We start from the raw sequence: 57,671 nt of genomic DNA on the forward strand, positions 1-57,671 counted from the left end.
GAATTCCAAATGCGAAAGATTTAGTCAGCATCCTTCAAGAGCAGGCGTTACCGGCTGAATTGTATCTGCAGATTGGGCAAGAGATTGCCAAAATGCACAAGGCTGGCGTTAATCACACTGATTTGAATATTCATAATATTTTGCTCGATACAAACGACAAAGTGTGGCTGATTGATTTCGATAAGTGTTACCAACAGGCTGGCTCAGACTGGCAAAAAAACAACTTAGATCGATTACTGCGTTCGTTTCGTAAAGAGTTTCACAAGCGTTCTATTCACTGGCAAGAAGAGGAATTTAATCACCTTCTTGCTGGGTATAAAAGTATTTAGAATTTTAATTGCACAGACTGGTTTCTGTGCAAGTTTGCTACACCCTAGGACATAACATGCCTTTTAAACAAAAACTACATGCACATGGCTGGTTTATTCTGGTCAATGCATTATTGGCGATAGCGATTGCCTGTCGTTACTTTGCATTCTTACCTGAGTTTCCGTCTGACGCACTCGGTATTACCTTTATCTTAGCTGGTACTTTGGGGCAGATGACACTGCTAGCTTTGGTCATCGGCGTTATCAGTGTACCCGCTTTGCCATTACCTAAGGGTGCGAGAAACGTTATTCAGGCTCTTCTTGCGTCTGCCGGGTTGGCTGTCTTATTTATTGATACGATTGTTTATGCTCAATACCGTTTCCATATTAACGCGGTGGTACTTGAGTTAGTATTCTCAGGGCAAGTTGTAAGCTTCCCACTGGTCACATGGTTAACCGTGATTGGCTCTGTTATCGCGTTGATTGCAGGGCAATGGTGGTTGATCCGCTGGCTGGAAGCGGATGCGCCGATTCGTGCACTACGATTAGGTCGTAAGTTTGTGTTGCTGACGTTTGTCGCTCTGCTGGTAACCAACGTAATACATATCTGGGCGTCTGCCTATGCGTATCAGCCAGTGACTATGGTCAAGCGCTACTTACCTCTGTTTTATCCTGCGACTGCGAATCGATTTATGGAAAAACATGGTTGGTTGGATAAAGAAGCAATCGAACAGCAAAAGGCGATGACCATCAATACAAAGAGTGACTTGAACTATCCCCTCAATCCTCTTGTATTCAAGGCTGTTGAGCAACCAGCGAATATCATGCTAATCACGGTGGACTCATGGCGCGAAGATACGTTTAACGAAGACAATACACCTTATATGTGGCAATACGCTCAAGAGGGCGTTGTTTTCCAAAACCACATTGCGACAGGTAACGCGACACGTACCGGTATTTTCGGCTTGTTTTATGGCATGCCAGGTACTTACTGGCATGGCTTTTTAGCTAACAACCGTTCACCAGTTTTTGTCGACAGAATGCAAGCCTTGAACTACCAGTTAGGTTTGTTTGCAGCGGCGAGACTAACCAGTCCAGAGTTTGACCAAACGGTGTTTGCAAACGTCCCGAATCTTCGAGTGACCTCAGCAGGCGATTCACCTTCCGCTCGTGACAAACGATTAACCGATGACTGGGTAGAATGGTACGCCAATCGAGACAAGAAGCTGCCGGCATTCTCTTTCTTATTCTATGATGCTCCGCATGGCTATGACTTCCCTGAAAATTTCGAGCCGAAGTATGAGCCAATGATCCCGCGCGTGGACTATCTTGAACTGGATAATGACAGTGACCAGGAAAAGTTCTTTAATCGCTATAAAACCTCAGTGCGCTATGTCGATACGCAAGTAAAACGCGTTTTGGATAAGCTGAAAGAAACGGGCGACCTAGAAAATACCGTTGTTATTATTACTGGCGACCACAGCCAGGAACTGAATGACAACAAACTAAATTTCTGGGGACACAACGGTAACTTTACCCGTGCACAAACACAGGTGCCTTTTGTCATGTTGGGTGCTGGCATTAATCAGCAGAAACTGTCTAAAAATGTTACCAGCATGACGATGACGTCTCATGAGGATGTCGTTCCAACGTTGATGAAAAACTACCTGGGCGTGACCAGCGATACCAAAGACTACTCGACCGGCATAGATTTGCTTGGTAATGATGTAGAGCGTAACTGGGTAATGTCATCTAGCTACAGCGCTTATGGCATCATTTATGACGATACCATTATCGAGGTGAATGGCGCTGGCCAATCTGAAGTTTATGATAGTAGCAATCGTCCTAAAAATAATGGCATGATGAACTACCAGTACGTTCAGGAAGCGCTAGAAAAAATTAGTCGCTTTAGGAAATAACCCAGACATAAATAGCCTCTTTACCCAAAATAGAGAGGCTATTTTTTTAGTTCTGTTGTTTGAATCTTAGCTAACCTAGCTAATATAGCTCATGTGCTGAAGTTCTAATTCTCGTTCTGCTCTTTTTAGCGGTGTGGTTGGCAATTAATTAACCATCAGTATGAAGATGATGGTGGCTTCGCTATAATGCCCAGATCATGTTCAGCCTAGAGTTTCAGAGAATGTTTTTCAAAAAAAAACGCAAAAAAGAGTTTAAAAAGCTGTATTCCGCTATTAATGACGCCGCTGTTGTCCAAGAAATAGGACGTTCAGCACGAGAATTAAAGCCTTTAACTCAAATGAACAAAATCGTTGAGCATGAGGTGATTGTTAGTCTGACAACCTACTCTAAACGTATTCATGATGTGTACCTGGTGCTCGAATCTATCAGTTTACAAACGGTGTTACCAAACCGAGTTATTTTGTGGCTGGCAGAGGGTGAGTTTTCACTCGATACATTGCCACTAACGCTGAAATCCCGCCTGCCTTATGGATTGGAAGTTCGCTTCTGTCCCGATTACAGAAGCTATAAAAAAATCATTCCTACGTTGCAAGTTGCACCTGAAAGTTTAGTTATCACGTTGGATGATGATGTGATCTATCCACATGATACCATTGAGCGTTTACTTAATGAGCACAGAACATACCCTGATACTATTTTGGGGAACCGCGCTCATGAGATTACATTTAGAGGTAGTGAACCACGCCCATATAAGCAATGGAATAGAGAGATCGTAGAGTCGGCAGAAAAGAATGTTTTTTTGACTGGGTGTGGCGCTATCCTATATCCACCTGGCTCACTACATCAATCGGTAACAGACACTGAACTGTTTATGAAGTTATGTCCTCATGCAGATGACATCTGGCTGTATTTTATGGCCAGAATGCAAGGAACAAACATTCGTAAGGCCGCTGGGAGGCATTTTAGTGAGTTTGCTGAGATACAGAATAATCAAACTACGGGGTTGAATAAGTTGAATGTGGACAACGGGCAAAATGACATACAGCTGAAAGTGGTCATGAATCATTTTGGTTGCGGTATCTAATTGACTGTTCGTCTTATTTCTTTAGGCCAGGTTAACTTTTATGTTTGATTGTTTTATTCGTAGTAAATTTTTTGAAAACAAATGCTTTGGGATACGTAAGAATATTCCCTATTTTAATACGCGATATGCTGAGTTGAATGGACTGGGAAAGGCGTGGCAAGACCCTGCACTTTTAGAGCGCGCCCAGCAAGCATTAGCGACTTTGAAAGAGGCCACTCAAGGGCATGAAAATCCGGAATCTGACATTCCTAAAATCATATGGATGTACTGGAATACACCACTCTCTTCAGCTCCGGATGTGGTTCAGTTAAGTATAGAATCTTGGATTAAGTTGAATCCGGATTATGAAGTTCGAGTGCTGAGTGATGAGAACCTCAATCAAGAATTGGGATTCGACTTTAACGCGGTTTTTGAGCTTTGTTTCGTTAAGCTCACTTTGGCCATGAAAGCGGATATTTTGCGCCTGTATCTTCTTAGTCGATTTGGTGGAGTTTGGGCAGATTCTACGACCTTCTGTTTAGAACCGTTGACACATTGGTTGCCCGAATGTACTCGTTTGCATAGTTTTTTCACATTCAGGCACGAGACTGTTGCGAGTCGTCCCGTTGAAGCTTGGTTTATTGCTGCTAGGCAACAGTCAAATATTACCCGAAACACATTGAATCTGTTTATTGAACATCTATTTAAACCAAGAAAGCTCGCCATCTTTGTTTCAAATCGTCGCAAAATGATGGAAAAAATGGGCTATGAGAAGCATCATCCCCATATGCTATATGCAGATACGGTAACGCAAGCTGAGAAGTTTGGCTTTATGCCTTATTTTTCTGTTGGTTACTTTTTCAATGAAAGTTTGAGGAAATACTTCTCTAGCGATGAAATTGAACAGTTTTTGGCCCTGCCTAACCGTCATGTCATCAATGACAGTGATTACGCTCAGTTTACTCAGGCTGTTGTTTCGAAACAGACGTACAAAGATACGTACCAGCAGAGTCCTTTATACCAAAAGCGTAAACAGTATCTGAGTGAAATTTTAGAAAAGGCAAATTAAGGCTCACTTTTCTGCGGTTAAGATAAGAGACTTTAACTTGGCGAGTGACAACTGCTTTGGTTAAATCAGATGTCACTCTTCGTCAGAAAAGAGGGCTAGGTATATCCATTCGAACGATTGGCCACCTAGCCCTGTTTGCGCGGAGTGCTACTTAGGAAAGAGTCGGCGTTATGTCTCTGTTTCCAAAATCCTAGTCGCGATGTCTTTCGTTATGAGCAATCCGGGGTGATTGTCATCAAAGTAGAGTGGTTTATTATCTCGTACCGCGTAGCATTGATGTTGGTCACAGAAAAAATCTTTCACTTCAATAATGTTTAGCTCTTCTTTATTGGGTAAGTCAGAAATGAAGGTGAAAATTAAATCGTTTCTTTTGTGGTAATAATCCAGAGAAATGGAAGAAATATCCGTTAAGCTTTTTTTTCTCAAGTAAGCGTTATCGACAAGACTTTTTATACTCCTTCCCATATCTGGAACTGGCATGAGTAAGTGAACTTGTTTTCCACTATCTATTAGGTCGTCAATCATCACTTTTAGTGATGCTAAAACCTGTTCTTGTCTTTCATCACTCCACTCATTTGGTAACTTGGGGTAAGTGTCTTCATTGTCTCCAAACAGATGTAATGAATACCGATATGAAATAACGACATTTTTGATCTCGTCGTTAGCAATAACGGTTTTCATTACTTCATTAGTCCAATTTGCACATTCGCTAAATTCAGTAGGTTGTGTATAGGATGGTGGGCAAGCTGACATACTAAACTGAGTTAGCGCTTTATCTCTCAAACTCAACTGGTTGGCTAACGAAAAAGATAATTCAGAAGCATGGCTGTCTCCGATCACGGCCCAGCTAGGTTTATCCGATGGCCAAGTACAAGCACCCACTGGTTGATGTTCAGCGTATCTATTGATGTGACATTTTGAACGCAATGGATGTGTTTGTATTTTTTTATCTAATTTATCATAAAGGCCTACCAGCTCAGGACTTAATGTGTTTCTTTCAGGGAGCCCATCTTGCCCGCTTATATATTTGGCAGCAATCACAATGAGTAATACTACCCCTAAAGGTTTACAGCGTAGGAATAATGCTTTGAATGAGTAAATATTTGTGTTCAAGCGAATTTTCTCAACAGTATGATAGCTGATTCCTCCCAGAACAAGGCTTAGTAACATACCAAAGAATACCCAATGTACTGAGTTTAAACTCAGTTTATAAAAAAGAACGACAACGGGCCAATGCCATAAATAAATCGAATAAGAATATAATCCAATACGCTGAACAATAAAGGAGCTATTTAGTTTTGTTTCATGGTTTGACCATAAAATGATTAATGCACCAAATGCTGGAATTAAAGTTAAAGAGCTCGGCCAGATATTATTTTCATTTATAAACAGGGAAGATAATAAAATTATGATCCAACCAATGTAAGACGAACGAAGTTTCTTCGGTTGGTACAGTACACCCCACGAGCCCAATAGCATTTCCCAAGCTCTTGCTGATAGAGAGAAATAGCCGCTTGAGTCGCCTTTAACCGCTAGGAAGCAACAATATCCCAGACTGCTTAGCAGCAATAGGTTGATGGCTAAGGCTAGATTTGATCTAGAAAATAGGCGATATACAACGCCAATGAACACAGGGTAGAGTAAGTAAAACTGCCATTCAATAGAGAGAGACCAAGTATGTAACAGCCAATTTTCTTTTGAGGCAGCAGCAAAATATCCAGCGTCCTCTAAGTAGGTTTGATTAGACAGAAATAGGGAACTATATCTAACGCTTTTAGCTAAATATTCGTAAGCATCTCCTGCTAAATAAAACCAACCTATAAGTAATAAAGTAAAGCACAGAAATGCAAGAGCAGGAACGATTCGATTTAAACGCGCGACATAGAAGTTGAGAAGGGATGATAGATTTAATTCGCGCCAGTTGAGGATGATTGATGTCATCAAAAAGCCGGAAATGACGAAAAATACATCAACTCCAACAAATCCTCCGGGTAACCAATTTGGGGTAAAGTGATAAATAACAACCAAAAGTACAGCCAATGCTCTTAATGCATTGATATCTTTTCTAAATTTCATTTTCTTTGAAGTAATAGTCTCACAAGTTAGCTTCTCCACTCGAGCCGCTAATGCTTGTGAGTTGTTTTAATTGGGGTATCTAGTATAAATGGAAATGTCATCAGTTCAGATTAGACCATGAATACTTTATGGTTATTTCGATGCAGGTATCGTTTTGAATACACAGCGTTTTTACTGCGATATCAAGATAGCACTTTTTATTTCAATGCTTATGCAAGGCGAGAGTGATGCTTCGCGAAAGGATTTGAGATGGAACAAGCCATGAATGCCCCTCAACAGATCTGGCTCTGGCAGGCAAAGATGGCTTCTTAACTTTTTTGAATGCTATTTGTTAATTTCAGTAAGGCTTCTTTGTATCGAGTTGAGGTATAAATTAAGAAACTTGCCAGGGTATGCTTTAGTCGAAAATAGATTTGCTAACACACTTTCTGCTAAGTGTTCTCCACTGGTTATATCTATAAGCTCGTTTTTGAGCATGCTTTCTACAATTTCTGCAAAATTAAAATAGCTCGGCCCGGTAATGACTGGTAATCCTAATGCCGCAGGTTCTAGCATGTTATGCCCGCCAACTTTGTCTCCGATTAAGCTACCGCCCATAAAACATACATCAGATGCGCCCATCAAGATCAGCATCTCACCCATAGTGTCACCAATATAGACCTGAGCGGAATCACTTACTCTGGACAACAGTGCTTTCGTTTCGGTGCGTCTTACTGCTTTAAACCCCGACGATTGGGCAAGATGGAACACATCATTAAAACGTTCTGGATGGCGTGGCACCAGGATTAGTAAGGCGTCTGAGTGTTGTTGTAACACTTTTTGGTGTGCGGCAAGTACTTGTTCATCTTCACCTTTGTGAGTACTGGCTGCAATCCAGACAGGCCGTGACTTACCTAATTGTTCTCTTAAAGCTTTACCGTGTTCTATGGTTTCTTCCGATATGGTGATATCGAATTTTATTGAACCAGTCGTAAATAGTTTATGTTCGCTAACGCCCAGTTTTGCAAAGCGTTCTTTATCTGATTCAAACTGACACAATACCTTCGTTAGACATTTCTCTATCTGGTTAAACAACGGCTGCACTTTGGCGTAGTTGCGGCATGATTTCTCAGATAGACGGGCATTTACGACGGTAATTGGTATCCCGGCTTTGTGCACAGTATTAAGGGTGTTTGGCCAGAGCTCGGTTTCGATGATCAGCATTTGCTTTGGATTGGTTGCTTTCAAAAACCCTTTTACTGCAAAGCTAAAATCGATTGGCATGTATCGGTGTTCTACTAAATCACCGAGTTTTGCCACTTGCTCAGCTCCGGTACTGGTTGTGGTGGTGACCAGAATTGTCTGTTCAGGATTTTGCTTTTTCAACGCCTTTATCAGCGGTGCCGCAGCGATGCTTTCACCGACCGATACGGCGTGAATCCATATTGGGCGTTGGTCAGTACTAAGCTTTGGTGTAATACCAAAATGCTCTTTCCAGCGCGAACCAAATTTAGGTTTATTTGGCTTGCTCTTGTACAAGCCAAACAAAAGAATGGGTGACGCCAGAGCAAGCAGCAGCGTATAAATCAGGCGAATTAACATGAGCTAACCGTAATGGCTTCTAGCTTTTGAATGCTGTTCAAGACTTGCTTTGGCGACAACTCTGTTAAGCACTTAAGGTGGTTAAACTGGCATTCACGCTGAAAACATGGGCGGCAATCAATGTCGGTATGAACAATCTCAACTTTTTCCGCAAGTGGTGGCGTGTATTTTGGCGAAGTAGAACCATACACAGCGACAACATTGCAGCCAACTGCTGCAGCGACGTGCATTAAGCCCGAGTCATTTGCTACTACCGTTTTACACCCAGCAAGCAGATCAACAGCTTCAATCAAGCTGGTTTGTCCGGCAAGAACATGAATATGCTGGTGGTACTGCGGCGGAACCAAATCACGAATGCCGTTGCATGTCTCAAAATCTTTTTGTGAGCCGAATAGCCAGATCTGATGACCTTCTTTACACATCTGTGTCGCGACTTCCGCATAATGGGTTTCTGGCCACTTCTTCGCTGGGCCAAACTCTGCCCCCGGGCACAAGCCAATAATTGAACGCTCTTGATTCAGGTTGAACTTCTGGATAGTTGCCTGTTGTTCTTCTTGATTAATAGTAAGGCGAGGGCGGGGCAGATTCTCTAAGCCTCCAAGTGAGGATGAATCCACCATCTCTGACTTTGGATAAGCTAATGCCACATAGCGTTCTACCATGTATTGAAATGACTTCATGTTAGGACGAATGTCATTCAGCAAGCCAAAGCGCATTTCGCCTTTCCAGCCTGTACGAAGCGGAATGTTCGCAAACCACGGAATCAGAGCGGATTTCGCCGATTTTGGCAGGATATAAGCGTGATCGTATCTTCTCTCACGTAGTGATTTACCAATTTCACGGCGGCCAAGAAGGTTAAATTCGCCATGACCAATTGGCATTTCAATCGCCTGACTAATCTCGGGCATCCGTTCTAAAATCGGTTTACACCACCCCGGAGCAATGACATCTATTTCACTTTCTGGATTCAGTTGTTTTAAAACGATGTAGAGGGATTGCGACATCACCATATCGCCAACCCAAGAAGGACCAATAATCAGGATTTTGTTTTTCGACATGTTAATATCACTTTTGTTTAATAAAGCCATGCTCTCGCATTTCTCGATAAGGGTTGCTGCCATCGGCTTGAGTGCGCAGCAGACGCAGGGTCCACATATATTGCTCCGGCGCTTTGCTAACAAAGTATTCAACGGCTTCATTGAGTGAGCGTGCATCGTCGCTATCGGTTTCCTGAAGCGTCAGCGGCGGCATGAACTCAATACTAAAGCGACCAGTTTCCGGATCCAGCGAAGCAAACGTTGGTATGACTTTCGATTTTGACAGTCTTGCCAGTTTGGTCAGACCGGGTAAGGTTGCTTTGGTTGTCGCGAAAAAGTCTACAAACTCACTGAGCTCTGCGCCATGATCCTGATCCGGCAGGTAGTAACCTAAGTAACCATCTTTAATCGATTTGATAAAAGGCTTAATGCCCCCAGAACGTTCATACACACGGCCACCATATTGGACACGTTGGCGGTGCATTAACCAGTCTGTCACTGGGTTTTTCTGTCTTTTTGCCATCGCAGATACTGGCAGTCCTTTAGAAGCCAGCAGTACCGCAGGGATATCAATTGACCAGGAGTGTGGCACTAATAACATTACTTTCTGATTCTGCTCAGTCAGCTCGAACAACTGTTCTGAGTTCACAAAATCACACTTTGACTGAAGCCATTCTGGTGAACGTAAAGAGACCAGACCGAACCTAAGTGTAAATACGCCAGCGGTATAAAGCGTTTTGTAAACCAGTTGGTCGCGCTCTTGTTCACTTAGATGCGGGAAACAGAGCGCTAAGTTCGTCTTTACGTTATTGACTGAGTTTGCTTTGGATTTAACTAAACGTGATGCCAGCATTTTTGCCAGCCATTGGTGAAATGAGAGAGGCAGCAAGGCGATAAGTACAGAGCTAAAAACAGCGAGCCAGGTTCCCCAGTATTTTGGTTTGAGAAAGGAATACTCAAACTCGGGGTTATAGGCTTTTGGATCGAAGTCATCACGTTTATTGGTCATGGGGAGTCTAGTTACCTATACGTATGGGACGAATGGATAAAATGCAGATAGTAGAAATGATACAGGCTATTAGAAATGAGTAAAGGTGGCAGGTCATAATCGCCGCCACCCCATAATTGCAATCAAAGATGCTTAGCGGTTTTGGATAGCCAGGTATTCAGCGACACCTTCAGCAACCGTCTTGAACTCAACGTCACAACCTGCTGAGCGTAGCTTAGTCAGATCGGCTTGAGTGAACTCTTGATAGGCGCCTTTCAGATGGTCAGGGAATGGAATCGTTTCGATTTCGCCCTTACCGTGGTGGGTGATCACCGCTTTTGCGACTTCTTCAAATGACTCTGCACGTCCAGTGCCGCAGTTAAAGATGCCTGAAACGCCATTTTCAAAGAACCACAGGTTGACTTTGCATACATCGCCGACGTAAACGAAGTCACGTTTAAAGGTCTCGCTACCTGCGAAGAGTTTCGGGTTTTCACCTGCATTTAGCTGGTTATTTAGGTGGAAGGCAACGGATGCCATGCTGCCTTTGTGATCTTCGCGAGGGCCGTACACATTGAAGTAACGGAAGCCAGTGATTTGAGATAGTGTCTCGCCGTGATCTTCAGCATCTTGCCACAGACGACGCACGTAGTTATCGAACTGCTGCTTTGAGTAACCGTAGACGTTTAGTGCGCCTTCGTATTCGCGCTCTTCTACAAAAGTATCGGTCTCGCCGTATGTCGCGGCAGAAGAGGCGTAAAGGAATGGAATTTCGCGATCTAAACAGTAATGCAGTAGCTCTTTTGAGTACTCATAATTGTTCAGCATCATGTATTTGCCATCCCATTCAGTAGTTGCTGAGCACGCACCTTCGTGGAAAATTGCTTCGATCGGACCGAAGTCATCACCCGCCATAACCTGGGTAAGGAAGTCGTCACGATCCATGTAATCTGTGATGTCCAGATCAACTAAGTTCTTAAACTTTTTGCCATTTTTTAGGTTGTCGACAACCAGGATATCGTTGATACCAGCTGCGTTGAGAGCTTTAACAATGTTGCTGCCGATCATGCCAGCACCACCAGTTACGATGATCATAGAACTTCCACCATAGATTAAAATTTTCTCAGGAATTTTAGCAAGAAACGGGGGGGAGGGAAACAAGATCCTAGGTTACAGGATTCTAGATCCTGGGGGATAGCGTTGGAAGTTATACGGTGAACAAACGGTAAGTAGGAGAATGCGGTTTTTGGAATACGGAATACAGATTACGGAATTTACAACAACCTCTTCCGTAATCTGTAAGCGAAGCGCTCGGTAATCTCAAACAGCGCACACTAACTGTTTAAGAAAAAGACTAAAGTTTCAACAAGATAACCTAGGACCTAGGATCTAAAAACCTAGGCCCTTATTTACTTATTTCTCATCCGAATGGTTCGGTCTTTGATACCAAGGATTTCGCTCATCAGTGAATTCAATCAAGCTGTATTTACGACCTAGCTTCTGGCCTCCATCACGAGTCAGCGGTTGCCAGTTGAAGTTCGCTCGGTTGTTGCTTGGTTTAATTGTCATGATGTCGTAAGGAATTGAAATATAGAAGCCCTTAGTAAAGCTACCTTCACCATATTCATCGGCTGACAGGTCACTCACAGATGCATAGACACCCGCGATAACGCCGCTCTTGAACTGCTTAGCAAAATTCAACTGAGCGCCCTTGTCGCCACCCAAGAATTGACCAACATCCAACTGGATCATCGTATCAGACAGGAACTCCCACTGCGGGAAGTAGTAGCCGGATACAAAGCCAGTGAAACCTTTGTCAATGACCTGGAACGGACGGCCATATTCTGGAATGTTCTGCCATTTATCGGTGTAAACGCCAAAGTAACTTTGTGGATCACGTTGTGAAATGAAGTTTGCGTCAGCACCAATGGCCCAGTTTGAACCTTGCGGGCGGTATAAAATTTCAGTACCCGCACCAGCGAACATACTTTCCAGATAACCTGCGTAGAACTGCTGATCTAACGTATCTGAGTATTCCTGGAACCAGGTTAGCTGTAGATTCGACATCGTGATGTCGTGCTCATTCTGGTAAGCACGGAACATGGTACGGACGCGAGGAATCGTCGTGCCATCAGGAGGCGTGACATAGTTAAACTTGTCGTAGTTGTTGTACCAATCCCAGTACAGCGAGCCGCCAATTTCCAGATTGTCAGTTAACCAGTAGGAAGCATTACCATTTAAACCAACACTAAACAGGTAAAAGTCTTCCGCGTTACCCAATGTTTGAACCAATTTAGGTGCAAAGCTCCAGTCGAAGCGTTCAAAACCATCGTAAGTCGCTTCACCTTGTGGTTTTTGGTTCGATGTTGAAACCGCATCTTCGATTTGTGCATCGACGTAGTTTACTTGCGCGTAATCTCGGTATTTATCTTTAGAAATAACCGTCTGATTTGCGACTAGCCCTCGGTTTCGCTCATTAATGGTAAATGTATCAACGCTGTCGGGCATTTGGTTAGACAATACGGCGGCCGCTTTTTCATGAGCTTCGTTGCGGTCGCGGTACTTCTTCTGTTCACCGACAATCGATACCGTATCATCCTTCGCGTAGATCTTTGCATTCTGATAGCCCGCGATCTTATCCAGATCTTCGGTTACGCGTTCCCAATCAACTTGAGAGAGTTCAGCAGGTTGGTTCTCATTCTCTTTTGGTGTTGGTGTATCACGCCAGAACGAAGGCATGTTATTGAAGTTAGTGTATAGACTTAAACCTGCTACCAGAGTATCACCACGCTCATAACTTAAGCGTAAATCAGCCATATGACCCAAACGGTACAATACACCAAAGTTCCACGGTGTATGCGGTGTCATGTCTACGCCACTACGCACAACAGGAAAGTCTTCACTGTAATCGTTGCTGTCGTATTCCAGTTTAAAGCGCAGCGGGGCGTAAAGGGTTTGATACTCCACACCACCGAAGATGGCGGCAGAGCCTTTAAACCAACGCTCAAAATCTACGCTTCCACCTTTACCTTTATAGTCATTAAAGTCGGTAGGTCGGTCACAGTATCGATCTGAGATTTCACAAGCGACATTAGTCACATTGTCTCGCGTGCCCAAGTAACCCCAGCCCATACCTAAGGTAAAATCGAACGTACCTAAGTTAGGGTTTGAGTAGCGTTTGGTTGCAGCGATAAACTCGGCGTCAAACAGGCCAGTACCCGCAAAATCGCGGACACCGACGGACAGCTCTGGTAAGTACTGGGATTCTTCCAAGAGGCGAACTTTAACATCAACGCCTTTATCTGTGTATTTAGTATCGCCAGAAAAATTAGGGTCATTACTATAAAAAAGGTCGTTTACCAAGGTGTAACGCAAGGTCGTCTCCAGCCATGGCATCACTTGTAAGGTGATATTATAAAACTGGTATTCATTATTGAACGTGGCGGAAAAGTTAAACTCACCTTCAGGCGCCATACGAGCAGTCGGCATCTGCATCAGACCTACACCACCAAAGTCCATTTGTGATGGCTGTAACTGTGGTGCTTCAAACGGCATATCTTGCGCCCAAACCAATGCCGGGCCCATTAAAGAAAGGGTTAAAGTATGTCTAATCAACATCATAGTGGACTCTTCATTGAGGTTGGTTTCAGTTGTGTAAGCAACTTAACAATATCCTGATCCATTTCAGAGTTTTCAAATTCTTCAAACGGGATATAAACCATGGTCAATGGCGGAAGGTAGTATTGTGTCGTTAACCAAGAGCCGTGGTGTGGTTGGACTACGTTGCCATCTGGATAAATTAAGATTGGCGGGTGTGCCAGTTCACCAAGATCGTTTTCTAGGTTTACAATTTGTTGTTTTAACGGGATACCCTCTTGCTCTTTAACGGAGTAGATGTCGTCTAAATTACCCAGGTAAATGACTTTTTCTTCCCGTGGCATTGATACAAGAGATAAGTCACCGTTGAGCAGTGGGTTATTAAATTTATCCAGGCGGACGTCATCTAAATCAACAGCAGAAAATACACGTGGGGCAAATTGATGCTTTTGCATGTATTTATAAAAAGGGTGTGCGACCAGGTTATGCTGAATCATTTGATTCAAAACCGAGTTTTTAAGTGCCGTCGATTGACGTAGCGCTTGCTCAGAGCCGTCAAATAGCGTTGTGCCAAGAGAATATTGTAAAACCAGGTCTTGCTGTTGTGCCTGTTTTAGAACATCCGCTAAACGTGCTGGTTGTTCGAATTGTAACTGTTTGCCCACGCCAACTAACTCAACGTTTAAATACGATGCTTTAACTGGGGTAGATTGGGCCGAAACAGGCGCAATACCAGTGCTTGCTAACAGGGCCATGCTTAATAAAGGTAACAGTCGTTTACTCATGGTTTGCTGTATCCTTTTAAAATCGTTAACTCAATGGGTGCCATATTCGGTCCCAAATATTGTCGGGTCTTTACAACTTGCCCTTCATTGTTTACCCAATAAAGGTTTTCAACGGATTCGGATAGGCTAGGAAACTCAACAGATTCACTATATAAATCAACTGACGTTGAGGATAGTGGTGTTGTGACGACGTCTTTACCGCGATAGGTGCGTGTAATGCGAGCAGAAAAACCGTAACGATAGTGCTCGGCCCAGTCATAAGAAAGCACATACTCAGTGTCTGATGCAGTATAGGCAGGCACTTGGCCATAGACGCCAGCAATATTGTTGTTCTGTAAGTTAACTGTTTTAACGATATGGCCGTTTTCTGTCACCACCATCGCTTTGTCTGCGCTGACCCATTTTAACTGTGTTTTACCAGTGAGAGGGTTATGGTCTGCGAATGCTAAAACAACAAATACTTGTTTTTGACTTCCTAGCTTTAGGTATGCGCTGGCATACGGTACTGCTTCAATCTCTTGCGGTGTTAACTCGACATCGATGTAATTACCATAGGCTTCTTGGACGGTTGCAGACACATCATTAAATTTTTGAGTACATCCGAACGTTAGACTCAATACCGGTAGGATAAGAAGTAGACGCTTCCATTTTTTAACTCGAAAGATATTCATTATTCCCTCTTGAAAATAAAATCGCCCTGAATAAATCAGGGCGATTATTAATCTACTACTTTTAGTCTTACTGCTGAGCAGAAGCAGAAGCAGAAGTAGTTGTAGTGCTTGAGTCGCTGTCTGTCGCTGCTACTGCTACAACAGTTGCTGCTGCTGCTGCACCAACGCCTACTGCAACTTCACCATTAGCAAGGTTTGCTGCGTTCTCAGCGTTGTCTGCTTCAGTTGCTGCGAATGCTGTTGATGCACTTAGAGCCATAAGAATAGCCAGAGCTGTCTTCTTCATTATTAATCCTTGTTATATCCGGTATAAAAAACATCGATGTTTTGGAACATAAATTGATGTTCCAAAATGTATTTTAGATAAAAAATCGCCAGCATGTAAACAGTTTCGTATGTGTTCTGCTGTTAAAATTATGAAAATAAACAACCTAGAGATCTAGGCCCTAGGATCCTAGGACCTAGATCTCTAGACCCTTCTACATCTTATTTACTAAAAACGCCCATCTCATTCTTACATTCTAGACACATTAGTCCCCTTGCCGTTTCTTGTCATTACATGCATAATTTGGCAGCTTTGTAGAGTACTTTAAATCATGATTTTTTTGATTTAACTTCACAAGCCAAAGGCTTAAATAAAAATATTTATATCAATAAACCGAATGAAATAAATCGGTAATCAGCGAACAGTGGCTAACGCGTAAATGCCGCAGGGCGGTAGCGTGGAACGCGAGAGATATTTACCAGGCCTTACTGCTCGCATTGGCGCAGCGGTAGGTCGATACCTAGGGAACAATTACGTGATTAATAAACGACCATGGCTAGGGGCGTTGAGCGCAGTAAGTTTAGGCTTGTGCTCTTTTTCTGCCTCAGCAGATTTTTATGCCGGTGCGTTATTGAGTTACTCTAACGCCGAATATCACCACACCTCCTCATCTTCAGTAGCAGAAGGCAGCCCGTTTCTTCTTCAGGCTCAAGCTGGCTACTTCTTCAATGATTACCTTGCATTAGAAGCCCGTTACGGCACCTCTCTTGAACGCGATAGTGGTCTGACTGTCGATAGTATTGCCGCTGGTTTTGCCAAATTTAATATTCCCGTTTCTGAGCGTGTCGCCTTGTATGCTTTGGCTGGTTACTCTAGCGTGGAAATAGACCAACAGGATGTTGGATCTGGCAAAGATCAAGGCGTTAGCTTTGGTATGGGCGCGCATTACGCTCTCGATAAGCAAAGTGCTGTCGTATTCGAGTTTATGGATAGCGCTTCCGAAGATAAAGTTCGCTTGAATGGAATCTCACTTGGCTTCCAACACCGATTTTAATAAAAAGAATTTAATTAAAAACTCATAGCCTAGGACGTCATATCTAGGTTAATCACTTCATTATATTTATAGCGAATGATCATGCTTAAAGGATATTTCTCTATTGCGGTTTGTGTGCTGGCAAGCATGTTTGCTCCATACACTTTGGCGCAAAACCCGACTCCAGCACAGTTGCAAATGTTTAAGAGCTTACCTGCCGATCAACAACAAGCATTGGCCAGTCAGTATGGTATCTCCATCCGATCAGGATCCTCTCAATCAACGAGTTACCAGAACCCTCAGGTGATTGAGTCACGTACTCCAGTGAACGAAAATGCTCAAAACGGGCAAGTAAACCAGCAAGAGACAGAGTTAAAACGTTTTGGTTTAGAACTTTTTGCTGGCTCACCAACTACCTTTGCTCCTATTAGCGACGTCCCTGTACCTGCTGATTATACGGTTGGAGCTGGCGATGAAATCGTTATCCAGTTGTTCGGTAAAGAGAATACTACTCACCGTCTGCGCGTTAACCGTGCGGGTATCATCAATTTCCCATCGTTAGGTCCGGTACAGGTTGCGGGAATGAGCTTCTCGGAAGTGCGCGACTCACTTAGCCAGCGCGTGCAGGAACAGATGATTGGTGTTCGCAGTGATATTTCTCTTGGTGAAATGCGTACCATGCAAGTATTTATCATGGGTGATGCTTACAAGCCAGGTGCTTACACGGTTAGTGCATTAACAACGATCTCACAGGCGATTTACTACAGCGGTGGCTTTGGCGAAAGTGGTGCATTGCGTAATATTCAGTTGAAGCGTGATGGTCAGGTGATTCGTAATCTAGACATGTACGACCTGCTGCTAAAAGGTGATGCTCAAAACGATGTACGCTTAATGCCAGGGGATGTGGTGTTTATTGGCTCGGTGGCACAAACCGTCTCAGTTGATGGTGAAGTTAACCGCCCAGCGATTTATGAAGTTAAGTCGGGTGAAACCTACAAACAATTAATTCAAATGGCGGGTGGTTTAACTGCCAATGCATACGGCGACCAGATTGAAGTGAAACGCTACGCAGCCAAAGGCACTCGAGAAGCATTGACGCTCAACTTCACTCAGTCTACCGATCAACAAGCTAAAGTAAAAAATGGCGATGCCATCAACGTGCTGAAAAAAAGTGAAGAGCTGACTCGTTATGTTCAAATCGAAGGTGACGTGCGCCATCCTGGTTTTGTTGAATGGAATAGCGGGCTACGTATTGCAGACCTTTTCCACTCGGTTGACTCTTCTTTCAACTCAACAGCAGATGTTAATTACGCTGTAGTCGTACGAGAAATTAATTCTCAACGCGATATCGAGGTTCATCAAGTCAACCTTGCCAAAGCGATTCTATCCCCAAGCAGTAAAGACAACTTACAGCTTAATTCTCGCGACCGAGTATTGGTCTTTAACCGTTTTAATAATGAAGACTTAGATAATCTTGCACAAGAAGAGTCTGTGACCAAGGCAAAAACTCTTGAGGAAGCTCAGGCTCAGGCTGAGCAGGATCTGAAGCAAGAACAAGATGTCTTAAATCCTGCTGTTGCTGTGACTGCGGTAGATAGCAAGTCAAAAGCTAACGCTAAGAAAAAGAAAATTATTTTCCGAGGTAAGGAGATCACAAAGGAAGACTTTGAAGCACTAAAGCAAAATACTCGTCGTGCTTTACTGGCACCAGTGTTGTTGCAACTTCAACAACAGTCGCGATTGGGTCTAGCGCCACAAATTGCGGAAGTGTTCGGCGAAGTCAAACACCCTGGCCGTTATCCTCTTACACCACGAATGACAGTTTCTACACTAGTTGAAGCGGCAGGCGGCCTGACTTACAACGCATTCACGATCAATGCGGAACTTGCTCGCACCGTGGTTAATAGTGTCGATGAGCGTGCTTATATTGATGTAGAACGTATCGATCTACGCAAAGCGATTCAAGGTAGCACTGCTGATGATGCGATTATCGCAGGTCGTGACCGTTTAAACATTTTAGAGAAGCCAAGTGTTAAGCTGCAAAGCACAGTAACTCTGCAAGGTGAAGTTCGTTTCCCCGGTACTTACACAGTGAGTCAGGGCGAGACACTTGGCCAACTACTTGAACGAGCGGGTGGTCTGACAGAGTTTGCACACCCTCAAGGTGCAATTTTCACTCGTGAAGCGCTACGTCTACAAGAGCAGAAACTGCTAAACGAGTACGCTGCGGATATGCGTGCCGAGACCGCGAAGAAAACCTTCCGTGCAGACAGCAACTTAGGTTCTGTTATCTCTGATCCTGATAAAACACTGAAGTTTGTTGAAGAAGCAAGCCGTAGTAAAGCACTTGGCCGTATGGTTGTTCAGCTAGATCGCATCACCAAAGGTGAGCGTTCTACGGACTTCATGTTAGAAGACGGCGACTTCCTGTTTGTTCCAACCTTCCGCAACACAGTATCAATCATGGGCGAAGTTCAGGTTCCAATTACTTATCTGCTAGATAGTAAGCTGGATGTGGATGATTACCTGAACAAAGCAGGTGGTGTGAAAAAACAAGCGGATGAAGACCGTATCTTCGTAGTACGTGCGGATGGTTCCGTCTACAAGCCAACATCAGGCTACTGGTTTGGTAATAACAACGAAGAGCTAAGTGCCGGTGATACCATAGTCGTACCAATCGATACCGATTACCGCGATGCTCTAAGCACCTGGACCGCCGCGACGCAAATCCTGTACCAAACAGGTGTAGCGATAAATGCGTTGAAGTAGCCGTCTAATAGTATAGTCACTCAACAAGAGAAAGGGGGGTAACTCCCCTTGCATTATTAATGGAAAAAAATCAGTTTGAACTTGATATCAGTGAGTTAATACGCTTACTGTGGCAACAAAAGATTATTATTGTTGCAATAACATTTGTTTTTGCGGTGGCATCAGTCATTTTTGCCCTTTCAAAACCTAACCTCTATAAATCCGAAGCTGTGCTATTTCCCGTTACAGATAGTGCACCTAGCTCTGCAATGAGCCAACTTGGCGGTTTAGCTGCTATAGCTGGTTTTGGTTCTCAAGATAGCTCAAAACAAGCAATTGCACTTGAATCTTTGCGTTCAAGAGCTTTCTTAGGGGATTTCATTGAGCGTAGAGGTTTGCTAATTCCACTGATGGCTATAGACCATTGGGATGCAACTTCAGGAAAAGTATATATAGATCCAGAAATATATGATGAGAGCACAAGAACTTGGACTCGAGTTGTAAGTGAAGGGAAAACGCCAAAGCCAACGATCTTGGAAGCTACGAAAGCTTTAAACGAATTGCTAGTAATCGACTCGAATAAGGTAAGTGGATCGACAATCATATCTTTGACAAACCAGTCACCGATTTTAGCAAGGCAATGGCTAAACTGGCTCATATCAGACCTAAATGATTGGATGAAGAATAAGGATATCAACCAAGCCAAGAACAACATCCAATACTTGGAGAAGCAGTTGAACCTTACTAACCTTTCTGAAATGCAAAATGTTTTCTATCAGTTAGTTGAAGAACAGACAAAAAAATTAATGCTAGCGGAAGCTCAAGAAAACTACATCTTTGATATTATCGATCCTCCAGTCGTTCCTGAAGAAAAAGATAGTCCTAGTCGAGCAATCATCTGTGTTCTTGGTACTTTGATTGGTACAATTTTATCCATTTTCATTGCATTAATTCGAATTGCTGTAAAAAGAAAAAATGCATAGTATAAATCTAGCACCGAAAAAATTATTAGAGGCACATATGTGTCTCTTTGCGTTGCTTGCACCACTATCAGTCACACAATGGAATAAAATTTTCTTAGTTATTTTGTTTTTTTCTTCATTGTTAGTATTTACCTACTTTTTTATATCCTCAACTAAGATTAATCTCGAAAAATACCCATCTTTTGTTTGCTTATCGTTTTCTTCAGTATTTTTTATCTCTCTTTTTAGTATTCTATTAAGTAGGGATTACTTAATTGCTGAATATTTAAAATCGGTGATTATAGGAAGAATGTTTACATTTTTTTCTTTAATGCTAAATATTTTTATATTTCTTCTTTGGGCTTCAAGTGCGAAAGAAAGGTCATTAAGAAAATTCATAAAGCTTAGTTTGTTGAGTGCTCTTATTTTTATTGTCCTAGGGTACTGGCAAGTAATAGGAAAGTTTTTGGGGATACCTTTCTTTATTGAAACGCGAGATTGGATGCATGGTGTGCCTTCTGCTTTGAGAGCTGTTTTTCCGTCTCGCGTTACATCAATTGCTGAAGAACCAAATTATTTATCTCCAATTCTAATGGAATCTCTAATTCTAATAGTGTTTTTGGTAAGGCATAGCCTAACAAGATTGATGTTATTATTATTGACTTTCGGTATTGTTCTATTGTCTTTTTCTGGCGGTGCATATATTAATTTTATTCTATTGCTGGGGTTTGTTTTTGTATTCACTTTTTTAAAGACGGTGTTAACAGGGAAGACTAGAATTAGTCATTTCTTTATACTTGTTCTCATTGTGGTTTTGGTGCTGTTTTTGATATATATAGGCACTATATTAATAGAGTTTATATACTATAAAATGTCTACAGAGGCATCAGGTAGTTCTTCACGCAGTCAGTTCATGATTTCTTTTGTACAGTTAATTACAGAATCCAATTTTACCCAACTAATTTTTGGTCATGGGCTTGGAACGATGTCTGTCCTAGATGAGTTTGGAATGCATAGTGAAGACTACTTATTTAGAATCACAAATAACTACATTTTGGATATGTTTTGGGAGAGTGGAGCGTTAGGGATCCTTATGATCTTTAGTTTCTTTATGTTGTTGTTCTACCCTTGCTTTAAATATGGATTTACCTCTGTGAAGTTTTTCATTGGTGGACTTTTAACTTTTCATCTCTTAATTGCATCAACTTACCGATCTGAATATCTTAGTACTCACTTCGCTTGGGTTGTTTTCTTAATACTTTGTATTTATAAGATGGCGGAGTTAGAGCGAACTGAACATATACATTAATGAAATTTAAGAATAGCGATAAATATGAAATTAGTGACTATTTATATTGTTACACATAATAGAAGTGAACTTCTCAAACGAGCAGTTGAATCAGCTTATAATCAAACCTATGGAAACCTTGAAGTAATAGTAGTAGATGATGCATCAACTGATGACACATCAGATGTTATTGAAGAGATGCAATTGATTTACCCTCTGAAATACTTCAGAAATAATGTTGGTCGTGGAGCTTGTTACTCTAGAAATGTGGCTTTGAATTCAGCTACTGGAGAGCTTATCACTGGTATGGATGACGATGACTGCTTTGGACCTACTCGTGTAGAAGACTTAGTCAATGTGTATGATGAGAAGTACTCTTTGGTTTGTGCAAATATTATTGAAGTCACTATGAAAAGAGAAATTCAACGAAAGTTTGGTTTTGAACAAGGAGAGTTTGATTTAGATAACTTGCTGTATCAAAATTTGGTTGGAAACCAAATGTTGACTAGTTTAGCTAAACTGAAAGCCATTGGTGGATTTGATGAAGCGATGCCAGCCTTTCAAGATTATGACACTTGGGTTCGACTAGTTGCTCGATATGGGAAGGGGTATAAAGTTGGTAAGTACAACTACTTTTTAAATACAGAGCATGAAGGGGAGAGGATATCGAGCTCTAATAATCGGAAGACAAGAGGGTTTGAGCTGTTTTATGATAAACACGAAAGTAAAATGAATGAGGCTCATAAGAAATCGATGGAAATCATGCGTTATAAAGTAACGGGAGAAACCATGACATTTCTCTCTATGGCCAGATTGATTTCTGCTGACAACTATAAGTCTGCACTATCACTTTTTTTGAAACAGCGAAACTTGAGAAAGTAATAGTATGAAAAAAGTTACATTCTTAGTGGCTGCTTACGGCGAGCGTATACTTAATGTTCCTAATATCTTACTACCTCAACGAGATGAAATCTCTTATGTTGTAGTTTCGCAATGTGCTGCTCAAAGTACTCAAAACGAATTCCTCAACCATATCTCTCATCGGAGTGATGTGGTTACGTTATTTTCGGATGATAAGGGCGTAACGAAAAGTAGGAATATAGCCCTAAAACATATACCACAGGATTCAAGTTATGTATTTTTTCTGGATGATGATATTGTATTAGAGAAACAGTGTTATGAGAGAATAACGATGGCATTCGATAATAGTGATTACGATGTACTAACATTCTCTGTTTCAGATTTGGAAGGTAAAAGGCTAATTAAAAACTACTCGAATAAAGAGTTTAGGCATAATAATATATCTATCCTAAAAGTTGGTACTATAGAAATCGCAGTCAAAGCAAGTATACTATTAAATAATCCCAATATAGTTTTTCCAGAAAATTTAGGCGCAGGTGCACAGTACCCTCTTTGTGATGAGCCTGTTTTTTTGAGAAGCTTGAGTAAGTCTGGTTATAAGTTGGGTTTTATGCCCGAGGTGATTACAAGACATCCCTTAGAATCTTCTGGTAAAGAAATTAAGAATAGTAATGAAATGATAGCTCGAGGTATTGCTTTTAAAGAAATCTTTGGTGGCTGGAGTATTCTCCTTAATTTGGCGTTCTATATCAAATCATTTAAGAAGATTCGTTACAGTAAAATTATAGCGTTAAAAGATATTTATAAAGGCTATTTCTTGTGATTACTAAATTTTAAAAATAATAAAATTAACATGAACTCAACAAAAAAAGCGCTTAAAAATACAGCTTGGTTATTTGGTGAAAAATTAATAACTTTAGTTATAACGTTCTTAATTAATATTTTTCTAGCTAGATACTTGGCTCCAGAACAATTCGGACAATACAACTTTATAGTATCTTTCTTAGCATTATTAGCACCTTTTACTTCGCTAGGACTCAATGCTCTTGTTACTCGGGAGATAGTAAATGGTCGCAGTCAGTATGAAGTACTCTCCCCCTCATTTTTATTGCGTTTAATGGGAGGTATAGTCGGTGCTGCCATCGCTATTGGCGCTATCTGGATTTGGCAGAGTTCTATTGACCTTGTAGACCCTAAGTGGCTTATAGTTGCCGCGCTTGTCAATATATCTTCTGCTCTTTACGTGATTGAATTCTATTTTCAAGCTGAAGTTGCCTCCAAATACCTTGTCTTTATTAGAGTTTCCACGTTAGCGATTTCTAGCATTGCTAAGTTATTTGGTATTTTCCTGAAAACTGAGCTGAGCTTTTTCATTTGGGTGTTTTTTATAGAAGTTATCGTACGTGGAGTGCTATATGTATCAAGCTATCTTTACTATAACAAGCAATTTGTTGAAGTCGTTAGTTTAAAGCACTTCTCTTGGGATAAAAAGTACGCCATTTCTCTATTAGATCAATCAAAGTGGCTAGTCTTATCTGGTTTTATGTCAGTCGTTTACCTTAAAATTGATCAGTTAATGATTGGACAAATGGTGGGTGCGGCAGAGCTAGGTGTGTATTCTGTTGCGGCTCGCTTGTCTGAGGTTTGGTATTTTTTCCCACTAGCGCTTACAACCTCGTTCTTCCCTAAGTTATTAAAAGCTAGATATGACAAGGAAAAGTACAATTGTCAGCTTGAAAAGCTTTGTGGAGTTTTGCTTTGGATGGCAATTGCTATAGCAATTGCAGTTTCACTCTTAGGTGAATGGCTTGTTCCTCTTGCATTTGGCGAACCTTACGCTCCGGCCGCACCAATTCTGACCATTCATATCTGGGCTGGCTGTTTCATTTTTATGCGTGCTCTATTGAGTAAATGGCTGATTGCTGAGGGTTTACTGAAGTTCTCTCTTTTCACTCACGGTATCGCTGCAATTATTAACGTTGTACTTAACTACTTCATGATCCCTAAGTTCGGGGGGGAGGGGGCAGCAATAGCGACACTAATTTCGTACGCTAGCGCAAGTTACTTTGTGCTTTGGTTCCATCCCAAGACTCAAATTATGGCAGTCATTATGACTAAATCCGCATTTATGCCAGCAACATACTGCATTAGGAAATATAAATGAAAAGCCTGTTATTAAAGCTTTTAAGTAAAAATACAAAAAGCCGTATTAAGACGTTCATAGAAGGTACAAGAGCAGGCTTGATACGATTGATGTCAAAAACCAGATTCACTTCCTCTTTATATTATGTATTTTTTAGTACAAAATTTTACCGAGAGCATCAGTCGGTGTTGATAGGTAGTTTGAAATATCATGATGATAATACTAAAGCAAAAGATAGCAGAGTTCTTCTCAGACGTAATATCCATCGTCTAGAAAAAGGATTGATCATGCGTCCGCGCAGGGATGTCTTCGCTACTCGCTATATCCAAGAAACTGTTGATGCATTCGTTGTCGCTTGTAATAACGACCAGCTCAAGAAAGAAGAACTAGATTGGTGTGTTAGTGTATTAAGTCACTTTTTCGATATCACCGCTGAGGACCGTGATATTTGTAAAGCCAAAGTTGATTACTTTGAGTGCTTAGACAAAATTCAGGCTATAGAAGAGCTTACAATGAATTCTGTTCCATATGTAAAGAGTGCAAGTGAAGTTTCTGAAATTACGATTGATCAACTAGAAAAGCTTTTCAAGCAGAGGCGTTCTACACGTTGGTATACTGAGCAGTTAGTTGAAATGGAGAAGCTCGAAATAGCGATGACCGTTGCTAAGCAAGCTCCTTCTGCGTGTAACCGTCAGCCATTTAAGTTTCATGTGGTTACGAGTAAAGAAATGGTAACTAAAGTAGCAGATAGTGCTATGGGGACTGTTGGTTTTGGGCATAATTTCCCAGTGATTATTGCGGTAGTAGGAGATTTATCAGCATATCCTGCAGAACGTGATCGCCACGTAATTTATATAGACGGCTCATTAGTAGCGATGCAATTTGCATTAGCTTTAGAAACGATGGGGCTTAGTTCATGCATGATAAACTGGCCAGATGTAGAAGACAGAGAGAAGAGATTAGAAAAACTGCTAGGCTTACAGCCTTATGAGCGAACAGTAATGTTGATGTCTGTGGGTTATGCTGACCCAGAAGGGTTTATTCCATTCTCTCACAAAAAAGATAATTCTGATTTAATAAAGGTAGTTAAGTAATGATCGTTGAAATTAAAGGTGTTCAATTTGTTAACAAAGGCGCAGAGCTAATGCTACATGCTGTAATTCAGAAATTGAATGAGTTTGACCCAAGTGCAGAGGTTGTGTTAGCACCAAATGGCAATTCGCCTTATAAAGCTAGAGTGGGAGTTAACGCGTATCAAAAACTATCTTTGAAAAAGCGCTTTTTAGACTTGAACGAATTGTCTTACCATTTACCAACCAAAGTTAGAAACTGGCTTAAAAATAACTGGGGCATTGTTACTGAAGCAGATGTAGATGTCGTATTAGATGCATCGGGGTTTGCTTATGGGGATCAATGGCCGACTAAGCATCTTGAAGCCGTAGCAAAAGAAGTAAAAAGGCTAGATAAACACGAGAAAACTTTTATTTTTATGCCTCAAGCTTTAGGGCCTTTTACAGACTCAGACAAACAAGCGGCCGTTAAAGATGGTTTTAGCAAAGCGGCTTTAATCTTCGCTCGAGAACAAAGTAGCTTTGATGGTATTACCCCTTACATTACAGACACGTCTAAGCTTAAAATAGCCCCTGATTTTACGAACTTAGTAAAAGGTGAGGTGGGAGAAGATTACACTAAATATAACAATACAATTTTCATCATACCTAATTACAACATGGTGAATGAGAGAAATAGTAACTCAAGCTGGAAGGCTCGCTATGTTGATTTCCTAGTAGAGTCAGTGGAAAGTATTGTTGAGCTTGGGCATACACCAGTGCTGCTTAACCATGAAGGTAAGTGCGACGGCGACCTATGCGAGCAAGTAAAGGCTGAAACTTCGTACCCAATTGATATCATTGAAGAAAATAACTCATTAAAAGTTAAAGGGTTAATTGGATCCAGTCGAGGCATTATTTGCTCTCGTTTTCACGGTTGTGTTAGCGCTTTGACTCAAGGAATTCCATGTGTGGGAACAAGTTGGAGCCATAAATATGAAAACCTTTTCTCTGAATACAATAGAGCCCAATTCTTAGCGACCCCAGAATGGAATAAAGAAAAGCTTAAGGAGGCATTAAGTAATTCGATTAATACGATTGACGATGAAATATACCGCAATAAAATTTCGGAATATAAGACCCAAACAGAAGTAATGTGGGCTGAAATATTTAAGAAAATTAAATAGTCCGCTTCGTCCCTCGGTTAATTACAAGTTATCCGAGGATAGCTTCTCTTCTGGTTTGCTAAATTGTACAAAAGCTGGATGGTTCGTAAGGTAGCCAGTACTATGCCAAATACTCAACCCCTTATTTCTGTAATAATGCCTACATACAACTCTGACTCAACAGTTGTAGATAGTATTCAAAGTGTACTATCCCAAACATATAAAAACTGGGAACTTATAATAGTAGATGACAGATCTACCGATAATACTTGGCAAGTTATTCAAACATACGCTGATAAGTACGACAATATCCGTGTATATCAGAATAAGGAAAACCAAGGCGCAGGAGCGAGTCGAAACTTAGCAATAGAAAAAGCAAACGGAAGATTTATTGCTTTCTTGGATTCCGACGATTTATGGACTGAAGATAAGCTCTCAGAGCAAATTCCTTTCATGATAGAGAATGGCTACCCACTGACATATACTCACTATACGCGATTTAACAGTGAAGAAGAGCTAAATGTTGTAACTGCACCTGAATATACAACTTACAAAAAACTAATGTACAGTAATGTGATTGGTTGTTTGACTGCAGTCTACGATACACAAGTCTTGGGTAAGCGCTATATGCCGCTTATTCGTAAGCGTCAAGATATGGGATTATGGCTGGAAATATTGAAAGATATTCCTAAAGCATATTGTCTACCTAAATCGTTAGCTAAGTACAGAATGGACACTGGTATGACGGCAAATAAGCTCACCGTATTGTCATACCAGTGGCGATTTTATAGAGATGTCGTGGGGTTAAGCTTGCCTAGGAGTTTATTCACATTTACAGTTTACGCAGTAAAAGGAACGATGAAGCATCGGTCGAAACGCAAGTCCTGAAACACCAGAATACGAATATAAAAAAGAGCAGTCATCGTTTAAGGTAGCTGCTCTTTTTTATTTTTTGAATATGTTATTAACGCCCCATCCCAAACAAAACTGTTTTGATCGTTAGAAACAAAATCTTTACTTCCATCTTCCAGTTCTGATGCTTGATATAATAGACATCGTACTTATGCTTCCACACAGCATCTTCCACAGAGGCTCCATAAGGGTATTTTACTTGGGCAAGGCCAGTTACACCTGGCTTTACAGCATGACGGAAACGATAGTATGGAATGGTCTTTTCGAGCTCAGCGATAAAAACTTCACGCTCTGGTCTAGGACCTACCATTGACATTTCGCCTTTGAGTACATTGATAAGTTGAGGGAGCTCATCAATGCGTGTTTTGCGAATAAATTTGCCTACTTTAGTCACTCGAGCATCGTTTTTAGTTGCCCACTGAGCGCCATTCTTCTCTGCATCATTACGCATCGATCGGAACTTAATTACCTCAAACTCTTCGTTGTACTGGCCTGTACGACGTTGCTTAAAGAAAACTGGACCTGGCGACTCTAACTTTATTAATAGTGCAGTGATTAATCCTATAGGTATTGCAACCCACGCTAACATGAAAACAAACAGAAGATCGATAGCTCGTTTTTGCCAGCTGTTCTTACGGTTAGAAAGGATAGAAAAAGCTTTTTGATGTAAGAAGTAACCGCTATGTAAGAGCTCTGTTTCGGTATAACCAAGGCGGCGATCAAAGTAGCTCACCAGAGGTTCAACCCAAGCGCCGAGTTCAGTTGCAGCAACTAAAAATGCCTGCTGTTCAGGTGTCAAATGTGAGCTTTTGAAGTGGCAAAGCGTCTTGCCTTTAAAGTCTCTAACTGCATAGTTATTTATTTGAGTATTTATCTCTGGGTGTCGCTTTAAAACCTCAGCAATTTTATCCTCATCAGGCTTGGGGCAGTAGATATAAATACATGTATTTAGAGAATCCGAAGTGACATCCGCTAAATTAGATTTTTTTTCGATAGAATGGCTTGCTGGCAACTCTAACGTATCTCTTTTCTGAATTGTATCGCTGATTGTATCGGTCATATTAGTGATTATTTATTAGTTAGTTAGCCAAACTTTAGTTATGTGAATACCGAGTATAGTTTATTTGTTCTAGCAATGGTACTTGCTATAGGTTCTTTTGTAGTCGTTTAGAGCGTAATTTTCAACCTTAATCTGGCACATCTTTTATATTTTTGTCAGCATTTTTAACAAATGGAAAATGCAAAAAATGAAGTTGCGGAATTAGGCGTTGTCGATAGTTCGCAATCAATATGACATCAGGATGCCGTATTCAGAGCGTTGTGATTGGAGCGAATTAAGCTTTTGGCTGGTCGTAGCAACTACGTGTAGCTACTCATACGAAAAGGTGTTGTGATCTTGAGCCCAATATGGATAATGTTTGCGCTTGAAACTATAAAAAATAGGCGCGGTTTATCGCGTCTCAAAAAAGAAACGTCAGTAGAACTCAACACCAATTTTTAACATTGTGGTGAGTGTAGCGCTATGTGGTTTGCGTACAGCCGATGGGCGGTAGCGTCTTAAGAAGGTCTTGCAAGGCTAAATATTACACATGGAAATCGTGTGAACAAGCCAACCTCCAAAGATTTGACATTATCTTGAAAAATGTCAATTAGTGTAAAAAATTAGCAAATTTTCATTGCTAGTATCGATGTAAAGAAATTATCTAATTTAAATCAATTGCTTATGTTTTATCGTGATGGTTCTATCGTCGCAACTCCCGATTCTAAGGGGCGTCCAGCCCTTACCCTTACTTAACTATAGTTGATGTTAGTGAGTTTTCCGTAAAGTTAACTGCTAACGCTTTTCAACTCTTGATTATTTGGCTTACATGGAACTTAAATCAAAACTCATGCTAGTGATGCTAGCACCTACCTTGTTAGCTGGCTGTACTCTGCCGGGCTCACACCTCTCTACAAATAGCAAAAGCCTTGTGACTGTTAATGAGGCGAATCAGAACTCTGAGATTTCAGAGGTCGTCAATCTACATACGCTCAGTGCTCAAACGGTAGCTCGTTATAGTGGTACGCCTGATTTTTCCTCTAAAGCGAACCCAGTTCTTGATCAGAAGGTTGCACAGTACCAGTACCGTGTAGGTTCTGGTGACATACTCAGTGTGACAGTATGGGACCACCCTGAATTAACCATTCCAGCCGGTTCATACCGTAGTGCAGCGGAAGCTGGCCACTGGGTACACCCTGATGGAACCATTTATTACCCTTATATCGGTACTGTAAATGTAGGCGGTAAAACCGTAGGTGAGATTCGTAGTGATATTTCAAAGCGCTTGGCAAAGTACATTGAAAGCCCACAGGTTGATGTTAGCGTCGCTGCATTCCGTTCTCAAAAAGCCTACATTACCGGTGAGGTTTCTTCCCCAGGCAAACAGGAAATTACCAATATTCCTTTAACGCTTCTTGATGCCATTAATGCGGCTGGAGGTTTGGCTTCGGATGCAGACTGGCGCAATGTGACGATAACACGCAACGGTCAAGAGCAGCACGTTTCTCTGTATGCCTTGATGCAACGTGGTGATTTGACTCAAAACCGCTTATTGCATGGTGGAGATATCATTCATGTGCCACGCAACGACAGTCAGAAATTATTTGTGATGGGGGAAGTCAATAACCCTCAGATGCTGAAAATTGATCGCGCCGGTATGAGCCTGACTGAAGCATTAAGTAGCGTTGGTGGTATTAATGAATTGGCTGCGGATGCTACGGGCGTATTCGTTATTCGCACCTCCAAAGATAAGTCAAAACACCTGGCAGATATTTATCAGTTAAATATTAAAGATGCTTCGGCATTGGTGATCGGCACTGAGTTCGATATGCAGCCCTACGATATTGTTTATGTGACAGCGGCACCGCTGACGCGTTGGAACCGTGTAATCAGTATGTTGGTTCCAAGCATATCTGGCTTTAACGATTTAACAGAAGCAATGTTACGTGTTCGTAACTGGCCATAGTGGATAGACCTTTTTTACTTTAGGCGTGATTCATGTTTAACAAAATTTTAGTTGTATGTGTCGGCAACATCTGTCGCTCTCCTTTTGGCGAGCACGTGTTGAAGCAACGATTGCCATCTAAACAAGTCGACTCGGCAGGGCTTGGCGCAGAAAAAAGTGGCTTGGTAGGCAAACCAGCGGACCCTATGGCGGTTGAAGTATCTGAAGGGTTAGGCATTGACTTGAGTGACCATCAGTCCCAACAGTTAACCTCATCGCTTTGTGCTCAATACGATCTGATATTGGTAATGGAAAAAGGTCATATTGAAGCGTTAACGGAAATTGCTCCCGAAGCGCGTGGCAAAACCATGCTGTTTGGTGAGTGGATTGGTAAAAAAGATATTCCCGATCCTTATCGTCAAAGCAAAGAAGCGTTTGATTATGCTTATCAACTGATTGAGCAATCGGCTGATGCTTGGGCAAAAAAATTATAGCGCCTACTATCAGAGCTTGTTTTAACCAGGCCATTCATCACTCCTAGATTGTTCTTCAGGAAAAACAAAACAATGACAGCACCGCAATCCAGACCTGCTATTAATATTCACGCAGACGATATTGATTTAGGCAAGTTATTCGGGATCCTTTTAGATTCAAAATGGCTGATTATCGCCATCACCTTTATGTTCTCCTTGTTTGGCGTTGCTTCGGCTTTGCTTTCTACGCCAATCTATAATGCAAATGCTCTGATTCAGATTGAACAAAAAAACTCCGGTGGAGTAAGTGCTTTAGTCGGTGATATGGGGGAGATGTTCAAATCTGAATCTTCAGTCACTACAGAAATTCAGATCATTAACTCGCGTATGATATTGGGTGACACAGTCGATAAGTTTAACCTGACTACTGTCGTGACACCTCAGTACTTACCTTATATTGGTAAAGGTTTAGCGCGCCTGCGTGGTGAAGTAAATGAGCTGAAGATTGGGCGATTCACTATTCCTGATTTCGCGGCAGGCAACAGTCACTCAATTGTTGTGCTAAATGCTGAACAAAAAACGTATCAACTAGTACGAGGCGACAACCAGGTTGTTTTAGAAGGCAAAGCTGGCGAGCTCGCTAAGAGTGATGGTTACGAACTGTTTGTAACGGATCTTAACTCTCAAGATGGCTTTACATTCTCTGTAGGCAAGCGCAGTAAGTTAGATGCGATCGGATGGTTGCAAGGCAGCCTTTCACTGGCTGAACGTGGCGGCGGTACTGGCATATTAGAAATGGGCTTTAAGGGAGAAAATAAAGCGCTCATTGCCGATATTCTTGACGATATTGCACAAAACTATTTTTTACAAAACGTTGAGCGTAATTCTGCAGAGGCAGAAAAAAGCCTGGCGTTCTTAAAGAGCCATCTACCGGATGTAAAAGATAATCTGACAATATCTGAAGATAGATTAAACAGTTTCCGTCAGCAGAACGATTCAATTGATTTGAGCTTAGAAGCGACATCTGCTTTAAAAGCGACGGTTAATTTAGAAGCACAGCTAAACGAGCTAACCTTCAAAGAGAGTGAAATCAGTAAAAAATACACTAAAGATCACCCAGCCTATATTGCTCTGTTGGACAAGCGCTCGATCCTTTTGCAAGAGAGACAACGCTTAAACAAGCAGATTCAGAAAATGCCTAAAATGCAGCGTGAAATATTACGTATGACACGCGATGTAGAAGTAAACCAGCAAATTTATGTTGAGCTATTAAATAAAGTTCAAGAATTAAACATCGTGAAAGCTGGCACGGTAGGTAATGTACGTATCCTTGATGCCGCACAATCTTTTGCCAACCCAATCGCGCCTAGAAAGAAACTAATTGTAGTACTAGCGACGCTACTTGGTGGTTTGCTGAGTGTCTCTTACGTGTTTGTGAGAGCCGCTTTCCATCGTGGTGTAGAAAATCCTGATGATATTGAGCGAATCGGTTTACCTGTTTATGCCAGTGTGCCTAAATCTGTCTTACAGCTGGAACTATCAAACATTCTCAAAGGTAAACATAAACAAAACCAAGAGCTAGTAATGCTCGCAGAATCTAATCCTGCCGACTTATCGATAGAATCATTACGTGGCTTACGCACAAGTTTGCACTTTGCGATGATGGAAGCGAAAAATAACGTCGTGATGATCTCTGGCCCTGCACCTGGTGTCGGTAAGTCATTTGTGTCTACGAACTTTTCTGCTGTGGCGGCAAAAACGGGACAAAAGGTATTGCTGATTGATGCCGATATGCGCAAAGGGTATATGCAACAACCTTTCGGTTTGAAGTGGGATAATGGTCTTTCTGATTTCTTATCTGGTCAAATTGAGCTTGAACAATCGGTAAAAACTACTCAACTAGAAAACCTGGATATCATCACTCGTGGTCAGGTTCCACCAAACCCATCGGAACTATTAATGCACCCTCGCTTCCAGCGTTTGATTGAATGGGCCAGTGAGCATTATGACTTAGTGATCATCGATACTCCGCCAGTACTCGCGGTGACAGATGCAAGCATTGTGGGTGCGTTCGCCGGAACCACCTTAATGGTGACACGATTTGGTATGAATACCGTAAAAGAGATTGATGTTGCTCGTCACCGTTTCGAACAAGCGGGCGTTGATGTGAAAGGGGTAATCCTTAACGCGACAGAGAAAAAAGCATCAAGCTACTACGGGTATGGTTACTACAACTATTCATACAGTAGCGATAGCAAGTAATTAATAAAAAGACCAGTTGGGATAAGTGAATGCCAATTGGTCACATTAAGTATCCATTATCGATACCCTTGTCTTTTTCAGAATGAATCACAACTGTCTCAACTTATGGCTAGGTAGTGAGACAGGCATATAATTAGAGCAAAAATGAAAATTTTAGTAACAGGTGGGGCCGGGTTTATCGGCTCCGCCGTGGTAAGACACATCATTAGTAATACGTCAGATAGCGTAGTAAATGTTGATAAACTCACATATGCTGGCAATTTAGAGTCATTAATTTCGGTAGAAGATAACGAGCGTTATGCGTTCGAACAGGTTGATATTTGCGATCGAACTGCACTGGATAAGGTGTTCGCGCAACATCAGCCAGACGCTGTCATGCACCTGGCCGCGGAATCTCATGTTGACCGTTCTATCGATGGTCCTGCTACATTTATTGAAACCAATATCGTCGGTACATATACCTTGCTAGAGGCAGCTCGATCTTATTGGAATCAACTGGACTCTACCCGAAAATCAGCGTTTCGTTTCCACCATATCTCCACCGATGAAGTTTATGGTGACTTAGAAGGAACTGACGACCTGTTTACCGAAACCACTTCTTATGCGCCTTCCTCTCCTTATTCTGCATCCAAAGCGTCGAGTGACCATTTAGTCCGTGCATGGCAACGCACCTATGGTTTACCAACCGTAGTGACAAATTGTTCAAATAACTATGGTCCTTTCCACTTTCCGGAAAAACTGATCCCACTGATGATTCTAAATGCTTTGGATGGAAAAGAACTTCCTGTTTACGGCGATGGTATGCAAATCCGTGACTGGTTATTTGTAGAAGACCATGCGCGAGCACTCTATAAAGTGGTGACCGAAGGTGTGGTAGGGGAAACCTACAATATCGGCGGTCATAACGAAAAAGCCAATATTGAAGTGGTGAAAACCATCTGCGCGCTTTTGGAAGAACTGGTTCCGAACAAACAAGAAGGCGTCGTTCAATATCAGGATTTGATCACCTATGTAACAGACCGCCCGGGCCACGACGTACGTTATGCCATTGACGCAAGCAAAATCGCCAATGAACTAGGCTGGAAGCCGGAAGAAACGTTTGAAAGTGGCATCCGAAAAACAGTGCAATGGTATCTCAACAATGAAAACTGGTGGAGCCGTGTATTAGATGGCTCATACAGCCGAGAGCGCTTAGGTTCAGGTCAATAAATAATAATTAAGTTGGTACTAGGTAATTTATGAAAGGTATTATTTTGGCAGGCGGCTCGGGTAGTCGCCTGTATCCGATTACGCTTGGCGTATCCAAACAACTCCTCCCGGTTTACGACAAACCGATGATCTACTATCCCTTATCAGTTCTTATGCTCGCAGGTATCAGGGAAGTCCTCATTATCACGACTCCCGAAGATAAAAGCAGCTTCCAGCGCCTGTTAGGGGATGGAAAACAGTTTGGTATTGAACTGGAATATGCCGTGCAAGACTCACCAGATGGACTAGCACAAGCATTTTTAATCGGTGAAGAGTTTATTGGTAACGATTCTGTCTGTTTAGTTCTGGGTGACAATATATTTTGGGGACAAGGCTTCTCTCCGAAATTGCAAAAGGCTGCCGCCAAAGCCGATGGTGCAACGGTTTTTGGCTATGAAGTGAAAGATCCAGAAAGGTTTGGTGTTGTCGAGTTTGACGACAAAATGAGAGCAGTCTCGATTGAAGAAAAGCCCGAATTGCCTAAATCAAACTATGCGGTAACCGGCCTCTATTTTTACGATAACCGGGTGGTTGAATTTGCCAAGCGAGTAGAACCCTCAGCAAGGGGTGAGCTAGAAATCACCGCACTAAATCAAATGTATTTAGAAGACGGCTCACTGGATGTCGAGTTACTAGGGCGTGGCTTTGCCTGGTTAGACACAGGAACGCATGACAGCCTGTTGGAAGCAGCAACATTTGTGGAAACCATTGAAAAGCGTCAGGGTTTTAAAATTGCGTGTTTAGAAGAAATTGCTTTTAACCAGAACTGGCTTACAGCAGATGAATTAGAAGCAATGGCTAACCCTCTGATGAAAAATGGCTATGGCAAATATTTATTAGATTTAGTTAAAAAGAAAAAAAATTATGGACATTAAATTTATACAGTTTCAAAGCCATGGTGATGAGCGCGGGTCATTAGTCGCGCTGGAAGATAACAAAAACATCCCTTTTTCTATTAAACGAGTTTACTACCTGTTTAATACCAAAGAAAACGTCCGTCGAGGCTTTCATGCGCACAAAGAGCTAAAGCAACTGGCCATTGTATTAAAAGGTTCATGTCGCTTTCTGCTAGATGACGGCAAAGAAAAAATAAACATCTTGTTGGATAGCCCAGAGCAAGGGCTTTATATCGAGTCGTTTGTCTGGCGGGAAATGTACGACTTTTCAGAAGACTGTGTATTGATGGTTTTGGCTGACTCGCTGTATGACGAATCTGATTATATTCGTGATTACGAGGCATTTAAAAAGATGGTAAACCATGATTCATAGCTTATCAGATGTTCAGTCAACCAAGATTGGTACCGATACCAACATTTGGCAGTTTTGTGTTGTATTACCGGAGGCGGTAATTGGTAACAATTGTAATGTCTGCTCGCATTGCTTTATAGAAAACGATGTTGTGATTGGACATAACGTCACAATAAAAAGCGGCGTACAGATATGGGATGGTATAACCATTGAAGATGATGTTTTCATCGGTCCGAATGTTACTTTTACCAATGATAAATCACCACGTTCCAAGCAATATCCTGAAGAGTTCTGGAAAACCGTCGTAAAAAAAGGGGCTTCTATAGGAGGCAACGCGACCATACTTCCAGGCATTACCATTGGAGAATTTGCAATGGTTGGCGCAGGTGCAGTCGTTACTAAAGATGTAGCCCCTCACACCACCGTCGTTGGCAATCCTGCAAGAGAAATAAAGAAATGATTCCGTTTTTAGATTTAAAAAAAATAAATGCGCAATATGAAGCCGAGCTTAAAGAAGCATGTGCTCGAGTCATTGATTCTGGTTGGTACGTGCTTGGTAAAGAAGTCGAGGAATTTGAAAAAGAGTTCGCGAATTACTGTGAGACAGAGTATTGCTTAGGTGTAGCAAACGGCCTGGATGCATTAGTGTTGATCTTACGCGCCTATATTGAACTCGGCGTGATGCAAAAAGGTGATGAAGTCATTGTGCCTGCAAACACCTATATCGCGTCAATTCTAGCTATCTCTGAAAATGGTTTAACACCCGTATTAGTCGAGCCGGATATCCACACATTCAACTTAGATCCAAACCTGATAGAGCAAGCAATTACCGAAAAGACCAAAGCGATTTTAACGGTACATCTCTATGGCCAAGTAACTGGTATGGACGAGATTAACCAAATTGCCCAAAAGCACAATTTAAAAGTGATTGAAGACTGTGCCCAGGCTCATGGTGCGTTATATAAAGGGAAAAAAGTTGGTAACTTAGGGGACGCTGCCGGGTTTAGTTTTTATCCGGGGAAAAACCTTGGCGCACTTGGCGACGGCGGTGCTGTAACGACGAACGATAGCGAGTTAGCCGAAACTATATCTGCACTTCGCAACTATGGTTCACATGAAAAGTATAAAAACTTGTATAGAGGGGTGAACAGCCGTCTTGATGAAATACAAGCGGCCATGCTCCGTGTAAAACTACGCTATTTAGATAAAGAGATTAAAGCTCGTCAAGACGTTGCTCAAGCATACCTAAAAGGTATCAATAACCCATTAATCGAACTGCCTAAGGTTGAAGATGTAAATGCACATGTTTGGCATCTGTTTGTGATTAAAACAACTCAGCGCGAAGCGCTTGTAAACCACCTTAGCGAGAATGGCGTTCAGACATTAGTCCACTACCCAATACCGCCACATAAGCAGGAAGCTTATCCAGAGTGGAATCAAGATAGTTTCCCTATTTCAGAACAGATACATGAACAAGTGGTAAGTCTTCCGATGAGTCCTGTATTAAGTTCGGATGAAGTTGAGAGCGTGATTAAATGTATTAATTCTTTCAAGTAATTAAATTAACTACAAAAGATATAGTAAATGATTTATACAATCTTAAAAAAAATCACACCAAAAATTGTTCGCGACAGAATAAGAAAGTATAGACAGAGAAACGATCAATTATACATGGATGATGAATTCATAGAATATGTATATAAAAAGAAGTTAGGTTTAGAAAAGAATATAGATAACATCGAAACATTAGTATTGCGTGGGTCTCACGCTGATTATGGTGTATTTACTAAAGGTGAAAATGGAATATACAATTTAGGATTAACGAGCACAGATGCCTATGTTAGTTTTAAGTTATATGAGAGTTATGGGAAAAGGATTAATAATCTAAAGAATGTTGTGTTTTTCTATAGTGTTTTTACACCAGGCTTGTCTTTAATAAAAATAAAAGAAAGATACAGATTATCTACTTACAAATATTTTTTTGATATCCCATATCAAGAAGAAGGTTTGGTTAATAAAAAACTAGAAAATAAGATTTACAAAAAATGCAAGAAAATCAATAAAGTAAAAATAGATGAAACATACTTTGGTTATGATAAAAAAAATAGTTTTATTAAAAATATCACAGCTGAGCAACGCGCAAAAACACACATAAGAGAAAACCGAAGAGACCCTGACCAGTTAGAATGGTTAACAAAACTTAATGATATGGTTAGAAAGGATGATAGGAAGCTATATATAGTTATTCCACCTGCCCAAAAGTCCTATATGGATTGTTTACCAAACAAGTCAGAGTTATTCGCAAAGTTACATTCTTTAGACCTTGATAATGTCGAAATCTTAGATTTTTATGATTCACCTATATTTGATGATTCTGACTTAGGAGATTTTGATCATATGAATGAAAAGGGTGCCAAAAAGCTTACAAAAGAACTTATCAGGCATATTAATTAAATTGAAATCATTCTCTAACCTATAAACTAACCAATCTTTATCTTAAGTGATTGTTATATAAGGATTTGTCATTGAGCAACCTAAAGAATAAGGTCGTACATGGAGCAATTTGGACTCTGCTAGACAAGTTATTTAACCAAGCTGGTAGTTTCGTTTTACTTATATATCTGTCTAGAGTTCTATCGCCTTCTGATTTTGGTATGATTGCAATGTTAGCTATCTTTTTAGCTGTATCACAATCATTAATCGATTCAGGGTTTTCACAGGCTTTAATACAAAAAAGCAAAAGAGTTACTGACGAAGATTTATCTACAGTATTTTATATAAATTTACTTCTGTCAATTTTACTATACTTTTTTCTTTATATATCCTCTCCTTATATCTCTAGCTTTTATAATCAACCCGAATTAACGAACTTATCACGTGTTTTATTTATAATAATAATTATTAATGCAATAGCAGTTGTCCCTAGAACCAAACTATTAATAGCTATGAACTTTAGAATTCAAGGCTTAATTAATAGTATATCTATGTTGGTCAGTGCGACTGTTGCTATTTACATGATTAGTAATGAATTCGGCTACTGGACATTAGTTGGAATGAATTTGACCAAATCAATGGTAAGTACTATTTTATTAGTAAGCTATTCTAGATGGCGTCCCAAATGGTTGTTTTCAGAAGAGTCGTTTAAAACTTTGTTTTCGTTTGGTTCGAACTTGCTAATTGCAGGACTTCTTGCCACTGTTGTACAAAACTTATACTCCATTTTAATAGGTAGATATTTTAACGCAACGCAGGTTGGGTATTATCAGCAAGGTTATAAATTTACTAATATACTATCCTCAACTATAAGTTCGACAATTCAAGGGGTAACTTACCCTGCTATGACATCAATCCAAGAAGAAGAACAGCGATTGGTTCAGATCTATATAAAAGTTATGGGAATCGTGACATTACTCACTTTGCCTATTTTTGTAGGATTTGCAGCAATATCAGAAGAATTTGTTCTAATATTTTTAGGTGAAAAGTGGGAAGAAATTATCCCCATATTAATAATTCTTTCTATGGCTAGAGCCTTTACACCCATAAGTGCATTAAATCTAAATATATTAAATGCTAGAGGACGTTCAGACTTATTTTTAAAAGCTGACCTTATTAAGCTTCCTGTATCTATCTTAGCTTTAATTATCGCTATCCCACATGGTATTGTCGCAGTAGCAATGTCTCAGTTAGGTTTCACTATAATTTCATTTTTTATTAATACATATTACCCAGGGAAATTGTTTGGATTTGGTGCGAAAGAGCAAATAAAGCAAATACTACCAACTATAATAGCTTCGTTCATTATGTTTTTAAGTATTATTTTTATAAAACTAGATAGTATTGAAATAGAAATTATTGTAAAAATTATAGTTGGAGTCGTTGTATATATTTTGGCCTGTTGGTTTTTAAAAATCCCTGCTTTCATAGATGTTTTTAATATTGCTTTGAGACGATTAAAAGCTGAAACATGAATCTATTTTTTATATTTTATGGAAGTTTTAAATTACTAGTGTTATGTTTTTTACATTAAAGAATTACAATTTATGAAAGACGAGTTCAGACCAGGTGTTGTCTTATTGGTTGATGATATGCAGCAAACGGCAGGTACCGAGATATTAACGATTAATCTAGCCAATGAGTTTTCGAGAAAAGGATATAAGGTAAATATAGTTTCACGTGGCGAAAGAATAATTGAAAGATTAGCGGATAAACTTGAAGAATCCGTTAAAGTATTTAACCTAAACATTAGTGGCAGATCATTCCTAGAATTCATTAAAGTAAAGCCAATAACAGATGCTAGATGGGGAAATATTAAAGGGGTAATTGCTATGACGAGCAATAGTGCCTTTTTAATCAAAGCAATACCTAAGAATTATAGAAAAAGCTCACCATTATTGATATACGCTTTGACACCTCACACATTATTACATAGAAAGACTTATGGCTCTCATATAGAAACTATGTTTCTTTTGAAAAGTTTACCAAATACAAACTTAGTTTTTATGAATGATGGTTGTAAGTCTATTCATCAGAGCGAAGGTGATAGAGATTATTCCAGTTGTTCAATCAACCCAATTCCTGTCAAGTTATTAAACCATAGAGAGTTAAGTGAACCGCCTAAAGAACCACTTAGGGTTTTAACTATTTCCAGAATTGAACCTATAATGAAAGGTTATTTGTTTCATTTACCAAAAATCATAGAGCAGTTTAGCCTCTCGACAGATGTGAAACTAGAAATATACGGAAACGGTACAGATAAAGATGAGCAGGAATTAAGAAAGAAGATTAAAGAACTAAACTTACCACCTGGAAGCTCAGTAAACTTTCTTGGGCCAATAGACCATAAAGATATAACAAAAGTTCTAGAAGACGCCTGGGTCTATATCGGGATGGGTACAACAGTTATTGAAGCATCGTCTATGGGAGTTCCATCAATTGTTGCGACTGCTTACAACGAAAATGGGTGTTCTGTTGGTTATTATAAGGATATGAAATTTGGTGACGTGGGTGAAAGTGTAAGTACATATCAAAATATACCAATATCCAAAATGTTAGATGAATTACTAACGAAAGATGTAAGGGAGTACAAAGAGTTGAGCAATGAATGCTACATAAATTCACTTAGTCACTCCCCTGATAAATGTGTTGAACGTTTTGAATCTGTTTTTAAAAATGCTAAGACTAGTCGAGAAATTCTCATCAATTGGTGGGTATTATCTGGATCTATATTAAGGGTTTGTTCTTTCTTTAAAAATTTAATTAAACTTTAAATATAACATATTCTATTTATATATTTATGAATCTGGATTATTAAGGTGAAAAATATAAATGAAAATATTATATATAGACAACAGCCAATGGTGGGGTGGGGCTGAGGAATGTTTAAAACGTTATCTATATGCCGAAGAAACTGCTGCTTGGGAAGTCAAAGTATGTGCTCCTTTTCCTTCGGAACACCTTGAACAGTATAAAATAGAATCACAACAATTCATATATCGACATTCCAAAATAAAAAAATGGATGCCAGAAGCATATACGAAAGCGCCTAAAGGATTAGATCGAATTAATAAAATAATACGATCAAAGAAATTAAACAGAATTTTAAAGGCTGAAAATCCGGATGTAGTATACTTTAACTTACTTCGTTTTCGAGACATATGGGATATCAAAGAAGTTAAAAAGTTAGGTTGCAAAATTGTATTACATATCCGTAATCTTTTTCATCAAGCCGGATATTCAAAAGAACTGTTGGATTTGGCAGATCTCATTATATGTACTTCTGATATTGTTTCTGAACAAGCTAGGAATACAGGGACAAAGACTAGAGTTATACGTATTTATGATGGGCTAGATTCAAAATTAGAAGCAAACTATGACAAAGATTTAGTTCGGCAAGAGCTCAATATACCTAAGGATAGCATTGTAGGTTTATTTCCAGCAGTAATTGAGCCACGTAAAGGACAGGATTTAGCAATCGAAGCTTTTCGCTTATTGGCGTCAGATTTACCTAATTCAAATCTAGTAATAGCTGGTGGGTGTAATGATTCCTTTATTGAATATGGTAAAAAGATTAAAAGAATGGTGAAAGATTCCCCTGACTCTATCCGATTACTAGGCCATCAAAAGGACATGAATAAGCTTTATTCTATGGCTGATTATGTGTTAGCTCTTTCTTACGACGGAGAAGCTTACGGGCTCGTGCCAGTGGAAGCTGGTCAACATCATCTTCCCGTCATCGCCACGTGCGCTGGGGCAACGCCAGAGTTGGTTGTAGATAAGCAAACTGGCGTTTTGGTTAATCCAGGTGAAGCACAAGAAGTTGCTGACGCGATCAAATTCATGCATAGTGAAACTATCAGAAAGTCTTTAGGAGAAGCTGCTTTTAAACGAGTTCGTACGTGTTTTGATTTAAAACAGGGGCTCAGTGAGTTAAGAGCTGCTGTAGAAAGTATTATTTAGATCTTATTTTGAATAGATTTCCACCTAAGAATACTATCAATTAATTATAAATAATTTCATTTCAAGTCTAAATTTAAATGTTATTAAAATGAATGTATCTATAATCATCCCTATCTATAATCGTAAGATATGGATAGAAAAAATGTTTCAACGATTGTTGGACCTAGAAATTGAATGTGCGGAAGTTATTATTGTAGATGATGGTTCGACTGATAGTACATTAGAACAACTACATCAATTATCTACAGATAAATTTAAATTGAAAATATTTTCTCAAAAAAATTCAGGGCCTGCTACTGCTCGTAATTTAGGGTTTAAACATAGTTCAGGGAGGTATATTCAGTTTCTTGATTCGGATGACTTTCTTACACCGAATAAGATTAAAGAACAGGTTCAATACTTAGAGAGTAACCGTGATGTCGACGTCGTTTATGGCAGTTGGCGTATGGGAGAATATTGGGAAAGTAGTAAATTCATTAAAGCCCAAGATAATCAAGATATGGTGATAAATCTTCTACAAGGAAAGTTTAACCCTAATTTCAGTTATCTCTTTCGTCGCGAAGTCGTTGAGCGTGTAAATGGCTGGAAAGAATGCCACAAATTAAACGATGATTTTGATTTTGCGCTAAGAATCGCAGCTTCAGGTGCAAAGTTTGATTGTGTTCCTGAGCTAGTTACTGGATTTTATCAATGGCATCCTTATGAGCGTCTATCTAGACAATCTGATACGGCCAACGCCATTGCAACTTATCCTATGCTTGATAACGCTATATCTATCTGTTCGGATAAAGAAAGCCTGAATAAGTCTCGTAGTCATGCATTTGCCTCTTGCTACTGGAATTTAGCTGTAAAAGCTTTTCCGGACAATACTGAGGTTTTCCTTCGAGGGGTGGGCTTTGCTCGCAACGTTGATGCGAAAGCTCTTCCACAGAACCTTTTAGTACGATTATTTGGGTTAAACAATTATGCCCATTTTATTAATCTTAAAGGACAATCAAAAAGTCAATTGAAGCGAATAGCTGTAGTTTTAGGTGTTCGGAAGATTGTCAGAGCAATAAGACAAGTAAAAGCATAGTTAACTAATATTTATAAAAATGAAAACATATTTATTTACAGATCGGTTGGGTGCTCATTCAATATGGAGCCTATTGGACTCTATTTCTGAAAGATTAATCTCGGAAGGAAATAATGTTATTTATTGTCGCTTTGATGATGGTAAACAAGGTGACCCGAGAACAGTTCCTGATGGCGTGATTGTTTACGATATAATTGTTCCAGTTAAAAGATATGTATGGGATTTATATCGTCAACATAAGGCTTTTACTAAAGAATTGTCCACAGTAATCAAGCGTCATAAAGTAGATCTTGTACATACAAACTTTGCGATACCAGCTATCTCCGCACGGCTAACCGCAAAAAAATGTGGTGTAGCTGTCGTATCTACTCAGCATGAGCTCAACGGTTCAATGAGTTTACATTTAAGACTTGGTCTGAGATGGACAGCCAAACTATGTGACCATGTCGTTTATATCTCCCAAACAGTAGCCAGTAGCTTTACTCAAGGCCGAATTGCATCAGATAAAGAATCAATTTTCTTAAATGGCATAGATGTTCAGGGTATCGCGACACATACTAGACCTTTCGCCGAGCGCAGTCCTAACCGCATTGTCTGTGTTGGTCGAATGGTGCCAGTAAAAGGACAGGGTCTCTTATTGGAGTCTTTGCCATCAATACTAGAAGCACACCCGAATACTGAACTATTGTTCGTTGGCTCTGGTCCCGATGAGCCACAATTAAAAGATCTATGCAAACAGCTAGGTCTAGATCAACACGTAACTTTCATGGGATGGTTGCCAAGAGAGCAAACAATGGATCTCGTTTCTGGTTCTACCGTCATGGTGATACCGAGTGATGGTACTCAGGAGGGTTTCGGTCTGGTCGTGGCAGAAGCGTTAGCCCTTGAAGTGCCGATTGTCTGTTCTGATATCCCGGTTTTTAAAGAAGTCGCCGGTGATACTGCTTTCATGTTTAAAACGGGTGATAGTTCATCTCTTACAGATGTAATTGTAGACGTCTTTGAAGATCCCAGAGAAGCAGAAAAGCGCTCTGACAAAGGAAAAAAACGTGTAGCAGATATGTTTACTGTAGATGTTATGGTCAATAAATATATCGACTTATACAATTCGCTGCTTTCTAAATAAACTAGAGCCCACTTACTATTTATGCCTATGTAGGTATAAATTATCGCTTTGAATTTACTACCCTTTGGAATATCAATAATGTCTGATATTAAAGTAACCGCTATCATCACAGTTTATAACGAAAGAGAATTAGTGAAACGTTCTATCGACAGTTTATTAGTTCAAACTCTATCTGAAATTGAAGTGTTAATTATCGATGATGGCTCGTCTGATGGAACACCTGAAGTTATCGAATCTATTCCTGATGAACGGATAAGATTGATTCGAGGCAATCGTATGGGCCGAGCAGCAGCTCTTAAACTAGCTTGTGAGGAAGCGAAAGGTAAATATATCGCCAACTTGGATGCCGATGATATTGCTTATCCAGAGCGTTTAAAAATGCAAGCTGAGTTTTTGGATAGCAATCCTGATCATGCTTGGGTTGGGTGTGGCGAAGAACGACGCGATACACAACGAAATGAGCATATTGACCGAATTTATCCACTAACCGATAAAGAAATACGTAGGCAATGTGCTAAGTGTATTCCTTATACGCACAGTGGTATTACATTCCGCAAGTCATTAATTGATGAAGGCATCAACTATGATCCCCAGCAGCCTTACCTGATTGATTTCGAGTTTTTCCTGCGTGTTGCTAATAAGTACAAAGTGGCCAACTTACCGGAAGTTTTAGCTTGTCGCTATGTAAGAGATGAAAGCTTTTTCCAAAGTAAATTCAAAACTTCCAAGCAGAATAAACGCTTAGCTCGATTTGGTATCCAGTCTGTATTTTGGTTTCGATTACCTCCTTGGTATTTAGCGTATCCTTTAGCTCGCCTAATCTATCCTATGATTCCAGTTGGCCTGAAAAAAGTAGTACGAAAAGCAAACGGATTACAAGAAAGTAGAAGTTAATGATTTATTTATTTGCCGTACCAGGAGTTCTATTACTAGGAGTTATATTTCAATGGATAATGAAAGTACCATCCAGAGGCGTTTACCTTGCGTTTTTTGCTACAGGGATTTTGGAGACAATCAGCCTAGGACCGCTTAGAGAAAAGTTTGGGTTGACTGAGTTAGCAATTATACTCACTTGGTTTTCTATGCTTTCTACTAATGCATGGAAGAATGATAAAACAAAATTAACACAATTAACACAATTACAGAAATTGTCTTTAATATTTTTGTCAATATTTATTATTTGTGAATGGGTGTCATTTTTCATAAATAATTCAATTTTTTATGGGTATATGACCGGAAGTTTAGTTGAAGTTCTAAATTATACCTATGGTGCAATGATGGTATTGACAGTACTATTACTCATTGATAGTTGGGATAAGTTTAAATATTGTATCTATGCTTGGTTGCTCGGTGGCGTAGTAGTTAGTGTTGTCGGAGTTTGGGCAATGACAGGTAGCGCTCCATCCTGGACAATTGATGAATTTACGGGAAGAATATCATCAACATTAAAGTTTGAAAATCAAATACCTGCTTTCATTGTACCAATCTTGTTAACTGCTATCGCAATGACCTTATCTCGTAGTTCATCTAAACTACTTAAAATTGGCTTATTTTTTCTCATAATATTAATGTCTATTACTATGGTCGGCACGGGCAGTCGTACAGCATTTTTATTGTTGGTGTTAACCATTATGACTTTGTTACCTATAGCGTTTATCGAACGTTCAAATAAAGATTTATATAAAGGTCGTTTAGGGTTACTCGGTATAATTCTTTCTTTAGGGCTGTTTGGATACGTTACCGCTGCTTTATCTGCTTTCGATGGTAATTATTCATTAGGGCATACGCCACCTTGGCAACGTCCGGTCGTCGTGCTTTATAATTCTCTCACGGGTACGAGTAATACGATTGATAAAACTCGTACGGGGCAAGCAGAAGTAATATTTGAAAATATCGAATCATCAATGATTATTGGTAATGGACCTAAATTGTATGGTTTTAAATATAGAGTGTCGGAAATTCATAACACGTATGCCGGAATTTATACTGAGGCCGGGATCGCGGGGCTAACCTTCTTTATTTTATTCTTATTGGCTTCAGGGTATACGGCGTTATATACACGAAAAATTGAGCCAGAGGGATACTATCGGTTAGTTCTTTTGGCGACATTTTTTGGCTTCATTTTGTTGTTACTTTATGGCATGACTATGTATGGGTTGAGGCAACGAAATATTTGGCTTTTAGCTGGTTTGTTGATCGCTAGCCATTCATTTGTAATTAGAAAACCTACTGTGAATAATTAAATTTTATGAAAGTTTTATTTATAGAAAGCTATCCCCAAGTGATCTTTGGGCAGCAAAAAACTTTGCTGTCTCTACTAGGCGAAGCGAAAAAACAGGGCTTTGATGTTAGTGTGGCTTGCACTGATGAAGGGGTGTTTACTGAAAAGTTATCAGAGTTAAATTATCGTTTTGATCTATTCAGATATCCTTCAATGCTATCTAGTTACGGTGGCGCTATCTATAGTTACGGTTTTGTAAAGAAAGCAAAAACAGCACTCCAGTTACTAAAATATATCAATAGTATTCGTAATAAACTGAAAGTATCAAAACCTGATCTGATTTTCTGTAACGACATGCGCGGTTTGTTGACAGTTGGCATTGCCGCTAAATTAGCTGGTATTCCTGTCGTGATTTGGGACAAGCTAGATAAACCCCATGGCTGGATGGATTGGCTTCAACTACCGTTAGTAAAAAAGAATATGATCATCTCGGATTCTGTTCGAACTAAATACCCTAAGTGGCAACAGCAGCTATTTTCTAAAAGAATTGAGAAAATTTATAACGGTGCGTATTTAGATGTGTATAAAAATGCAAATGAAAAAAGAGCAGAGTTGGGGTTAGAACCTAAGCATATTGCTATAGCCATTGTTGGTTCAATTAATGATAGAAAAGCTCACGATCGAATATTGTCGATATTTCCTGAACTATATACTCAGAACCCAAATGTTAAGCTGTTTGTCATTGGTGATTGTTCCAATAGCGCTGAAGATATTGCATATATGGAGCAACTTCCAAACAGAAACCACCCAGCTGTCGAATGGTTAGGCTTCCGTAAAGATGCCGCAGAGCTAATTAAGTCTATAGATATATTGGTGATTCCTTCTCGTTATGAAGGGATGGGGCAAGTGACTGTCGAAGCTATGGCATCTGGTAAACCAGTAGTGGGTGCCAATAGTGGTGGTATTCCTGAAGTAATAGAACACGGTGAGACAGGTTTTATATTTGAAGGAGATGACCTTGAAGACTTTAAACGTCACTTATTGGCGTTATGTGAATCTAAAGCGTTAAGAGAAAAGATGGGATTAGCAGGATTAAAACGTGCTCAACTGTATTTTGACCGTACTAAACAACATCAAAAAGTGATGAAGTTGTTGCAAGAGGCGGCGAACTAATGGGTGAAATATTAAAAGTAGCACACCTACAGTTACTCCCTTTAGTCACTGGCGTTCAAAGAGTCACCCTTGACGAATTAGAGCGTTTAAATACAGACATGTTTACGCCTTATATTATATGTAAGGAATCAGGCCCGTTAACCGTCGAAGCTGAATCTAAAGCGATCACTTGCTTACTCAGTAATAACCTGGTTAGGGAAATTTCCCCAAAAAGAGACCTATTGGCTTTCTGGGAGTTATATCGATTATTCCGCCAGCATCGCTTTGACGTTGTACATAGCCATTCTTCTAAAACAGGGGTTATTGGCCGCCTTGCCGCAAAACTGGCTGGTGTTCCTATGGTTGTCCATACCGTACATGGTTTCGCTTTCCCTGCTGCAAAAAACAAGATAGAAAAATTTATCTTTTTTGCAATGGAATGGCTAGGCACTAAGTGCTCAGACAAGATTGTATGTTTGCATGATGCGGATAGAGCGATAGCAAAGAATCAGTTAGGTGCCAAAGACTACCAGCTTGAAGTACTCGCGAATGGTGTTGATACGACTAAATACGCTCCAGCGACGTCTGAAGTTAAGTTAGCAATGCGTAAGGAACTCGGAATTCCTGAAGATACCGTCATCGTGGGTATGGTTGGGCGCCTATGGAAACAAAAGAACCCACAGGCTTTTGTCGATGCCGCGTTGCGTCTGTTATCGACAAATGTTAATGCCCATTTTGTATTAGTGGGCGATGGTGAACTGAAAACAGCTTTGGAAGAACAAGTTAATCAAGCTGGGTTCTCGGATAACATTCATTTTCTCGGTTGGCGGAATGACACTCCGCAACTTCTAAAATCATTCGATATCTTTGTTCTTCCTTCTTTATGGGAAGGCATGCCTCTAGCCATTCTCGAAGCCCAATCAACGGGGTTACCTTGCGTAGTTTCAAATATTCAGGGTAATAATCATTTGGTCACCGACGGCGTTGATGGTTTTTTATTTAACTTAGATAAGCCTGAAGAGTTGGATGAAAAATTAAAGGTTTTAATAAATGAAGAGCAACTGCTTATAAAGTTCGGTGCATCTGCTAGAAGTAAAATTGAGGAAAAGCACAACATCGCAGAAAGAATTGGTGATATAGCTAGAATATATCTAGATAAAGAATGACTTTTATTAATTAATTCGTAGGGGTTTTATGAAAAATACTAGCGAACGTATGTATATATTAGACTTATTACGTTTTGTTGCGGCTTTGTTTGTTGTTTTTTACCACTATATTTATTTTGGAAAAAGTGAAGCTATTATTAATAGCTTCCATCCAGTAAGTGAAGTGGCAAAGTATGGGCACCTTGGTGTTCAGTTATTCTTTATGATTAGTGGTTTTGTCATAAGTTGGTCGGCTGTTGGTAAGTCAGGTGTCGAATTTCTTTTGTCAAGAATTGTTAGGTTATATCCTGCATATTGGGGGGCGTTATTAATAACTTCTGGCTTTTTATTTTTTAAATCAGATATTAATATCTCTGATTTTCTCGTTAACCTGACGATGTTACAGCAGTTTGTAGGGGTACCACATATTGATGGGTCATACTGGACGTTGACTAATGAGATTGTTTTCTATGGTTTTGTTTTTATACTGATTTCATTAAATTTATTTCATCATATGACTAGGGTTTTATCCTTTTTATTATTCGCTTCTTTAATCTTTTGGCTGTATGTAACTAAAACAGGCACTCAACCTCCTGTTGTTGGGACGTTGTTTATGTTGGAATATATAGCTTATTTTGCCGCTGGATCCATATTTTATGATTGTCTACGAACTTCCTTCAATAGTACAAAAATAGCATTACTTGTTTTTTGCTTTGGGATTTCTTTGTTTGACGGGTTTCATATGTATCAAGAGTCATTCAATGGGGTCTACTACGAGAAATCTTTTACGATTATAGCATTGACGATTCTGTTATTTTTTGTCTTGTTCACACTTATTTCATATAGACTTATTACGTTTAACTATAAATGGCTATCAATACTTGGCGCTATTTCTTATCCTTTATATTTGATTCACCAACGGGTTGGGTTACTTATTCTTGACGATATTGGGTTTAATTGGAGTAATGTCATTTATGTAACCTTAGGTATGATAGCGTTTTCGTATTTCTTTTATGTTATTTATGAAAGGAAGGTAGCAAACGTTCTCAAGAGATTGTTATTTAATTGTGTTTCTTCTAAAGTATTAGTATCGCGTTTTAATTAATGCCAGCGTGATAGAAAAGTTTATAAAATAAGCATTCCAAGTCTTTAACGATAAAGTTAATGAAATCCAAACTAAATATTGGTGAAACTTCGAATCTTTTCAAAAAGGGAAGGGGTTACGGCTTGTGATAAGTAAACTGCGCGTAGATCATGCTACGCGCAACTAACAATCAAATAGTTTACGACGGTGTTGTTGGCCAGCCACACCGTCATAAAATAAAGCTAGCTTAAAGGGATATGAGGGGTTATGGGGCTCTTACATCTTGAGCTACTTCCAGTTCTTCTTTACCAAACATACGGCGTACGAAACAAGTAACACGCCAAATATGAGTGAGTGTGAAGAAGTAAACCGTAAAGAGAGCGATAAAGGAATAGAACATAACTGGCTCGCTAATGTTAATAAACTCTCCATATATGCCAAACAAGGCAAACAGAGAGGCCAGTAAACAAATCGCAAAAAGAGTCTCGTGAGAGCTAAAACCGATACGCTGGAATATATGGTGAAGGTGCTCGCGGTCGGGTCTGAATGGCGAATCTCCGCGGCGAATACGGCGAACCATAATCGCAACCATATCCATCAGTGGTAAGCCGATCAACCATAAAGCAGTGACTGGGCGTATTAATGGTTCTGTACGGGTCTGGCTTGCAGAGAGTAGTAGCCAGATTATAGTAAAACCAATTAGCATACTTCCTGCGTCACCCATAAAGACCTTGCGTTTACGGCCTAAAACACCGAGGTTCATCATAATATAAGGTAGCATTGCAACAATAATAACAACGCAGAAATAGGCTAAGGTGTAATTGCTATCTGCATGTAATAGAAGGGCTATTGAACCCAAAGAAACAATCGATAGTCCGCCTAAAAGGCCATCAATACCATCCACCATATTAAACGCATTAATTGCGCCGATGACTGCCAGCACGGTAATCACAGGGCTAATCATGCCTAAAGATATATCACCAAATCCAAACATATTGCCCAGGCTGTGGAGTTCGGTGCCATACTCTTTCATCATAATCACGGACAGCACGGCCTGAACACCCATTCGGGCTTTGAAGTTTAAGTCTACTTTGTCGTCTATTGCGCCAATCAAAGTCAGCACAGCAATACACACCAGGTAAAGCCAGCTATGTTCTATAGCTTCAGGTCTAAATGCTAAGTATTGCGCTAAAACTAAACATATTGAGATGCCTCCCACGAGTGGGATAGCGCCATTGTGGAGTTTTCTTTTGTTAGGTTTATCGACCAAGCCTATCTGTTTTGCGAGCTTCCGCATTAAGAAGAGGGTGGCAAACGAAGAAAAGAAGATACTGCTTAATTCTAAAAACATGATTTAGCCAACGTTTGTATTAATGTTATTGTTTGTTTTGATATTATTGTGTGATTTTACTTCAATTTTTTTTCACCCTAAAGAAGAATTGACAGTTTAATGGTGTTTTTTTAACAAACATGATTTTTTGGTGTTGTATGTCGATGGCGAGGCTGTTTCAAACTAGTCCCCCTTTTCAAATTCTGATATGCTCGGACAAAAAGAAACCAAGGACTTATCAATGAAAATCGCAGTTGCGGGAACCGGCTATGTAGGGCTTTCAAATGCCATGTTGTTAGCGCAAAATCATGAAGTTGTGGCGCTAGATATCGTTCCAGAAAAGGTTGAGTTACTAAACAACAAACAGTCTCCAATCGTGGACGTAGAGATCGAAGACTTTCTTGCCAATAAGCAACTAAACTTTGTTGCTACAACGGATAAAGAGGCGGCTTACGCTAATGCTAAGTACGTTGTGATTGCCACTCCAACCGACTATGACCCGACGACCAACTACTTTAATACCTCTTCAGTCGAAGCGGTGATCAAAGACGTGATGTCAATTAATCCAGATGCCGTGATGGTCATTAAGTCGACAGTGCCGGTTGGTTACACTGCTCGCATCAAGCAAGAACTGGGTTGCGAAAATATTATCTTCTCACCAGAGTTTCTGCGTGAAGGCAAAGCGCTGTACGATAACCTTCATCCCTCTCGCATTATTGTTGGTGAGCGCAGTGAACGCTCCGAAATCTTCGCAGGTTTATTAGTTGAAGGCGCGGTAAAGGAAGATATCCAAGTCCTGTTTACCGATTCAACCGAAGCAGAAGCGGTTAAGCTTTTCTCAAACACTTACTTGGCGATGCGCGTTGCATACTTTAACGAGCTGGATTCCTATGCGGAAGCACATGGCTTAGACGCACGTCAAATCATTGAAGGTGTGGGCTTAGATCCTCGCATCGGCAATCACTACAATAATCCATCGTTTGGTTATGGTGGTTACTGCTTGCCAAAAGATACCAAGCAGCTTTTGGCGAACTATCAAGACGTACCAAACAACATCATTGGTGCGATTGTAGATGCAAACCGCACACGCAAAGACTTCATTGCAGACTCAATCATCAAGCGTCAGCCAAAGGTAGTGGGTGTTTATCGTCTGATCATGAAAGCCGGTTCCGATAACTTCCGTGCCTCTTCTATTCAGGGCATTATGAAGCGCATCAAAGCGAAAGGCATTCAAGTCGTAGTGTATGAGCCAGTTCTTCAGGAAGAGGAATTCTTCAACTCTCGTGTCGTAAAAGACTTGAACGAGTTTAAGCAGACTGCTGATGTGATCGTTTCAAACCGTATGGTGGAAGAACTGGCAGACGTTGCTGATAAAGTTTATACGCGTGACCTTTTTGGTAGCGACTAATTTTAAATTTTTTAAAGCTAAGGGCTCCTGATACGGAGCCTTTTTTTCAGTTGGTAATTAAAATGATAAAAAAATGTCTATTCCCTGCAGCGGGTTACGGTACTCGTTTCTTGCCTGCAACTAAGTCTATGCCGAAAGAAATGATGCCAGTGGTAAACAAGCCGCTAATAGAATATGGCGTCGAAGAAGCGATTGAAGCTGGTATGGACGGCATGTGTATAGTTACTGGCCGTGGCAAGCATTCGCTGATGGATCACTTCGATAAAAACTACGAATTAGAGCACCAAATCAGTGGTAGCAGTAAAGAAGTACTGTTAGATGATATTCGTAGTTTGATAGATTCAGCGAGCTATACCTATATCCGTCAGAGTGAAATGAAAGGCTTAGGTCATGCTATTCTGACCGGGCGCGAACTTGTGGGCGATGAACCATTTGCAGTCGTTTTGGCTGATGACCTGTGTGTTAATGAAGACAAAGGCGTATTGGCGCAAATGGTGGCGCTATACAAGCAGTTCCGCTGCTCAATCGTCGCGGTACAAGAAGTGCCAGAAGCAGAGACGCACAAATACGGTGTGATTTCCGGTGAGATGATCAAAGAAGACATCTTCCGTATCGACAATATGGTTGAAAAGCCAGAGCCAGGTACTGCGCCGAGCAACTTGGCTATCATTGGCCGCTACATTTTGACTCCCGATATCTTCGAGTTGATTGAGAATACTAAGCCAGGTAAAGGCGGTGAAATTCAAATCACGGATGCTCTGATGCAGCAAGCACAAAACGGTTGTGTATTGGCGTATAAGTTCAAAGGCCAGCGTTTCGATTGCGGCAGTGTAGAAGGTTACATTGAGGCGACAAACTACTGCTTTGAGAATATTTACAACAAGGCTTCTAAAAGCAAAGTTGAAGTAGTGCCTGTAGAGAAGGTTGCTTAATTGGGTTAGGGCCTGATTAATAGGACCTAGGTGCTAGAATCCTAGGTCCTAGGTGTTTTCGCGGTAAGTTCAGTGATAAACATAAGTTGCGGTGTTTGTTGCTTTGGAATACTGATTACAGAGTACTGAAAAGTATATTTTTGTATTCGTAATCCCAACAATCTCCCCCTAGGATCTAGGATCTAGGATCTAGCCCCCCTCAATAAACCACTTTATATCCTTTTTCCTCCAACTCTTTTCCTAATGCTTGTTTAGCTTCCTGTTCCCCATGAATTAAATGAATGGCTTTTGGTTGTGTGGGAATGCCAGTAATAAACTTCAGTAAGTCGCTTTTGTCCGCATGGGCGGAATAACCAGAAATAGTATGAATCTGGGCATTTACCTGGATTTCTTGAGCATCTATCTCAACCTCTGAATTACCTGATTGTATCGCCTCACCTAACGTGCCTTGAGCTTGATAGCCTGCAAACAGCACATCATTTTTCTTATCCGGAAGTAGTGCTTTTAAGTAGTTAACGATTCTGCCTCCTTCACACATCCCGGAAGCGGCCACGACGATTGCCGGTTCATCGGTTGAAGCGAGTCGGTTGACCAAAGCTGTATGCTCGGTGTGATTCTCTACCGTAATACACTGATCAAACGCGAGTGGATGACGTTGATTGTCTAGCCTGTGCTTAGCTTCCTTTCCCCACAAGGTTTTAAAGCGTCGATAAGTTTTCGTCACTTGTTGTGCAAGAGGAGAGTCTAGGATGATGGGTAATGACGATGCCAAATCATGCTGGTTAATCAGTTGCTCAATATCAAACAACAGCTCCTGTGTTCGGCCGACACTGAAAGCAGGGATCAGAATCACACCACCATCTTTTAACGCATGATCAATGATGTTTTTTAAACGTTGTGTTCGAGTGGCGATGTCCTCATGTTGTTTATCTCCGTAGGTCGATTCTATAAACAGGTAGTCGGCGCGTTGGGGAGGTTGTGGGTCTGGTAAGAGAGGCGTATTTGACGGTCCTAAGTCTCCGGAGAACACAACGATTTCATCATTGGGTAATCTAAACTCCACATAGGCAGAGCCAAGTATGTGCCCAGCAGGTTGAAAGCGAACATAAGTGTGATGAGACAGATCTACCCATTGCTGGTACTCACAAGGCTTGAGCTGTTTCTTGATGATATTGAGTACTTTCTGGCGCTGGTGGTAGTTCAAACCGAGCTGTAGTTTCAGGCCGTCTTCAAGCATAAGTGGGACAAGTTCAGCGGTCGCTTGAGTGCAATATATTGGCCCTTTAAACCCAGCAGCTAACAACCAGGGCAGGCGGCCAATATGATCGATATGAGCGTGAGTAAGAACGAGCGCTTTTACCTGTTCAATAGGAAATTCAATGTTAAGTGAAGCGTCACGCCCACCAAAACTAAGGTCTTGTCCCTGTAGCAGGCCACAATCAATCAAAATACTTCCATGAGGCAGTTTAAGCTCATGACAAGAGCCGGTAACCGTGTGCTTGCCACCGTGATGGATAACGCTGGCGATGTCTGAGATTGTTGTGGTCATGCTTAAAGTTCTCCTTATGTATTCAGCATAGGCGAGCTGTTAATGAAGAGTAAGGCTTATGACTCAGTGGATTAGATGTAATTAGTTGGAAAAATGCGGAAATGCGAGGGAGGTCCTAGGTAGCTAGGATCCTAGGTTCTAGGGGTGTTTGTGGTAAGTTCAGTTAGAAATGTAAGCTCAGGTGCTTGCTGTGTTGGAGTACAGAATACGGGGCGCTTCGCTTACGGAATACAGGTAATGAAAGGTCCTAGGTGGCTAGGAACTAGGTTCTAGGGGAAATCGGCCAGCTCAGTGATAAACGTAGGTCCCGGTGTTTGTTGCTTTGGAATACTGATTACGGAATATAGAAAGGTCCTAGATCCTAGGGGGCTAGGTCCTAGGTGAGTTAGCTGAAAGTTCGGCGTATCTCTTTGGCGTTTGAGCTTGTTGTTTTGGAATACAGAGTACTGAAAAGTATATTTTTGTATTCGTAATCCCAACAAGCTCCCTCTAGGGCCTAGGAACCTAGAACCTAGGATCTTAGTAAGCCCTTAACATCGAATTTGGGCGGTAAAAAATAATCCGTAATCCGTAATCCCCCCTAGGGCCTAGGATCCTATAACCTAGGACCTCATAACCTACATCCTCACTGTCTCCCAAGTTCGTGATACAATTGGTTCATTAAATTGAATTCGAAATTTGCTCTCGTAAACGCAACACGCCTTAGTGGTTACAAGAGAGAACATGTTAAAGGTTAAAGATGCAATCAGATCATGAGTTCCAAAACTGGACTGTCATCGGAAAAGGCGCAGAGCGAGTTTGTTTCCAAAATCCTGGCAATCCGGCTCAGTGTGTAAAATTGAGTCAGAAAAATGCCGCCAAGCAAACCTATAGAGAAATTCAGTTTTTTGAGCGATTGAAAAAGAAAAATGTCCAGTTTAAACACATTCCCGAGTTCTTAGGTCAGGTCACAACAGAAACAAGGGTCGGGTTTAAGCAGCAGGTGGTGTTGGACGAGGACTTGTCCGTTTCACTGAACCTCGCACAATATATTGTTCAGCAAGGGGATGAGCTTGATATCGATCATTTGCTGTTAGCGGTTCGAGTTCTGAAAGATTATTTGCTTGAGAGCCGAGTAATACCAAGTGATTTGGTGATGACAAATATATTGGTGAAGCAATCAGGGAATGAGATAACGCTCTATCTGATTGATGGATTCGGCAATACCGAGTTTATCCCTGTATCGGACTTTATCCCTTACCTGATGCATAAAAAGATCAATCGTAAGTTTAAGAAGTTTCTAAGAAAAAATTTACACCTCAGTATGGAAATCAGAGAGAACCCAGCCGAATTAGAAGCGTACAATCAAAAGATTGATGAGTTTGAAGCCTTATACCTTTAATACTATTACCATTAATAAACGTGGGCTTTGAGAGCTCGGTTGAGGTAGGTATCTGACATACAAAAAGGGATGCATTACGCATCCCTTTGTTATTTCTGCTTGTTTAAAAACAAGATTAAGCTTTTGCTGCTGCCGCTGCTTTAGCGATTGCTGCAAAGCTCTTCGCGTCTAGAGAAGCACCACCAACTAGCGCACCATCGATGTCTGGTTGTGAGAAGTATGCTTCTGCGTTTTCTGGTTTAACAGAACCGCCGTACTGGATGATTACTTGCTCTGCAACTGCTTCGTCTTTCGCTGCGATTAGTGCACGGATAGAAGCGTGGATGCGTTGTGCATCTTCAGCTGTTGCTGCTTTACCAGTACCGATTGCCCAGATTGGTTCGTAAGCGATGATTGCGCCGTTTAGAGCTTCAACGCCGTATGCGTCGATAACTGCATTGATTTGACGAGCACATACTGCTTCAGTTTCACCCGCTTCGTTTTGAGCTTCTGATTCACCGATACAGAAAACTGGAGTTAGACCGTTTTCTTTTAGGAACGCGAATTTCTTAGCGACAAACTCGTCAGATTCGTTGTGGTAATCACGACGCTCTGAGTGGCCGATGATGATGTGAGTAGCACCGAAGTCTTTCAGCATTTCTGGAGACATATCGCCAGTGAAAGCACCGCTGTTGTTCAGGTCAGTGTTTTGTGCACCTAGGATGATCTTGTTACCGCCTTCAGCAATTAGACGCTCAGCTAGATCCAGGTAAAGTGCTGGTGGAGCTACTGCTACGTCAACACCTTCAACGCCTTCAAGTTCAGCATTTAGACCAGTTAGCAGCTCAGTTACCATTGCTTTGCTGCCATTCAGTTTCCAGTTACCCATCACTACAGGACGACGCATAGGAATATCTCCCTTATTTTTAATGTAAAAAGACTATTAATGTAAAAAATCTACGAAAGAATATAACAGAATAATGTGAACAGATCATGATTGGCGTCATGTCTTATGTGCCTTTCTATCTCTGGTTGGATCTGAAGTTGTTCTGTCATTTCTATCAAAACCAAGCGATTGGTGATCACGTAGACAGAA

General features: G+C 40.6%; 48 protein-coding genes and 1 pseudogene (1 of these 49 cut by a window edge). 36 read left to right on the forward strand and 13 right to left on the reverse strand.

The genetic code is table 11. The features are described from left to right. The 4 genes from ACWYU8_RS17435 to ACWYU8_RS17450 all read left to right on the forward strand — a co-directional run. A protein-coding gene (locus ACWYU8_RS17435; RefSeq protein ID WP_457520996.1) for a 3-deoxy-D-manno-octulosonic acid kinase crosses the window boundary here: on the forward strand, positions 1-329 show its final stretch. 376 nt of this gene lie to the left of the window's left edge; 329 of the gene's 705 nt are visible here — the last part of the coding sequence; the start codon falls outside the window, past its left edge; its stop codon occupies positions 327-329. Positions 330-385: 56 nt separating this feature from the next. Beyond that, positions 386-2,227 carry a DUF3413 domain-containing protein gene (locus ACWYU8_RS17440; RefSeq protein ID WP_457520997.1) on the forward strand — a complete coding sequence of 614 codons (1,842 nt, stop codon included), beginning with the start codon at positions 386-388 and terminating at the stop codon, positions 2,225-2,227. Between the two features lie 221 nt (positions 2,228-2,448). Continuing rightward, positions 2,449-3,312: a glycosyl transferase gene (locus ACWYU8_RS17445; protein WP_457520998.1), complete on the forward strand. Its 864-nt coding sequence runs from the start codon at positions 2,449-2,451 to the stop codon at positions 3,310-3,312. A 40-nt stretch (positions 3,313-3,352) separates the two neighbouring features. After that, entirely contained in the window at positions 3,353-4,360 is a 1,008-nt protein-coding gene (locus ACWYU8_RS17450) for a glycosyltransferase family 32 protein (RefSeq protein ID WP_457520999.1), read from the forward strand. 168 nt (positions 4,361-4,528) lie between these two features. Here the strand turns inward: ACWYU8_RS17450 and ACWYU8_RS17455 are convergent, their stop codons facing one another. The 9 genes from ACWYU8_RS17455 to ACWYU8_RS17495 all read right to left on the reverse strand — a co-directional run bounded on the left by ACWYU8_RS17455 (position 4,529) and on the right by ACWYU8_RS17495 (position 15,381). Beyond that, entirely contained in the window at positions 4,529-6,475 is a 1,947-nt protein-coding gene (locus ACWYU8_RS17455) for an acyltransferase family protein (protein ID WP_457521000.1), read from the reverse strand. A 285-nt stretch (positions 6,476-6,760) separates the two neighbouring features. Then, a complete protein-coding gene (gene waaA / locus ACWYU8_RS17460; protein ID WP_457521001.1) occupies positions 6,761-8,017 on the reverse strand; it encodes a lipid IV(A) 3-deoxy-D-manno-octulosonic acid transferase in 1,257 nt (418 codons plus the stop codon). Continuing rightward, positions 8,011-9,075 (reverse strand): lipopolysaccharide heptosyltransferase II, encoded by a 1,065-nt coding sequence (waaF, locus tag ACWYU8_RS17465; RefSeq protein WP_457521002.1) that lies wholly within the window; start codon positions 9,073-9,075, stop codon positions 8,011-8,013. The genes waaA and waaF overlap by 7 nt, the downstream gene beginning before the upstream one ends. A 7-nt stretch (positions 9,076-9,082) precedes the next feature. Continuing rightward, entirely contained in the window at positions 9,083-10,063 is a 981-nt protein-coding gene (lpxM, locus tag ACWYU8_RS17470; protein WP_457521003.1) for a lauroyl-Kdo(2)-lipid IV(A) myristoyltransferase, read from the reverse strand. A gap of 132 nt (positions 10,064-10,195) precedes the next feature. Further along, positions 10,196-11,137 (reverse strand): ADP-glyceromanno-heptose 6-epimerase, encoded by a 942-nt coding sequence (rfaD, locus tag ACWYU8_RS17475; RefSeq protein WP_457521004.1) that lies wholly within the window; start codon positions 11,135-11,137, stop codon positions 10,196-10,198. Between the two features lie 318 nt (positions 11,138-11,455). Next, entirely contained in the window at positions 11,456-13,663 is a 2,208-nt protein-coding gene (locus ACWYU8_RS17480) for a YjbH domain-containing protein (RefSeq protein ID WP_457521005.1), read from the reverse strand. Continuing rightward, positions 13,660-14,424, reverse strand: coding sequence for a capsule biosynthesis GfcC D2 domain-containing protein (locus ACWYU8_RS17485; RefSeq protein ID WP_457521006.1), 765 nt, complete (start codon positions 14,422-14,424; stop codon positions 13,660-13,662). The genes ACWYU8_RS17480 and ACWYU8_RS17485 overlap by 4 nt, the downstream gene beginning before the upstream one ends. Next, on the reverse strand, positions 14,421-15,095 hold the full coding sequence (locus tag ACWYU8_RS17490) for a YjbF family lipoprotein (RefSeq protein ID WP_457521007.1): 675 nt from the start codon (positions 15,093-15,095) through the stop codon (positions 14,421-14,423). The genes ACWYU8_RS17485 and ACWYU8_RS17490 overlap by 4 nt, the downstream gene beginning before the upstream one ends. 67 nt (positions 15,096-15,162) lie before the next feature. Further along, positions 15,163-15,381, reverse strand: coding sequence for a hypothetical protein (locus ACWYU8_RS17495; RefSeq protein ID WP_457521008.1), 219 nt, complete (start codon positions 15,379-15,381; stop codon positions 15,163-15,165). A gap of 514 nt (positions 15,382-15,895) precedes the next feature. On the opposite strand from ACWYU8_RS17495, the gene ACWYU8_RS17500 reads away from it, so the two are divergent. The 10 genes and pseudogenes from ACWYU8_RS17500 to ACWYU8_RS17545 all read left to right on the forward strand — a co-directional run bounded on the left by ACWYU8_RS17500 (position 15,896) and on the right by ACWYU8_RS17545 (position 27,498). Beyond that, entirely contained in the window at positions 15,896-16,414 is a 519-nt protein-coding gene (locus tag ACWYU8_RS17500) for a porin family protein (protein ID WP_457521052.1), read from the forward strand. Positions 16,415-16,765: 351 nt separating this feature from the next. Continuing rightward, positions 16,766-19,162, forward strand: a pseudogene (locus ACWYU8_RS17505) (SLBB domain-containing protein); the annotation flags it as partial. A 59-nt stretch (positions 19,163-19,221) separates the two neighbouring features. Then, a complete protein-coding gene (locus ACWYU8_RS17510; RefSeq protein ID WP_457521009.1) occupies positions 19,222-20,124 on the forward strand; it encodes a Wzz/FepE/Etk N-terminal domain-containing protein in 903 nt (300 codons plus the stop codon). Next, positions 20,117-21,412 (forward strand): hypothetical protein, encoded by a 1,296-nt coding sequence (locus ACWYU8_RS17515; protein ID WP_457521010.1) that lies wholly within the window; start codon positions 20,117-20,119, stop codon positions 21,410-21,412. Before ACWYU8_RS17510 ends, ACWYU8_RS17515 begins: the two co-directional genes overlap by 8 nt. Positions 21,413-21,436: 24 nt before the next feature. Then, positions 21,437-22,273, forward strand: coding sequence for a glycosyltransferase (locus tag ACWYU8_RS17520; RefSeq protein ID WP_457521011.1), 837 nt, complete (start codon positions 21,437-21,439; stop codon positions 22,271-22,273). Between the two features lie 4 nt (positions 22,274-22,277). Next, positions 22,278-23,075, forward strand: a complete 798-nt coding sequence (locus tag ACWYU8_RS17525; protein ID WP_457521012.1) for a glycosyltransferase — start codon at positions 22,278-22,280, stop codon at positions 23,073-23,075. A 30-nt stretch (positions 23,076-23,105) separates the two neighbouring features. Further along, complete coding sequence (locus ACWYU8_RS17530; protein ID WP_457521013.1) at positions 23,106-24,416, forward strand: flippase; 1,311 nt, start codon at positions 23,106-23,108, stop codon at positions 24,414-24,416. After that, entirely contained in the window at positions 24,413-25,489 is a 1,077-nt protein-coding gene (locus tag ACWYU8_RS17535; protein ID WP_457521014.1) for a nitroreductase family protein, read from the forward strand. The genes ACWYU8_RS17530 and ACWYU8_RS17535 overlap by 4 nt, the downstream gene beginning before the upstream one ends. Further along, positions 25,489-26,631 (forward strand): polysaccharide pyruvyl transferase family protein, encoded by a 1,143-nt coding sequence (locus ACWYU8_RS17540; protein ID WP_457521015.1) that lies wholly within the window; start codon positions 25,489-25,491, stop codon positions 26,629-26,631. The genes ACWYU8_RS17535 and ACWYU8_RS17540 overlap by 1 nt, the downstream gene beginning before the upstream one ends. 102 nt (positions 26,632-26,733) lie before the next feature. Further along, positions 26,734-27,498 (forward strand): glycosyltransferase family 2 protein, encoded by a 765-nt coding sequence (locus tag ACWYU8_RS17545; RefSeq protein ID WP_457521016.1) that lies wholly within the window; start codon positions 26,734-26,736, stop codon positions 27,496-27,498. Positions 27,499-27,574: 76 nt separating this feature from the next. Here the strand turns inward: ACWYU8_RS17545 and ACWYU8_RS17550 are convergent, their stop codons facing one another. Then, positions 27,575-28,582, reverse strand: a complete 1,008-nt coding sequence (locus tag ACWYU8_RS17550; RefSeq protein WP_457521017.1) for a sugar transferase — start codon at positions 28,580-28,582, stop codon at positions 27,575-27,577. An 808-nt stretch (positions 28,583-29,390) separates the two neighbouring features. Here ACWYU8_RS17550 and ACWYU8_RS17555 point away from each other — a divergent pair. From ACWYU8_RS17555 to ACWYU8_RS17645, 19 genes are all read left to right on the forward strand, one after another. After that, positions 29,391-30,527 (forward strand): polysaccharide export protein, encoded by a 1,137-nt coding sequence (locus tag ACWYU8_RS17555; protein ID WP_457521018.1) that lies wholly within the window; start codon positions 29,391-29,393, stop codon positions 30,525-30,527. A gap of 32 nt (positions 30,528-30,559) precedes the next feature. Further along, the gene (locus ACWYU8_RS17560; RefSeq protein ID WP_457521019.1) at positions 30,560-31,000 is read left to right on the forward strand and encodes a low molecular weight protein-tyrosine-phosphatase; all 441 of its coding nucleotides are present in this window, start codon (positions 30,560-30,562) and stop codon (positions 30,998-31,000) included. A 72-nt stretch (positions 31,001-31,072) separates the two neighbouring features. Beyond that, the gene (locus ACWYU8_RS17565) at positions 31,073-33,241 is read left to right on the forward strand and encodes a polysaccharide biosynthesis tyrosine autokinase (protein ID WP_457521020.1); all 2,169 of its coding nucleotides are present in this window, start codon (positions 31,073-31,075) and stop codon (positions 33,239-33,241) included. A gap of 144 nt (positions 33,242-33,385) precedes the next feature. Continuing rightward, positions 33,386-34,450: a dTDP-glucose 4,6-dehydratase gene (rffG, locus tag ACWYU8_RS17570; protein WP_457521021.1), complete on the forward strand. Its 1,065-nt coding sequence runs from the start codon at positions 33,386-33,388 to the stop codon at positions 34,448-34,450. A gap of 29 nt (positions 34,451-34,479) precedes the next feature. Then, positions 34,480-35,364, forward strand: a complete 885-nt coding sequence (gene rfbA, locus ACWYU8_RS17575; protein ID WP_457521022.1) for a glucose-1-phosphate thymidylyltransferase RfbA — start codon at positions 34,480-34,482, stop codon at positions 35,362-35,364. Beyond that, complete coding sequence (locus tag ACWYU8_RS17580; RefSeq protein ID WP_457521023.1) at positions 35,354-35,758, forward strand: sugar 3,4-ketoisomerase; 405 nt, start codon at positions 35,354-35,356, stop codon at positions 35,756-35,758. The genes rfbA and ACWYU8_RS17580 overlap by 11 nt, the downstream gene beginning before the upstream one ends. Then, positions 35,748-36,197, forward strand: coding sequence for an acyltransferase (locus ACWYU8_RS17585; RefSeq protein WP_457521024.1), 450 nt, complete (start codon positions 35,748-35,750; stop codon positions 36,195-36,197). The genes ACWYU8_RS17580 and ACWYU8_RS17585 overlap by 11 nt, the downstream gene beginning before the upstream one ends. Continuing rightward, entirely contained in the window at positions 36,194-37,294 is a 1,101-nt protein-coding gene (locus ACWYU8_RS17590; protein ID WP_457521025.1) for a DegT/DnrJ/EryC1/StrS family aminotransferase, read from the forward strand. The genes ACWYU8_RS17585 and ACWYU8_RS17590 overlap by 4 nt, the downstream gene beginning before the upstream one ends. Positions 37,295-37,321: 27 nt before the next feature. Next, positions 37,322-38,191 carry a hypothetical protein gene (locus ACWYU8_RS17595; RefSeq protein WP_457521026.1) on the forward strand — a complete coding sequence of 290 codons (870 nt, stop codon included), beginning with the start codon at positions 37,322-37,324 and terminating at the stop codon, positions 38,189-38,191. Positions 38,192-38,262: 71 nt separating this feature from the next. Then, complete coding sequence (locus ACWYU8_RS17600; protein ID WP_457521027.1) at positions 38,263-39,705, forward strand: lipopolysaccharide biosynthesis protein; 1,443 nt, start codon at positions 38,263-38,265, stop codon at positions 39,703-39,705. Positions 39,706-39,777: 72 nt separating this feature from the next. Further along, positions 39,778-41,004, forward strand: coding sequence for a glycosyltransferase (locus ACWYU8_RS17605; protein ID WP_457521028.1), 1,227 nt, complete (start codon positions 39,778-39,780; stop codon positions 41,002-41,004). 58 nt (positions 41,005-41,062) lie between these two features. Then, positions 41,063-42,193, forward strand: coding sequence for a glycosyltransferase family 4 protein (locus ACWYU8_RS17610; RefSeq protein WP_457521029.1), 1,131 nt, complete (start codon positions 41,063-41,065; stop codon positions 42,191-42,193). Between the two features lie 88 nt (positions 42,194-42,281). Next, complete coding sequence (locus ACWYU8_RS17615; protein ID WP_457521030.1) at positions 42,282-43,268, forward strand: glycosyltransferase family 2 protein; 987 nt, start codon at positions 42,282-42,284, stop codon at positions 43,266-43,268. Positions 43,269-43,341: 73 nt separating this feature from the next. After that, entirely contained in the window at positions 43,342-44,394 is a 1,053-nt protein-coding gene (locus tag ACWYU8_RS17620; protein WP_457521031.1) for a glycosyltransferase family 4 protein, read from the forward strand. A gap of 78 nt (positions 44,395-44,472) precedes the next feature. Then, the gene (locus ACWYU8_RS17625; RefSeq protein ID WP_457521032.1) at positions 44,473-45,288 is read left to right on the forward strand and encodes a glycosyltransferase family 2 protein; all 816 of its coding nucleotides are present in this window, start codon (positions 44,473-44,475) and stop codon (positions 45,286-45,288) included. After that, entirely contained in the window at positions 45,288-46,637 is a 1,350-nt protein-coding gene (locus tag ACWYU8_RS17630; protein WP_457521033.1) for an O-antigen ligase family protein, read from the forward strand. Before ACWYU8_RS17625 ends, ACWYU8_RS17630 begins: the two co-directional genes overlap by 1 nt. A gap of 5 nt (positions 46,638-46,642) precedes the next feature. Further along, a complete protein-coding gene (locus ACWYU8_RS17635; RefSeq protein WP_457521034.1) occupies positions 46,643-47,788 on the forward strand; it encodes a glycosyltransferase family 4 protein in 1,146 nt (381 codons plus the stop codon). Continuing rightward, the gene (locus ACWYU8_RS17640; RefSeq protein WP_457521035.1) at positions 47,788-48,933 is read left to right on the forward strand and encodes a glycosyltransferase family 4 protein; all 1,146 of its coding nucleotides are present in this window, start codon (positions 47,788-47,790) and stop codon (positions 48,931-48,933) included. Before ACWYU8_RS17635 ends, ACWYU8_RS17640 begins: the two co-directional genes overlap by 1 nt. Before the next feature lie 28 nt (positions 48,934-48,961). Then, positions 48,962-50,017 carry an acyltransferase family protein gene (locus ACWYU8_RS17645; RefSeq protein WP_457521036.1) on the forward strand — a complete coding sequence of 352 codons (1,056 nt, stop codon included), beginning with the start codon at positions 48,962-48,964 and terminating at the stop codon, positions 50,015-50,017. Between the two features lie 244 nt (positions 50,018-50,261). Here ACWYU8_RS17645 and wecA read toward each other — a convergent pair whose 3' ends face one another. Further along, entirely contained in the window at positions 50,262-51,347 is a 1,086-nt protein-coding gene (gene wecA / locus ACWYU8_RS17650; protein WP_457521037.1) for a UDP-N-acetylglucosamine--undecaprenyl-phosphate N-acetylglucosaminephosphotransferase, read from the reverse strand. Between the two features lie 220 nt (positions 51,348-51,567). Between wecA and ACWYU8_RS17655 the strand changes: the two genes are divergently transcribed. Next, positions 51,568-52,734: a nucleotide sugar dehydrogenase gene (locus ACWYU8_RS17655; RefSeq protein ID WP_457521038.1), complete on the forward strand. Its 1,167-nt coding sequence runs from the start codon at positions 51,568-51,570 to the stop codon at positions 52,732-52,734. Between the two features lie 62 nt (positions 52,735-52,796). After that, positions 52,797-53,666, forward strand: a complete 870-nt coding sequence (gene galU / locus ACWYU8_RS17660) for a UTP--glucose-1-phosphate uridylyltransferase GalU (RefSeq protein WP_457521039.1) — start codon at positions 52,797-52,799, stop codon at positions 53,664-53,666. Positions 53,667-53,865: 199 nt separating this feature from the next. On the opposite strand, the gene ACWYU8_RS17665 is transcribed toward galU, so the two are convergent. Further along, positions 53,866-55,215 (reverse strand): MBL fold metallo-hydrolase RNA specificity domain-containing protein, encoded by a 1,350-nt coding sequence (locus ACWYU8_RS17665; protein ID WP_457521040.1) that lies wholly within the window; start codon positions 55,213-55,215, stop codon positions 53,866-53,868. A gap of 739 nt (positions 55,216-55,954) precedes the next feature. Between ACWYU8_RS17665 and ACWYU8_RS17670 the strand changes: the two genes are divergently transcribed. Beyond that, complete coding sequence (locus tag ACWYU8_RS17670) at positions 55,955-56,596, forward strand: YrbL family protein (RefSeq protein ID WP_457521041.1); 642 nt, start codon at positions 55,955-55,957, stop codon at positions 56,594-56,596. 115 nt (positions 56,597-56,711) lie between these two features. On the opposite strand, the gene tpiA is transcribed toward ACWYU8_RS17670, so the two are convergent. Beyond that, positions 56,712-57,482, reverse strand: a complete 771-nt coding sequence (gene tpiA / locus ACWYU8_RS17675; protein ID WP_457521042.1) for a triose-phosphate isomerase — start codon at positions 57,480-57,482, stop codon at positions 56,712-56,714. Positions 57,483-57,671 lie beyond the last annotated feature (189 nt).

The organism is Vibrio limimangrovi (assembly GCF_054064025.1).

Bases quoted from the DNA above. Each gene is read 5' to 3' on its own strand.
- ACWYU8_RS17440 (WP_457520997.1), top strand. From the start codon at position 386: ATGCCTTTTAAACAAAAACTACATGCACATGGCTGGTTTATTCTGGTC.
- ACWYU8_RS17445 (WP_457520998.1), top strand. From the start codon at position 2,449: ATGTTTTTCAAAAAAAAACGCAAAAAAGAGTTTAAAAAGCTGTATTCC.
- ACWYU8_RS17450 (WP_457520999.1), top strand. From the start codon at position 3,353: ATGTTTGATTGTTTTATTCGTAGTAAATTTTTTGAAAACAAATGCTTT.
- waaA (WP_457521001.1), bottom strand. From the start codon at position 8,017: ATGTTAATTCGCCTGATTTATACGCTGCTGCTTGCTCTGGCGTCACCC.
- waaF (WP_457521002.1), bottom strand. From the start codon at position 9,075: ATGTCGAAAAACAAAATCCTGATTATTGGTCCTTCTTGGGTTGGCGAT.
- lpxM (WP_457521003.1), bottom strand. From the start codon at position 10,063: ATGACCAATAAACGTGATGACTTCGATCCAAAAGCCTATAACCCCGAG.
- rfaD (WP_457521004.1), bottom strand. From the start codon at position 11,137: ATGATCATCGTAACTGGTGGTGCTGGCATGATCGGCAGCAACATTGTT.
- ACWYU8_RS17480 (WP_457521005.1), bottom strand. From the start codon at position 13,663: ATGATGTTGATTAGACATACTTTAACCCTTTCTTTAATGGGCCCGGCA.
- ACWYU8_RS17485 (WP_457521006.1), bottom strand. From the start codon at position 14,424: ATGAGTAAACGACTGTTACCTTTATTAAGCATGGCCCTGTTAGCAAGC.
- ACWYU8_RS17490 (WP_457521007.1), bottom strand. From the start codon at position 15,095: ATGAATATCTTTCGAGTTAAAAAATGGAAGCGTCTACTTCTTATCCTA.
- ACWYU8_RS17495 (WP_457521008.1), bottom strand. From the start codon at position 15,381: ATGAAGAAGACAGCTCTGGCTATTCTTATGGCTCTAAGTGCATCAACA.
- ACWYU8_RS17510 (WP_457521009.1), top strand. From the start codon at position 19,222: ATGGAAAAAAATCAGTTTGAACTTGATATCAGTGAGTTAATACGCTTA.
- ACWYU8_RS17515 (WP_457521010.1), top strand. From the start codon at position 20,117: ATGCATAGTATAAATCTAGCACCGAAAAAATTATTAGAGGCACATATG.
- ACWYU8_RS17520 (WP_457521011.1), top strand. From the start codon at position 21,437: ATGAAATTAGTGACTATTTATATTGTTACACATAATAGAAGTGAACTT.
- ACWYU8_RS17525 (WP_457521012.1), top strand. From the start codon at position 22,278: ATGAAAAAAGTTACATTCTTAGTGGCTGCTTACGGCGAGCGTATACTT.
- ACWYU8_RS17530 (WP_457521013.1), top strand. From the start codon at position 23,106: ATGAACTCAACAAAAAAAGCGCTTAAAAATACAGCTTGGTTATTTGGT.
- ACWYU8_RS17535 (WP_457521014.1), top strand. From the start codon at position 24,413: ATGAAAAGCCTGTTATTAAAGCTTTTAAGTAAAAATACAAAAAGCCGT.
- ACWYU8_RS17540 (WP_457521015.1), top strand. From the start codon at position 25,489: ATGATCGTTGAAATTAAAGGTGTTCAATTTGTTAACAAAGGCGCAGAG.
- ACWYU8_RS17545 (WP_457521016.1), top strand. From the start codon at position 26,734: ATGCCAAATACTCAACCCCTTATTTCTGTAATAATGCCTACATACAAC.
- ACWYU8_RS17550 (WP_457521017.1), bottom strand. From the start codon at position 28,582: ATGACCGATACAATCAGCGATACAATTCAGAAAAGAGATACGTTAGAG.
- ACWYU8_RS17555 (WP_457521018.1), top strand. From the start codon at position 29,391: ATGGAACTTAAATCAAAACTCATGCTAGTGATGCTAGCACCTACCTTG.
- ACWYU8_RS17560 (WP_457521019.1), top strand. From the start codon at position 30,560: ATGTTTAACAAAATTTTAGTTGTATGTGTCGGCAACATCTGTCGCTCT.
- ACWYU8_RS17565 (WP_457521020.1), top strand. From the start codon at position 31,073: ATGACAGCACCGCAATCCAGACCTGCTATTAATATTCACGCAGACGAT.
- rffG (WP_457521021.1), top strand. From the start codon at position 33,386: ATGAAAATTTTAGTAACAGGTGGGGCCGGGTTTATCGGCTCCGCCGTG.
- rfbA (WP_457521022.1), top strand. From the start codon at position 34,480: ATGAAAGGTATTATTTTGGCAGGCGGCTCGGGTAGTCGCCTGTATCCG.
- ACWYU8_RS17580 (WP_457521023.1), top strand. From the start codon at position 35,354: ATGGACATTAAATTTATACAGTTTCAAAGCCATGGTGATGAGCGCGGG.
- ACWYU8_RS17585 (WP_457521024.1), top strand. From the start codon at position 35,748: ATGATTCATAGCTTATCAGATGTTCAGTCAACCAAGATTGGTACCGAT.
- ACWYU8_RS17590 (WP_457521025.1), top strand. From the start codon at position 36,194: ATGATTCCGTTTTTAGATTTAAAAAAAATAAATGCGCAATATGAAGCC.
- ACWYU8_RS17595 (WP_457521026.1), top strand. From the start codon at position 37,322: ATGATTTATACAATCTTAAAAAAAATCACACCAAAAATTGTTCGCGAC.
- ACWYU8_RS17605 (WP_457521028.1), top strand. From the start codon at position 39,778: ATGAAAGACGAGTTCAGACCAGGTGTTGTCTTATTGGTTGATGATATG.
- ACWYU8_RS17610 (WP_457521029.1), top strand. From the start codon at position 41,063: ATGAAAATATTATATATAGACAACAGCCAATGGTGGGGTGGGGCTGAG.
- ACWYU8_RS17615 (WP_457521030.1), top strand. From the start codon at position 42,282: ATGAATGTATCTATAATCATCCCTATCTATAATCGTAAGATATGGATA.
- ACWYU8_RS17625 (WP_457521032.1), top strand. From the start codon at position 44,473: ATGTCTGATATTAAAGTAACCGCTATCATCACAGTTTATAACGAAAGA.
- ACWYU8_RS17630 (WP_457521033.1), top strand. From the start codon at position 45,288: ATGATTTATTTATTTGCCGTACCAGGAGTTCTATTACTAGGAGTTATA.
- ACWYU8_RS17635 (WP_457521034.1), top strand. From the start codon at position 46,643: ATGAAAGTTTTATTTATAGAAAGCTATCCCCAAGTGATCTTTGGGCAG.
- ACWYU8_RS17640 (WP_457521035.1), top strand. From the start codon at position 47,788: ATGGGTGAAATATTAAAAGTAGCACACCTACAGTTACTCCCTTTAGTC.
- ACWYU8_RS17645 (WP_457521036.1), top strand. From the start codon at position 48,962: ATGAAAAATACTAGCGAACGTATGTATATATTAGACTTATTACGTTTT.
- wecA (WP_457521037.1), bottom strand. From the start codon at position 51,347: ATGTTTTTAGAATTAAGCAGTATCTTCTTTTCTTCGTTTGCCACCCTC.
- ACWYU8_RS17655 (WP_457521038.1), top strand. From the start codon at position 51,568: ATGAAAATCGCAGTTGCGGGAACCGGCTATGTAGGGCTTTCAAATGCC.
- galU (WP_457521039.1), top strand. From the start codon at position 52,797: ATGATAAAAAAATGTCTATTCCCTGCAGCGGGTTACGGTACTCGTTTC.
- ACWYU8_RS17665 (WP_457521040.1), bottom strand. From the start codon at position 55,215: ATGACCACAACAATCTCAGACATCGCCAGCGTTATCCATCACGGTGGC.
- ACWYU8_RS17670 (WP_457521041.1), top strand. From the start codon at position 55,955: ATGCAATCAGATCATGAGTTCCAAAACTGGACTGTCATCGGAAAAGGC.
- tpiA (WP_457521042.1), bottom strand. From the start codon at position 57,482: ATGCGTCGTCCTGTAGTGATGGGTAACTGGAAACTGAATGGCAGCAAA.